General features: G+C 60.1%; 51 protein-coding genes (1 of these 51 running past the window's edge). 25 read left to right on the top strand and 26 right to left on the bottom strand.

Features of this window, described 5'->3' with window-relative positions; translation table 11 throughout:
* Both tcuB and ACYVIS_RS13110 read left to right on the top strand, forming a co-directional pair.
* A protein-coding gene (tcuB, locus tag ACYVIS_RS13115) for a tricarballylate utilization 4Fe-4S protein TcuB (RefSeq protein ID WP_460874156.1) crosses the window boundary here: on the top strand, positions 1 to 1,092 show its 3' portion. 75 nt of this gene lie to the left of the window's left edge; the window shows 1,092 of its 1,167 coding nt (coding positions 76-1,167); its start codon lies beyond the left edge, outside the window; the stop codon is at positions 1,090 to 1,092.
* A gap of 140 nt (positions 1,093 to 1,232) precedes the next feature.
* Complete coding sequence (locus tag ACYVIS_RS13110) at positions 1,233 to 2,207, top strand: Bug family tripartite tricarboxylate transporter substrate binding protein (RefSeq protein WP_460874155.1); 975 nt, start codon at positions 1,233 to 1,235, stop codon at positions 2,205 to 2,207.
* Between the two features lie 240 nt (positions 2,208 to 2,447).
* Here the strand turns inward: ACYVIS_RS13110 and ACYVIS_RS13105 are convergent, their stop codons facing one another.
* The 3 genes from ACYVIS_RS13105 to ACYVIS_RS13095 all read right to left on the bottom strand — a co-directional run bounded on the left by ACYVIS_RS13105 (position 2,448) and on the right by ACYVIS_RS13095 (position 4,617).
* Complete coding sequence (locus ACYVIS_RS13105; protein ID WP_370635887.1) at positions 2,448 to 2,633, bottom strand: oxidoreductase-like domain-containing protein; 186 nt, start codon at positions 2,631 to 2,633, stop codon at positions 2,448 to 2,450.
* Between the two features lie 75 nt (positions 2,634 to 2,708).
* The gene (locus ACYVIS_RS13100) at positions 2,709 to 3,626 is read right to left on the bottom strand and encodes an alpha/beta hydrolase (RefSeq protein WP_460874153.1); all 918 of its coding nucleotides are present in this window, start codon (positions 3,624 to 3,626) and stop codon (positions 2,709 to 2,711) included.
* A gap of 16 nt (positions 3,627 to 3,642) precedes the next feature.
* Positions 3,643 to 4,617: a tripartite tricarboxylate transporter substrate binding protein gene (locus tag ACYVIS_RS13095; protein WP_460874152.1), complete on the bottom strand. Its 975-nt coding sequence runs from the start codon at positions 4,615 to 4,617 to the stop codon at positions 3,643 to 3,645.
* Between the two features lie 93 nt (positions 4,618 to 4,710).
* Between ACYVIS_RS13095 and ACYVIS_RS13090 the strand changes: the two genes are divergently transcribed.
* From ACYVIS_RS13090 to ACYVIS_RS13070, 5 genes are all read left to right on the top strand, one after another.
* On the top strand, positions 4,711 to 5,655 hold the full coding sequence (locus ACYVIS_RS13090) for a LysR family transcriptional regulator (protein WP_232741829.1): 945 nt from the start codon (positions 4,711 to 4,713) through the stop codon (positions 5,653 to 5,655).
* Between the two features lie 15 nt (positions 5,656 to 5,670).
* On the top strand, positions 5,671 to 6,846 hold the full coding sequence (gene dinB / locus ACYVIS_RS13085) for a DNA polymerase IV (RefSeq protein ID WP_460874151.1): 1,176 nt from the start codon (positions 5,671 to 5,673) through the stop codon (positions 6,844 to 6,846).
* Between the two features lie 28 nt (positions 6,847 to 6,874).
* Positions 6,875 to 8,251, top strand: coding sequence for a CoA transferase (locus ACYVIS_RS13080; RefSeq protein WP_460874150.1), 1,377 nt, complete (start codon positions 6,875 to 6,877; stop codon positions 8,249 to 8,251).
* Positions 8,252 to 8,435: 184 nt separating this feature from the next.
* Complete coding sequence (locus tag ACYVIS_RS13075) at positions 8,436 to 9,245, top strand: transporter substrate-binding domain-containing protein (protein WP_370635886.1); 810 nt, start codon at positions 8,436 to 8,438, stop codon at positions 9,243 to 9,245.
* Positions 9,246 to 9,570: 325 nt separating this feature from the next.
* The gene (locus ACYVIS_RS13070) at positions 9,571 to 10,233 is read left to right on the top strand and encodes an amino acid ABC transporter permease (RefSeq protein ID WP_232741826.1); all 663 of its coding nucleotides are present in this window, start codon (positions 9,571 to 9,573) and stop codon (positions 10,231 to 10,233) included.
* Here the strand turns inward: ACYVIS_RS13070 and ACYVIS_RS13065 are convergent.
* Positions 10,230 to 11,096, bottom strand: a complete 867-nt coding sequence (locus tag ACYVIS_RS13065; protein WP_460874149.1) for an MOSC domain-containing protein — start codon at positions 11,094 to 11,096, stop codon at positions 10,230 to 10,232. The genes ACYVIS_RS13070 and ACYVIS_RS13065 overlap by 4 nt on opposite strands.
* Before the next feature lie 187 nt (positions 11,097 to 11,283).
* Here ACYVIS_RS13065 and ACYVIS_RS13060 point away from each other — a divergent pair, with 187 nt between their 5' ends.
* Positions 11,284 to 12,177, top strand: coding sequence for an EamA family transporter (locus ACYVIS_RS13060; RefSeq protein WP_460874148.1), 894 nt, complete (start codon positions 11,284 to 11,286; stop codon positions 12,175 to 12,177).
* 223 nt (positions 12,178 to 12,400) lie between these two features.
* Positions 12,401 to 13,591, top strand: a complete 1,191-nt coding sequence (locus tag ACYVIS_RS13055) for an acetylornithine transaminase (protein ID WP_460874147.1) — start codon at positions 12,401 to 12,403, stop codon at positions 13,589 to 13,591.
* A gap of 152 nt (positions 13,592 to 13,743) precedes the next feature.
* Here the strand turns inward: ACYVIS_RS13055 and ACYVIS_RS13050 are convergent, their stop codons facing one another.
* Both ACYVIS_RS13050 and ACYVIS_RS13045 read right to left on the bottom strand, forming a co-directional pair.
* Complete coding sequence (locus ACYVIS_RS13050; RefSeq protein ID WP_232741822.1) at positions 13,744 to 13,914, bottom strand: hypothetical protein; 171 nt, start codon at positions 13,912 to 13,914, stop codon at positions 13,744 to 13,746.
* Positions 13,911 to 15,638 (bottom strand): FAD-dependent oxidoreductase, encoded by a 1,728-nt coding sequence (locus ACYVIS_RS13045; RefSeq protein WP_460874146.1) that lies wholly within the window; start codon positions 15,636 to 15,638, stop codon positions 13,911 to 13,913. The genes ACYVIS_RS13050 and ACYVIS_RS13045 overlap by 4 nt, the downstream gene beginning before the upstream one ends.
* 255 nt (positions 15,639 to 15,893) lie before the next feature.
* Here ACYVIS_RS13045 and ACYVIS_RS13040 point away from each other — a divergent pair, with 255 nt between their 5' ends.
* The gene (locus ACYVIS_RS13040) at positions 15,894 to 16,661 is read left to right on the top strand and encodes an IclR family transcriptional regulator (protein WP_232741820.1); all 768 of its coding nucleotides are present in this window, start codon (positions 15,894 to 15,896) and stop codon (positions 16,659 to 16,661) included.
* A gap of 900 nt (positions 16,662 to 17,561) precedes the next feature.
* On the opposite strand, the gene ACYVIS_RS13035 is transcribed toward ACYVIS_RS13040, so the two are convergent.
* From ACYVIS_RS13035 to ACYVIS_RS13015, 5 genes are read right to left on the bottom strand one after another with little or no spacing between them, the layout of a single operon-like run.
* Positions 17,562 to 18,284: a ribonuclease activity regulator RraA gene (locus tag ACYVIS_RS13035; RefSeq protein WP_460874145.1), complete on the bottom strand. Its 723-nt coding sequence runs from the start codon at positions 18,282 to 18,284 to the stop codon at positions 17,562 to 17,564.
* An 11-nt stretch (positions 18,285 to 18,295) separates the two neighbouring features.
* Positions 18,296 to 20,023: an L-arabinonate dehydratase gene (gene araD, locus ACYVIS_RS13030; protein ID WP_232741818.1), complete on the bottom strand. Its 1,728-nt coding sequence runs from the start codon at positions 20,021 to 20,023 to the stop codon at positions 18,296 to 18,298.
* Between the two features lie 18 nt (positions 20,024 to 20,041).
* Positions 20,042 to 20,905 carry an ABC transporter permease gene (locus ACYVIS_RS13025; protein WP_232741817.1) on the bottom strand — a complete coding sequence of 288 codons (864 nt, stop codon included), beginning with the start codon at positions 20,903 to 20,905 and terminating at the stop codon, positions 20,042 to 20,044.
* Positions 20,905 to 21,669 (bottom strand): ABC transporter ATP-binding protein, encoded by a 765-nt coding sequence (locus ACYVIS_RS13020; protein WP_232741816.1) that lies wholly within the window; start codon positions 21,667 to 21,669, stop codon positions 20,905 to 20,907. The genes ACYVIS_RS13025 and ACYVIS_RS13020 overlap by 1 nt, the downstream gene beginning before the upstream one ends.
* 25 nt (positions 21,670 to 21,694) lie before the next feature.
* Positions 21,695 to 22,705, bottom strand: coding sequence for an ABC transporter substrate-binding protein (locus tag ACYVIS_RS13015; protein WP_232741815.1), 1,011 nt, complete (start codon positions 22,703 to 22,705; stop codon positions 21,695 to 21,697).
* 120 nt (positions 22,706 to 22,825) lie between these two features.
* On the opposite strand from ACYVIS_RS13015, the gene ACYVIS_RS13010 reads away from it, so the two are divergent.
* Complete coding sequence (locus ACYVIS_RS13010) at positions 22,826 to 23,512, top strand: GntR family transcriptional regulator (protein WP_460874144.1); 687 nt, start codon at positions 22,826 to 22,828, stop codon at positions 23,510 to 23,512.
* An 89-nt stretch (positions 23,513 to 23,601) separates the two neighbouring features.
* Here ACYVIS_RS13010 and ACYVIS_RS13005 read toward each other — a convergent pair whose 3' ends face one another.
* Positions 23,602 to 24,084: a MarR family winged helix-turn-helix transcriptional regulator gene (locus ACYVIS_RS13005; protein WP_232741813.1), complete on the bottom strand. Its 483-nt coding sequence runs from the start codon at positions 24,082 to 24,084 to the stop codon at positions 23,602 to 23,604.
* 212 nt (positions 24,085 to 24,296) lie between these two features.
* On the opposite strand from ACYVIS_RS13005, the gene ACYVIS_RS13000 reads away from it, so the two are divergent.
* Both ACYVIS_RS13000 and ACYVIS_RS12995 read left to right on the top strand, forming a co-directional pair.
* Complete coding sequence (locus tag ACYVIS_RS13000; protein WP_460874143.1) at positions 24,297 to 25,454, top strand: M20 aminoacylase family protein; 1,158 nt, start codon at positions 24,297 to 24,299, stop codon at positions 25,452 to 25,454.
* Between the two features lie 22 nt (positions 25,455 to 25,476).
* Complete coding sequence (locus ACYVIS_RS12995) at positions 25,477 to 26,793, top strand: MFS transporter (RefSeq protein WP_232741811.1); 1,317 nt, start codon at positions 25,477 to 25,479, stop codon at positions 26,791 to 26,793.
* A gap of 741 nt (positions 26,794 to 27,534) precedes the next feature.
* Here ACYVIS_RS12995 and ACYVIS_RS12990 read toward each other — a convergent pair.
* The 6 genes from ACYVIS_RS12990 to gcl form a co-directional block, all read right to left on the bottom strand.
* A complete protein-coding gene (locus tag ACYVIS_RS12990) occupies positions 27,535 to 29,697 on the bottom strand; it encodes a malate synthase G (protein ID WP_232741810.1) in 2,163 nt (720 codons plus the stop codon).
* A 243-nt stretch (positions 29,698 to 29,940) separates the two neighbouring features.
* A complete protein-coding gene (gene pyk, locus ACYVIS_RS12985) occupies positions 29,941 to 31,377 on the bottom strand; it encodes a pyruvate kinase (RefSeq protein ID WP_232741809.1) in 1,437 nt (478 codons plus the stop codon).
* Positions 31,374 to 31,682, bottom strand: a complete 309-nt coding sequence (locus ACYVIS_RS12980) for an MOFRL family protein (RefSeq protein WP_370636013.1) — start codon at positions 31,680 to 31,682, stop codon at positions 31,374 to 31,376. The genes pyk and ACYVIS_RS12980 overlap by 4 nt, the downstream gene beginning before the upstream one ends.
* Positions 31,683 to 31,736: 54 nt before the next feature.
* Positions 31,737 to 32,621, bottom strand: a complete 885-nt coding sequence (locus ACYVIS_RS12975) for a 2-hydroxy-3-oxopropionate reductase (RefSeq protein WP_232741808.1) — start codon at positions 32,619 to 32,621, stop codon at positions 31,737 to 31,739.
* Positions 32,622 to 32,658: 37 nt separating this feature from the next.
* Positions 32,659 to 33,438 carry a hydroxypyruvate isomerase gene (gene hyi, locus ACYVIS_RS12970; protein ID WP_232741807.1) on the bottom strand — a complete coding sequence of 260 codons (780 nt, stop codon included), beginning with the start codon at positions 33,436 to 33,438 and terminating at the stop codon, positions 32,659 to 32,661.
* A gap of 28 nt (positions 33,439 to 33,466) precedes the next feature.
* Entirely contained in the window at positions 33,467 to 35,248 is a 1,782-nt protein-coding gene (gcl, locus tag ACYVIS_RS12965) for a glyoxylate carboligase (RefSeq protein ID WP_232741806.1), read from the bottom strand.
* Between the two features lie 332 nt (positions 35,249 to 35,580).
* Here gcl and ACYVIS_RS12960 point away from each other — a divergent pair, with 332 nt between their 5' ends.
* The gene (locus ACYVIS_RS12960; RefSeq protein ID WP_232741805.1) at positions 35,581 to 36,498 is read left to right on the top strand and encodes a LysR family transcriptional regulator; all 918 of its coding nucleotides are present in this window, start codon (positions 35,581 to 35,583) and stop codon (positions 36,496 to 36,498) included.
* Positions 36,499 to 36,575: 77 nt separating this feature from the next.
* Here the strand turns inward: ACYVIS_RS12960 and uraD are convergent, their stop codons facing one another.
* The 3 genes from uraD to ACYVIS_RS12945 all read right to left on the bottom strand — a co-directional run bounded on the left by uraD (position 36,576) and on the right by ACYVIS_RS12945 (position 39,783).
* On the bottom strand, positions 36,576 to 37,103 hold the full coding sequence (gene uraD / locus ACYVIS_RS12955; RefSeq protein WP_460874164.1) for a 2-oxo-4-hydroxy-4-carboxy-5-ureidoimidazoline decarboxylase: 528 nt from the start codon (positions 37,101 to 37,103) through the stop codon (positions 36,576 to 36,578).
* A 55-nt stretch (positions 37,104 to 37,158) separates the two neighbouring features.
* Positions 37,159 to 38,544, bottom strand: a complete 1,386-nt coding sequence (locus ACYVIS_RS12950) for an NCS2 family permease (protein WP_232741803.1) — start codon at positions 38,542 to 38,544, stop codon at positions 37,159 to 37,161.
* A gap of 300 nt (positions 38,545 to 38,844) precedes the next feature.
* Positions 38,845 to 39,783 (bottom strand): LysR family transcriptional regulator, encoded by a 939-nt coding sequence (locus ACYVIS_RS12945; protein WP_232741802.1) that lies wholly within the window; start codon positions 39,781 to 39,783, stop codon positions 38,845 to 38,847.
* 145 nt (positions 39,784 to 39,928) lie between these two features.
* Here ACYVIS_RS12945 and xdhA point away from each other — a divergent pair, with 145 nt between their 5' ends.
* From xdhA to guaD, 4 genes are read left to right on the top strand one after another with little or no spacing between them, the layout of a single operon-like run.
* Entirely contained in the window at positions 39,929 to 41,410 is a 1,482-nt protein-coding gene (gene xdhA / locus ACYVIS_RS12940; protein WP_460874142.1) for a xanthine dehydrogenase small subunit, read from the top strand.
* Between the two features lie 8 nt (positions 41,411 to 41,418).
* Positions 41,419 to 43,764: a xanthine dehydrogenase molybdopterin binding subunit gene (xdhB, locus tag ACYVIS_RS12935; RefSeq protein ID WP_460874141.1), complete on the top strand. Its 2,346-nt coding sequence runs from the start codon at positions 41,419 to 41,421 to the stop codon at positions 43,762 to 43,764.
* Positions 43,764 to 44,822 carry a xanthine dehydrogenase accessory protein XdhC gene (gene xdhC / locus ACYVIS_RS12930; protein ID WP_460874140.1) on the top strand — a complete coding sequence of 353 codons (1,059 nt, stop codon included), beginning with the start codon at positions 43,764 to 43,766 and terminating at the stop codon, positions 44,820 to 44,822. Before xdhB ends, xdhC begins: the two co-directional genes overlap by 1 nt.
* A 4-nt stretch (positions 44,823 to 44,826) precedes the next feature.
* Positions 44,827 to 46,188, top strand: coding sequence for a guanine deaminase (gene guaD / locus ACYVIS_RS12925; protein WP_460874139.1), 1,362 nt, complete (start codon positions 44,827 to 44,829; stop codon positions 46,186 to 46,188).
* Positions 46,189 to 46,212: 24 nt separating this feature from the next.
* Here the strand turns inward: guaD and alc are convergent, their stop codons facing one another.
* The 3 genes from alc to ACYVIS_RS12910 all read right to left on the bottom strand — a co-directional run bounded on the left by alc (position 46,213) and on the right by ACYVIS_RS12910 (position 49,045).
* The gene (alc, locus tag ACYVIS_RS12920) at positions 46,213 to 47,226 is read right to left on the bottom strand and encodes an allantoicase (RefSeq protein ID WP_232744719.1); all 1,014 of its coding nucleotides are present in this window, start codon (positions 47,224 to 47,226) and stop codon (positions 46,213 to 46,215) included.
* Positions 47,227 to 47,330: 104 nt separating this feature from the next.
* Positions 47,331 to 48,269: an allantoinase PuuE gene (puuE, locus tag ACYVIS_RS12915; RefSeq protein ID WP_232741797.1), complete on the bottom strand. Its 939-nt coding sequence runs from the start codon at positions 48,267 to 48,269 to the stop codon at positions 47,331 to 47,333.
* A gap of 17 nt (positions 48,270 to 48,286) precedes the next feature.
* A complete protein-coding gene (locus ACYVIS_RS12910; RefSeq protein ID WP_232741796.1) occupies positions 48,287 to 49,045 on the bottom strand; it encodes a GntR family transcriptional regulator in 759 nt (252 codons plus the stop codon).
* Positions 49,046 to 49,235: 190 nt separating this feature from the next.
* Between ACYVIS_RS12910 and uraH the strand changes: the two genes are divergently transcribed.
* The 6 genes from uraH (at position 49,236) to ACYVIS_RS12880 (ending at position 53,246) form a co-directional block, all read left to right on the top strand.
* Entirely contained in the window at positions 49,236 to 49,586 is a 351-nt protein-coding gene (gene uraH, locus ACYVIS_RS12905; protein ID WP_232741795.1) for a hydroxyisourate hydrolase, read from the top strand.
* A 48-nt stretch (positions 49,587 to 49,634) separates the two neighbouring features.
* Positions 49,635 to 50,870 (top strand): urate hydroxylase PuuD, encoded by a 1,236-nt coding sequence (locus ACYVIS_RS12900; RefSeq protein ID WP_232741794.1) that lies wholly within the window; start codon positions 49,635 to 49,637, stop codon positions 50,868 to 50,870.
* Between the two features lie 126 nt (positions 50,871 to 50,996).
* Entirely contained in the window at positions 50,997 to 51,284 is a 288-nt protein-coding gene (locus tag ACYVIS_RS12895) for a 4a-hydroxytetrahydrobiopterin dehydratase (protein WP_232741793.1), read from the top strand.
* Positions 51,285 to 51,375: 91 nt separating this feature from the next.
* Positions 51,376 to 51,924, top strand: a complete 549-nt coding sequence (locus tag ACYVIS_RS12890; RefSeq protein WP_232744718.1) for a fasciclin domain-containing protein — start codon at positions 51,376 to 51,378, stop codon at positions 51,922 to 51,924.
* A 69-nt stretch (positions 51,925 to 51,993) separates the two neighbouring features.
* Positions 51,994 to 52,548 (top strand): sigma-70 family RNA polymerase sigma factor, encoded by a 555-nt coding sequence (locus ACYVIS_RS12885; RefSeq protein ID WP_232741792.1) that lies wholly within the window; start codon positions 51,994 to 51,996, stop codon positions 52,546 to 52,548.
* The gene (locus ACYVIS_RS12880; RefSeq protein ID WP_232741791.1) at positions 52,545 to 53,246 is read left to right on the top strand and encodes an anti-sigma factor; all 702 of its coding nucleotides are present in this window, start codon (positions 52,545 to 52,547) and stop codon (positions 53,244 to 53,246) included. The genes ACYVIS_RS12885 and ACYVIS_RS12880 overlap by 4 nt, the downstream gene beginning before the upstream one ends.
* Positions 53,247 to 53,288: 42 nt before the next feature.
* Here ACYVIS_RS12880 and ACYVIS_RS12875 read toward each other — a convergent pair whose 3' ends face one another.
* Complete coding sequence (locus ACYVIS_RS12875; RefSeq protein WP_232741790.1) at positions 53,289 to 53,624, bottom strand: YegP family protein; 336 nt, start codon at positions 53,622 to 53,624, stop codon at positions 53,289 to 53,291.
* 180 nt (positions 53,625 to 53,804) lie between these two features.
* Positions 53,805 to 54,743, bottom strand: coding sequence for an AEC family transporter (locus ACYVIS_RS12870; RefSeq protein ID WP_232741789.1), 939 nt, complete (start codon positions 54,741 to 54,743; stop codon positions 53,805 to 53,807).
* Positions 54,744 to 54,989: 246 nt separating this feature from the next.
* Between ACYVIS_RS12870 and ACYVIS_RS12865 the strand changes: the two genes are divergently transcribed.
* Positions 54,990 to 56,489, top strand: coding sequence for an AMP nucleosidase (locus ACYVIS_RS12865; protein ID WP_460874137.1), 1,500 nt, complete (start codon positions 54,990 to 54,992; stop codon positions 56,487 to 56,489).
* Positions 56,490 to 56,744: the final 255 nt, after the last annotated feature.

The following is a 56,744-nucleotide window of genomic DNA, read 5'->3' as shown; positions in this document are numbered from 1 at the left end:
GTTTCCCGCGTGATGCAGATATGCAATGCCTGCCGCTACTGCGAAGGGTTTTGCGCGGTCTTTCCGGCCATGACCCGGCGCCTGGATTTCACCAAGGCCGATGTGAATTACCTGGCCAATCTGTGCCATAACTGTGGCGCATGCCTGCATGCCTGTCAATACGCGCCGCCGCACGAATTCGGGGTGAATGTGCCGCAAGCCATGGCCAGGGTCCGGCTCGATACCTATACCGAATACGCGTGGCCGCGTGCGGTAGGGGTGCTATACAAGAGCGCTGGCGCCACCCTGGCGATAGCGGTGGCAGCGGGCCTGGCCTTGTTCCTGGTGCTGGCCCTGGCCATGACCGGGACTTTGCTGCACGAGCCCATGGCGGGCAATTTTTATGCGATTTTCCCGCATAATCTGCTGGCCGCGATGTTCGGCGTGGTTTTTGTCTGTGCCCTGGTGTCGCTGGGCATAGGCGTGCGGCGGTTCTGGCGCGACGTGTCGCCGGCCGAAGCCTTGCAAATGGGCAAAGGGTCGGCATTTGCCGAGGCGGCCGGCGATGCGCTGAGCCTGAAGTATCTGGACGGTGGTCACGGCGAGGGCTGCAATAATGAGGACGATCGGTATTCGCTGGCGCGGCGGCGTTTTCACCACCTGACTTTTTATGGCTTCCTGCTTTGTTTCGCGGCAACCTGTGTCGCAACCCTGTACCATTTTTTCCTGGATTGGCCTGCGCCATATCCTTACCTGAGTTTGCCTGTCGTATTGGGAACCTTGGGCGGCATTGGCCTGTTGATCGGGCCGGCGGGCCTGCTGTACCTGAATATGCACCGGCATCCCCAGCAGGGCGATGCCGCTCAAAAACCCATGGATCGGGGTTTTATCGTGTTGCTGCTTCTGGTCAGCCTGACGGGCTTGCTGTTGCTGGCCTTGCGCGATACATCCGCCATGGCGCTGCTGTTGGCGGTACATTTAGGGTCTGTCATGGCATTTTTCCTGACCATGCCCTACAGCAAGTTCTCGCACGGGGTATTCAGGTGCGCTGCCTTGCTGAAAAACTCAATCGAAAAAAGGCTGCCCAGCCGTCTTCGCTTGGGATCGGATTAAGCAACTGCAAAAGCTGCATGTAAAAATGGGCAGGCGCTATGGCTTGTTGTCGAGGCCATGGCGCTTTCTGCGTCGTCTGAGAGGCTCCTTGAGTCGGCGTCATTTTAAAAATCACTTTGACACGAAAAGGAATCGAGACAATGAAATTAGCTTCTTTGATGAAGACCGGAGCCCTGGCTCTGGTGGCCGGTACGTTCTGCGCGACAGCCTATGCCGCCAAGTGGCCGGACCGTCCCATTACCCTGGTGGTGCCCTTTACTCCGGGCGGGACTACCGATATGGTGGCGCGCCCTCTGGCTCAGTTGCTGAGCGAAAAGCTGGGCCAGTCGGTGATTGTGGATAACCGCGCCGGAGCGGGCGGAACTTTGGGGGCGGGTTATGCCGCGCGCGCCCATCCGGATGGCTACACGCTTTTCCTCGCGACCATCGCCCACACGATTGCTCCCGCCATTTATCAGCATTTGCCTTATAACTTCGAAAAGGATTTCGATCCGGTCACTGTAGTGGCTTCGGTGCCCAATATCCTGATCGTGAACAAGAAGTTGCCGGTCAACTCGGTGCAGGAATTGGTCGATTACGCCAAGAAGAATCCTGGCCTGGTCAATTTCGGATCGGCGGGCATCGGCAGCACGGAAGATATGGCCGGTGAAATGTTCAAGTCGATGACCAAGACGGATCTGGTTCATGTCCCCTACAAGGGTGGCGCCCCGATGATGGCGGACCTGATTTCGGGCCAGATACAAATGGCTATCGAAACCAGCGGTTCGGCGGGGGCGCAAATCAAGGCGGGTACGGTCAAGGGTATTGCCGTCAGCACCGACAAGCCGTCCAAGTTTTTTCCGAAGCTGCCTACGATTGCCGCGTCGGGTGTGCCGGGCTATAACTTCCAGACTTGGTATGGGCTCCTGGTTCCGGCCGGCACTCCCGCCGAAATTCGCGATACGCTCTACAAAGATACGGTGGAAGCGTTGAAAAATCCGAAGCTTGTTCAGGTCTTCGACACGCTGGGTGCCGATCCAGGCGGGATGAAGCCTGCGGAATTCAAGGCCTTTATTGCCGATCAGACCCGCAAATGGGGTGAAATTGCCAATGCTGTTGGCATGAAGAAGAACTGATCGAGCAGATCCGGGGTGTTTCCACGGCCGTCGGCTGTGTGTGGAGGCTGCCTCGGTGCGGTGTAGCATCCCTGGTGGCCGTTCGTTATTCGAGTTCTTAAGGCGCGGGGGTGGCGGCCCAGGCAGGGTGGAGCTCGCCTCGTCCGGTCCTGGCTGCGCCAGGACTGCCCGCGGCCGGCGCCTGGCTCGGGCGAGGCGGTGTCGATCACCTTATTAGGCCATGATGATAAAGCCAGGGGGTCAGGGCCGCGGCTTTTGTTGCGGGTGGCGCTCGATCCATGCGCTTAGTTGAGCCCGGTACCGATCGAGCGCGTCTTCGTAGAGATCGAAGATGCAAGGCTCGCATGAGCTGTGACAGCATTCGTCATTGTCCGGCCGTGTCGGCGGCGTTGGTTTGGGATCTTCCCTGTTGGGTGGCTCACGCACGATGGCACTCGCATAATGGGCGTGGCTTCAGTATAAAACGGGCCGGGTTTCCCCGGGATGGCGAATGTGTGTGGCTTAGCCCTTCAAGGTACGCGCCAGAAACGTCGCCATTCCTTCTTCGACCGTTGTCATGCCGTGAAACTCATGCGTGGCCGGTGCGTTTGCCGGGTAAAAATGAGTGGCCTCGGGCACATGAATATGTTCGCATTGAAGGCCCAGCTCGCGCAGGCGCTTCACGGTTCCGGGAGTGTGGCTGGCGACGTAGTCCAGATCATGTTCCGCACTGATGAAAAGCAAGGCCGGGAAGCTTGAACCCACGGCGGCGTGCCGTTCCATATCTTCCGGGTCCATGTATCCGGACAGCGCGACGACGGCGGCAACCGGTTCGCGTTCGCCCAGTGCGACATTGAGGGCGGTTCGGGCGCCGGCGGAAAATCCGCCGATTGCCAGCCTGTCTGGATCCACGCCCCACTCTTTGGCGCGACCCTTGACGTAGCGCACCGCCACGGCCATGTCGTCGCTGGCGGCTTCAATGCCGCGCCAAAGCAGATCGTCGCTGGCTTTGGGCAGCCCCATGATTTCACGCACCATGTCGACCCGCGAGCGCGGGATGCGGCCGGCGTCGGCGACCACGGGGGTGGCACCGGGCAGGGGATCTTCCGGCACCAGGCGGTAATCGATCGAACAAGCCACATAGCCTCGTCGTGCAAACTCGTGGCAATACCAGGCGACGGAGTTGTTTCGATGCGGGATATCTCCATAAGTGTCGTCTTCCTTGCTGCCGCGATGAAAGGCGCCGCCAAAGGCCAGTATCAACGCCGGCAGGCTTCGGGCCTGGGCTTCAAGCACCGGCTGGTACAGGTCCAGCTTCAGGTCGCGCTGCGTTCTTTCATGGCCGTTATGGAGGCCGATGTCGCCCGCGCCGTACACGATATTTCTGGTGACTTGCACGCGGTAGGGTTTCGACGCGCTCAATGGAGTATCTGGGTTCATGTTCAAGGCTGAATCCTCAGTTGACCGTTGCGCCGGAGTCATGGGCGATTTGCCCCCACACCTGGACGTCGTTGTTGAAGGTGGCCTGCCATTGACTCGCGCTGGTCGGCGGTGAGATGGGAATGGAGCCGCTTGTGACGATCAATTTGCGCATATCGGGTGTTGCCAGCACTTTGTTGACGGCGGCATTGAGGGTATGGGTAACGGCGGGCGGCAGGCCTGCCGGTGCGAACAGCCCGTACCAGCCGACCGCGTCGAAGTGCACGCCTTGTTCGCTCAATGTGGGAATATTCGGCAATTCCGGCGCACGGATTGGGCCGGTAATGGCCAGGGCCTTCAATCGGCCGCTTTTAACCAGCGGAGCCATGGAGACCACATCCAGAATGCCAATGCTGATTTGCCCGGACAGGATTTCGGACAAGGCGGCCTGACCCCCTTTATAGGGTATCTGCCGCATTTTTATCCGGGCCAGTTGCTGGATCTTTTCGCCGACCAGATGAGGCGGGGAGCCGACTCCGAATGTGGCATAGGTGATATCGGTCCCTTTTTTCCTGGCCGCGGCGAGGAGGTCTGCGACTGTGTTGAGTGGGGAATCGTTGCGCGTGACAATCAGCAAGGGGACGGTGGCGATTTCGGTGATGGCGGTGAAGTCCTTGACCGGATGGAAAGACAGGCCCTTGAACAAGGCCGGGGCGATGGCAAATGGGGCGGCGGTCATCATCAGCGTATAGCCGTCGGCCGGAGCGTGCGCAACCGCGGCGGCGCCAATATTGCCGCTGGCACCGCCGCGGTTTTCCACATAAACGGTTTGTTTGAGATCGGCGGTCAGCTTCTGGGCCAGCTTGCGCGCCACGATATCCGTGCCGCCACCGGCCGGAAATGGAACCAGCAGCTTGATGGGTTTGTCCGGGTAAGTGGCGGCGCTGGCTGTGGACATTATTCCGGCGGAGGCGATGCCGATGCCCAGCAATAATTTATGAAACCAGTTCATTGTCTCTTCCTTCATGGTATTGGTGAGACAATAGTGAACCTGTTTGTTATAAAGATATACGGGCAAGAAGCTATGGATCCATAAGGAAATACCATGGATGAGAGTGCGCATCAAATGGCGCTGCGCTTGCGGCGCCTGAAATTGCGGCATTTTGAAGTGCTGCTGGCGATTGCGGAGCATGGCAGCCTGACAGCCGCGGCGGCCGCGCTCGGAAGCAGCCAGCCGGCGGTATCGCAACAATTGGCGGAAACAGAGGATGCCCTGGGCGTCGCCTTGTTTTCCCGAGGCCGGCAGATCAAGCCCACTCCGTATTTACCCGCCGTCCTGAGGTATGTGCGCCGCGTCATAAATGATTCACGGCAATTGCAAAGCGAACTCGAAACTCTTGCGCTGGGCGGGCAAAGCATGGTGCGGGTTGGAACGATGCTGGTTACTGGAACGGAGTTATTGCCCGATGCCGTTATTCGCCTGCGCCAGCAATCGGAATTGATACAGATGGAAGTCGTCGAGGATATCGCGGCCGGATTGTGGGCGCGCTTCGAAAGGCACGAGCTCGATTTGATCGTGGGGCGGCTGGATGAGCGGGCATTCGCGGGCAACGTGCGGGTAGAGGCGCTGTATCAGGATCCGCATTGTGTCGTCGTGAACAAGAGGCACCCGCTTTTGAAGAAAAAAAGCCTGGCCTGGCGCGATACGGTAGCCTATCCGTGGATACTGCCGCCAAGGAATACGGCGTTGCGGCGTGCCATCGATGCCACTTTTCTGGACGAGAACCTGGGCCCCCGGACTCCGTGGGTGGAATCGGCCTCGCCCACCGTCAATCTGGTACTTTTAAGCAAGACTGAAAGCCTGAATGTGATTTCTAAAAGCGCTGCGGGCCTCTATTCGGGTTTAGGCGCTCTTGCGGTTTTGCCGTTGCAATTAAAATATGATGTAGGCCCGATCGGCATGGTATGGGCGGAGGCGGAAGAGAGTCCCGCGCTGGCTGCCGTGTTGGCGGCATTGCGGCAATCTGTAAACTTCGACCCGCCTCGCTGAGTATTCTGATTGATCATGGAATTAAAGAATTCACCCTCTCAAGAAGCTCTACGCCGTATCGCACATCTGGATATGGATGCGTTTTACGCGTCGGTCGAATTGTTGCGCTACCCCGAGCTGCGGGGCCTGCCGGTGGTGATAGGCGCCGGAAGCAACACACAGCCCCGCAAGCAGGCCGATGGCACGCACATTTTTGCGTGCCTGCGCGACTACACCGGCCGCGGCGTGATTACGACTTCGACTTACGAAGCCCGAGCCCTGGGGGTATTTTCGGCCATGGGCATGATGAAGGCTGCGCAACTGGCCCCCGATGCGGTTTTGCTGCCGGTGGATTTCGCGGCGTATCGTCGATATTCAAGGCTTTTCAAAGACGCGGTGGCCGCCGTGGCGCCTGCGATCGAAGATCGCGGCATCGACGAGATTTATATCGATCTGAGCTCTCACTCCGAGCCGTCTCGCGAGTTGGGGCAACGAATCAAGGATGCCGTCAAGACGGCTACCGGCTTGTCCTGTTCGATCGGCATCTCCCCCAACAAGCTGCTGTCGAAAATCGGCTCGGATCTGGAAAAGCCCGATGGCCTGACGATTTTGAGCCTGGACGATCTGGAACAGCGCATCTGGCCTTTGTCGGTGCGCAAGATCAATGGCATTGGGCCCAAGGCAGGCGCCCGCCTGGCCGGCTTGGGAATCAACACGGTGGCGGAGCTGGCGCGGGCGGCTCCGGCCTTGCTGCAGGAACATTTCGGACTTAGCTACGCGCGCTGGCTGGTCGAGGTGGCTCATGGCACGGACGAGAGGCCGGTCGTGACCCATTCCGAACCGAAATCGCTGAGCCGCGAAACGACTTTCGAGCGCGATCTGCACGTGGTGCGCGATCGCGCGGCGCTGTCCGAAGTGTTTCGGCGCCTGTGCACGCAACTGGCTGGCGACCTGCAGCGCAAAGCGTACCTTGGACGTACTATAGGCATAAAGCTGCGCTTCGATGATTTTCGTACTGTCACGCGCGACATTACCTTGCCTGAGGCCACGGCCGACGCGGCTGTCATACATCGCGCCGCGGGCGCCTGCTTGAAGCGCATCACTCTGGATCACCGGATCCGCCTTCTGGGGGTGCGAGTCGGCAGCCTGTCGGCGCGCGACGCGCAGGCCGATGACCTGGTTCACCAGGGAGTGCAGCTGACGCTTTGCTGATGCAGTTTTAGTCTTGCCGGGAGCAGCCATGGACAATTCTTCTGTAATACACACGTTCCTGCGGGCCATGTCAGCGGAGCCGTCTGTGTTCGACGCCAGCGGCTTTGATGCGACAGGTGCGGGTTCCTTGCCCTCGGCGTTCGCCGTTACCGAACTGGCGGTTGCCGCGGTTGGCTCGGCCGGCCTGGCGGTGGCCGAGTACATAGGGCATCGCTTTGGCAGCCGCCCCTCCGTTACGGTGGATCGCCGCCTGGCTTCTTTCTGGTCTGGCGCGTCGTTGCGGCCTCAGGGCTGGAGTCCCCCCGATGTCAGGGATCCCGTTACGGGCGACTACAGAAGCAGGGACGGCTGGGTTCGCCTGCATGCCAATATGCCGCACCATCGCGCCGCGGAGCTGCGGGTACTGGGAGTGGAGGCCGACCACGAGGCGGTAGCGCGGGCGGTGGCGTCCTGGGATGCCCTGGAACTTGAAACGGCTATTGTCCAGGCCGGCGGCTGCGCGGCGATGATGCGCTCGCAAGACGAATGGGCGCATCACCCTCAAGGCCAGGCGGTGGCTGCCGAGCCGCTCTTTCATTATCAGGAGGCCAGTGCCGGCCCCCCGGGCGATTTGCGGGGGACGCCAGCTCGGCCTTTGGCGGGGCTGAAGGTGCTGGATCTCACGCGTGTGCTGGCGGGGCCGGTGTGTACGCGATTTCTGGCCGCTTATGGGGCGCAGGTGTTGCGCGTGGATCCGCCGTTCTGGGTCGAACCGGGCCTGGTGCCCGAAGTCACCTTGGGCAAGCGCTGCGCGCAACTGGATTTTCGCGACCTGGCGCAGCTGGAACAGTTCAAGGCCCTGCTGGGCGGCGCCGACATTCTGGTGCACGGCTATCGGGCCGACGCCCTGGAGCGCATGGGCCTGGGGGCGGAAGTCCGGCAACTGATACGGCCGGGCCTGGTGGATGTGTGCCTGGATGCGTATGGTTGGACGGGGCCCTGGAACACCCGGCGCGGTTTCGATAGCCTGGTGCAGATGAGCAATGGTTTTGCCCATGCCGGCATGCAGCATTACGGCAAGGATAAGCCGACACCCTTGCCGGTGCAGGCGCTGGACCAGGCCAGCGGTTATTTAATGGCGGCCGCGGTAGTGCGTGCCCTGACCGGGCGCCTGGTCACGGGACTGGGGTCGACGACGCGCTTGTCGCTGGCGCGCACGGCCGTGTTGCTGGCGTCCCGCCCGGCCTCGCGGGCGATGGCGGCATTGGAGCCGGAGATCGCGGATGACTGCAGCCCCGAAATCGAACTTACCTCCTGGGGGCCCACGCACCGGCTCAGGCCACCCTGCGACGTCCAGGGCGCGCCCATGCGATGGGATTATCCCGCCAACGCCTTGGGCAGCAGCCCGGCGCAATGGTTGGCATAAGGGCGCAGCCAATTAAATAACGGAAACGGCCATGTCATTGCTTTTATATTCATTTTAGATATATATAAGTAATTATGAAATCGTTATCAAGCCGCTTCAATATTGTTAGCATGAGCATATATGCAGGGGGAATATCTGGCGCGGGCGCGTTGGGTGCTCCGCATCTTATTCAGCAGGAAATCAAATGAAATTGACAAAGTACGTACGTAGTGCGCTGGCTGCCGGAACCATGGCTTTTGCAACGCTGATGACGGTTTCCGCGCATGCCGCGGATTTGCTCGACACCGTCAAGGCGCGCGGCACACTGATTGTGGGCCTTGAAGGGACCTACCCTCCGTTTAACTTTGTCGACACCAAAACACAGCAACTCGATGGTTTCGATGTGGATGTGGCGAAACTGGTTGCCGGCAAATTGGGCGTGAAGGTTCAGTTCGTCAAAACGGAATGGAGCGGGATTTTGGCCGGCCTCGAGTCAGGCAAATTCGATGTGATTGTCAACCAGGTGGGCATTACGCCCGAACGCAAAAAGACCTTCGATTTTTCGGTTCCTTATGTCGCGTCCAGCCCGCAACTGATATTGCGCAAGGACGACACCAGCCAGTACAAGAGTTTCGCCGACCTGAAGGGCAAGAAGCTGGGAGTGTCCCAGGGCAGCAATTACGAGGCGCTTGCCAAGGCGCAGGCCGGCGTTGTCGTCAAGAGTTATCCGGGTGCCCCCGAATACCTGTCCGACCTGGTTGGGAAGCGAGTCGATGCGGCGCTTAACGATCAACTGATGACGGCTTATCTGGTCAAGACGTCCAATATCCCAATCAAGGGCGGCGCGATTGTGGGCGATCCAAAGTTCAACGGCATTCCTTTCAAGAAGGGTAATCCGAAGTTCGAGGCGGCCGTGAACAAGGCGCTGGAAGATTCGTTCAAAGACGGCGAGTTTGCCAAGATCTCCAATAAATGGTTCGGCATCGACGTCAGCAAGGTTCGCAAGGCTGATTAGGCTGGCTCTGTGTTTCGCAGGGGCGGCCCTTGTGCCTGCCCCGCGCTTTCAAAGTCATTTTTTGCCGTGCAAGACGGTTTCCGTGGAACAGGACCACGCGGTATGTCTGGCGGGCGCTATTAAAAAATAGCTGGATGACTCGTCCCCGCAGGCGTATAAAGCGTTTGCGGGGACTTTGCATTATTCGGCGGCGATGGCATGCCGCGCGTTTGCGCGGCATTTTGTCGAGCGGCAGCGCCATTTCACACGCGTTCGCCGTCAGTGCCGCGGTAGGTACGGCGCTTTGAAATGCCGTTTTGTCTGCAAGCCGGCTTATGGATCAAGTATGAATTTTTTGGAATTGATGAAGGTAGCGGCGCCGATTCTTTTGAAGGGAACCGGCTATACGCTTATCTTTGCCTTTGCGGCCATGCTGGGCGGTTTGCTGATCGGGTTCGCGATCGCCGTGGCGCGCATTGTGCCGAGCCGTCTGAGCCGATGGCCGGCTTCCGTGTATGTGAGCCTTATGCGGGGCACCCCATTATTGGTGCAGGTGTTTATTATTTACTACGGCTTGCCGGGCATAGGCATTTCATTCGATCCGCTGACTGCGGGCATCCTTGCCTTGAGTCTGAATGCGGGAGCCTATATTTCCGAAAGCCTGCGCGGGGCCATTCTAGGTATTGCGCGTGGGCAGTGGTCCGCAGGCTACAGCCTGGGCCTGACTTACTGGCAGAACCTTTATTATGTGGTCCTGCCTCAGGCTTTGCGCCTTGCGGTGCCATCCATGAGCAATACCTTGATCAGCCTGATCAAGGATACGTCGCTGGTGTCGGTCATTACCGTGACCGAGTTGCTGCTGGCCACCAAGGATGTGATTGCAACCACCTTCCAGCCGCTGCCCTTGTACCTGGCCGCCGCTGGCATCTACTGGGTGCTGAGTCTGTGCCTCGAACGCGTACAGGGACGCCTGGAAAAGTATTTCGGGCGCAGCAGCCAGGCAGCTTAGAGGTCGAATTCGGGCTCTACGTAGTCGCCCGTGCTCAACTGCGAGCTGGGTCCCGCCACCACGGCATTGACACCAAACAATACCCCTTCCTCGAAGCTGCGGTGCGCGGCCAGAGTAAGGCCGGGTTCGGCCGCCGATAGGGCCGTTGCCTGATCGATATTGGGTATGGGGCAGCGGGCGCAGGCTTTAACGAAGGCAAAGGCCAGCGAGCCGATGCGCATTCCGCCGAGATAGTCTTCCTCGAAGGGAGCGAGTCCCTGCACGACGATATTCGGACGAAAGCGGTTCATGGGTACAGGCGCTTGTCCTTTTTCCTGCAGTTGTTGGTTCAGTTCGTCCAGCGAGGCCTGGTTGGCAACAAGAAAGGGGAAGCCGTCGGCGAAGGCGAACTGGTGACGGGCCGGGAAATCGGGCTCCCAGTGTTTGTGTTTCCCGAGCCAGGCATCGACATGCTTTTTGCTGGCGATCCGGGCGGCTTGCGGGTGTACGCGCAACAGGCGGCAAGGCAGATTCAAGAATTGACTTAGCCATTGCGCTGGCGAATCGCCTTCGTCGTAGCCTAGGGTATCGGAGCTCCAGATGCGTACGGGAACCTGCGTGGGAGCAGGGTCGGTGCTGCGCAAGGCGATGGCGATGGCGGGCATGCCGGGCGCGCTCAGGCTCAGGCAATCGGCATCGAGCCCGGGCTGGATCAAAGCCATCCTGGCGTAACTGCGCTGGGTCATGAAGATTCCGTGCTGGTCCACGATGACCCAGTTCCGATCGAAGGGCATGCCGGCGGCGGTGATGGGCGCGGTTTCGTGCGCAAGGCCCGCGCATGATTTGACGGGGTAGCTGTGCAAACTCAAGACGGAGATTGACATATCGAACCTGATTTTCTTGCTGTATCGGAAAAATCGGGCCGAGCCCATGTGCTTGCATGACTCGGCCTGCTTTGCTAACTATACAAGGTCGCGCGGGCCCTAGCTGGACAATTGCGACAAAGATAGGTCGAACATATTTTTTCGGCTTCAGGCAAAATAGTCGCGCATAACACCTTGAGGATTGGAAATGCCCGTTCGTGACTGGCTGGCTGCTTTGGCCGTGATAAGCGCCTGGGGCATCAATTTCGTGGTGATCAAGGTAGGCCTGCACGAGATTCCCCCTCTGTTGCTGGGAGGATTGCGGTTTGGCCTGGTGGCGTTTCCCGCCGTCTTTTTCATCAAGCGTCCTTTGCTTGCATGGCGTTCGCTGTTCTTGTATGCCCTGACGCTGAGCTTTGGACAGTTTGTCTTTCTGTTCACGGCGATATACGTTGGCATGCCGGCGGGCCTGGCCTCGCTGGTGTTGCAGTCGCAGGCTTTTTTCACCGTGCTGATAGCCGCCCTGTTCCTGGGCGAGCGTGTGCGCTGGCCCAGTGTGCTTGGCATAGTGGTTGCGGTCTTGGGGCTGGTGCTGATTGAACAGGGGGCGCTGCCTGGCAGCGTTTCGGTGCTGGGCTTTATCCTGACCCTGTGCGCGGCGCTGTCCTGGGCCTGCGGGAATATCGTCGTCAAGCGCATCGGCAAGGTGGATATGCTTGGGCTGGTGGTATGGGCCGCACTGATTCCGCCCATCCCGTTTTTCGTGCTGTCCTGGGTAATCGAGGGTCCGGCGCGGATTCGGCACAGTCTCCTGAGTATCAGCGCTGTTGGCGTGGCCTCGGTCATCTACCTGGCGCTGGTGGCAACGATTGTCGGTTATGTGTTGTGGGGGCGCCTGCTGGGCAGGCACCCCGTCAGCAAGATTGCTCCCCTGAGCCTGCTGATACCGGTTATTGGCCTGGTTTCGTCGTGGCTGCTGCTGGACGAGCATCTGAGCCTGATCCAATGGGTGGGCGGGGCGGTGGTCATGCTTGGGCTGGCGCTCAATGTCTTCGGACCGCGGTTTGCGCAGAAGATATTCAGCGGCAAAGCCCGCAATTGATGTGGGCGGGCCTCGTACCCCCATCACCGGTGCGCACGATCGATGTTGGCTCGTTTTACAGGCCTGATTGGTTGCGTGCCAATTTGATCTTTATAATTCCGAAGTAATCTTCTGCAGCGGGATTGTTAAAATCTCCTGTTTTCAGGGCGCCGTGTGTCCCGGAAAGCCTGCAGTTGCCTGGGATCTTTTGTTCATCACCCTCCCTTTCCTCAAGGATGTCAAAATGAAATTTAATCAGTCGGACGTGAACGCACTCATGGAAATCACTTCACGTCCAGAGCTGGTGTTTGTCCGTGGCAATGGTTCCTGGCTCGAGGATCACAACGGCAAGCGATATCTGGATTTCGTGCAGGGGTGGGCGGTGAATTGTCTGGGCCATTGCCCCGCGTCCGTGGTCAAGGCCATCAACGAACAGTCGGCAAAGCTGCTGAATCCCTCGCCGGCCTTTTACAACGAGCCGTCGATCAAGCTGGCCATGCGCCTGACCGGCGCGTCGTGCTTCGATCGCATCTTTTTTGCCAATAGCGGCGCCGAGGCCAATGAAGGGGCGATCAAGCTGGCTCGAAAGTGGGGCCAATTGAACCGCAAGGGCGCCTACAAGATCATTACTTTCGACCACAGCTTCCATGGGCGCACGATAGCCACCATGTCGGCGTCGGGCAAGCCCGGCTGGGATACCATTTTCGCACCTCAGGTCGACGGCTTCCCGAAAGCCGACCTGAACGATATAGCTTCGGTGCGGGCCCTGATCGATGCGCAAACGGTCGCCATCATGCTCGAACCCGTGCAGGGCGAAGGCGGGGTGATCCCGGCTACAGCCGAATTCATGCAGGCTTTGCGCAAGCTGGCCGATGAGCATGGCCTGCTGCTGATTGTCGACGAAGTGCAAACCGGGATGGGCCGCACCGGCAAGCTGTTTGCGTACGAGCATGCCGGCATTACGCCCGACATCATGACCCTGGGCAAAGGCATAGGCGCCGGTGTGCCGCTGGCGGCTTTGTGCGCGCGGGAAGCCGTGTCGTGCTTCTCGCATGGCGACCAGGGCGGCACCTACAATGGCAACCCACTGATGACGGCGGTGGGTGTGGCTGTGTTCGACGAGCTGACCGCGCCGGGCTTCATGGAGGCCGTCAACGACCGCAGCCAGCAATTGTCGGAAGGCCTCGCAAGGCTGTCGGCCAAGTGGGGCATGAAGGGAGAGCGGGGCGTGGGCCTGCTGCGCGCGCTCATCATGGATCGCGACGATGGCGCCGCCATTGTGGAAACGGCCCGCAACAGCAGTCCAGAGGGCATGCTGCTCAATTCGCCGCGCCCGAACTTGCTGCGCTTCATGCCGTCGCTCAATGTCACCGCCGAGGAAATCGACCTGATGTTGCGGCGCCTCGATGATGTGATTCAACAGGTTCGCGCCTGAGTCGCCGCAAATACCCGTAGGCGCGGGCCTTGTGCCCGCCCGCAGCAACGCGGCGGCCGAACAGGCGGGCGGGCACAAGGGCCACCCCTATGTCGATGAATCCGCCGCAGCCGGGCGGCGCAAGGGCTGTCGCTATGAAATAACGCGTTCCATCAGCATTTCATGGCGCGTTCGATCAGCACTTCAATTTTGTCGGCATTGTCGATTTCAAGCATGGCCAGCAGGGCGAACCGGGCAAGTGCCTGATTGGCCTGGGATTCGCCGACTTCGCTTAGCGATTTGCACAGATGGGTGTAGACACGGTCCAGGTCGAGTTCGTTCATGCAAGCTCCTGTTGATTCGAGGCGCCTTCCAGGCAAGCGCGGATAGCCTGTTCGAGGATGTCGCCTGACGCGGTGCGCCAGCGCCCCAGCACGTAGCCGTCGGGCCGCAGGATGTAGCTGGTGCCCGGGGTGGCGTCGTACAGCCCGAAAGCCGTACCCTGTGCATCCAGCAGAAAATCGCAGTCGCTTGCCTCGGCGGCCGGCTCGCGGCTGAGCAATGCCAATCGCACCGGCAACTGGCAGGATTGGAGCTTGGCGACGGCAGCGGCGAGGCCGGCCGCCGCCCGGCCTTCCGTGCAAAAATGCAGGACGAGGAACTGACCCGCCTTGATCTGGTCGCTCAGATGAGTGGGTGTGCCTTCCAGCCCTTTGCGCCAAAGCTTGAGTGGAACGTTGCTGAGTACGGTGCCGGCCGGCGGCCCGCCGATAAATGCGGAGTCTTCGCTGCCTGCTGCATTCAGGCTTGAGTCGGCATAGGCAATGGCGCTGGTTTGCCGCGGATTGATCAGGCTGCGTATGGCCGGAGTATCCACCGAGAGATTCAGCACGGCTTCGCGCATGAGCTTGAAGGCGAAAGTGGGAGGAGCCATGAATTCGGTGCTTTTCATACCGCTTTTCAGGTTTTCGCGGGCGGCGAATACACGCTCCTCGGAATAGGCGTCGAGCAGGGATTCGTGTGCGTGGCCTTTGATGACGCTGGCCAGCTTCCAGCTCAGATTGTCGGCGTCATCGATAGAAGAGTTGGCACCACGGACCCCAAAAATAGGGACCAGATGGGCGGCATCACCGGCGAACAGGACGCGCCCGTGGCGATACTTGCCTAGCGTCAGGGCGTTGGCCTTGTAGATGGTGATCCAGAGTGGTTCCCAGCGGCCTGTTTCGCCTATCATTTCCAGGTGGGCCTGGACCCGCGGCAATACGTTTTCGGGTTTTACCGCTTCTTCGGGGTCTTCATCGTCGCGCAACTGGTAATCGATGCGCCAGATATTGTCCGGCTGCTTGTGCATGAGCAGGGTTGATCCGGGATTGGATGGAGGATCGAACCAGGCCAGGCGTTCGGTGGGCAGGGCGGATTCCAGCGCGATATCGGCAATGACGTAGCGGCCTTCGTAGGCCGTGCCTTCCAGTTGCAGGCCCAAGGCCTCGCGCATGAGGCTGCGGCCGCCGTCGCTGGCCAGCACCCAGTCGGCTTCCAGGCGGTAGGTTTGTTCGGCCTCGACGATATTCAACCGCACGCCATCGGCTTCGTTTTGTACGCCCGTTACTTTGGCGCCCCAGCGGATATCGATCAGTTCGGGGTAGCGTTCGGCCGCCTGGACCAGGAATTCTTCCAGATAGTATTGCTGGATATTGATCATGGGCGGCAGTTTCTGGTTTTCATCATGGGGCATGGTGAAGTGCAGCACCTCGGTGTCGCGGTAGTAGGACCGGCCCCCCGTCCAGGCCAGGCCCTTGGCCAGAATCGCATCGACAGCGCCGATGCGCTCGAAGATCTCCAGGCTGCGGCGTGAAATGCAGATGGCCCGGCTACCGTAGCAGACTGTATCGTCGGCTTCGATCACGACCGAAGGTATGCCTTGCCGGGCCAGGGCGACCGCGGCGGTAAGGCCGGCCACACCGCCCCCGACGATGACCACCGGGTGCCGGGTGTTGTTCGGCAGACTGGAATGACTTGACTGTCGTTTGGTGAAGTCAAAGGGGTAGGCTTTAAGTTCGATGGGCATGGGAGTCCTTGGCAGGAGGTGCTGCATAACGGCTATTAAATAACAATATTCTTGTTTATTGATAATAAAGCATAATTTTTATTCAAAAATATGTCAATATTCTTTTTAAATGAGATAATTGCCGAGTTCTATTTCCAGGCATGGTGTCAGCGCGAAGTGAGCCTCCATCCTGCCGCCAGTCGTGATCTGGAAATGGGCCAACCGATAAGGGAGTGTTGCGTGTGAATCCAGCTTTTATCGCCCGGAGGGTTTGCCATGGCCAATGAGCGTTCAGTCATCAGCCGCGTGTCGACCATCCTGAACCTGTTTGGCGAGCACAAGCCGCTGATTACCATCGATGAAATCGCACAGGCCCTGGATGCGAGCCCGGCCTCGGCCTACCGCTATGCGGCCGATCTGGTCGAGGCTGGACTTTTGTCGCGGCTGTTCGGTCGCTATCGGCTTGGCCTGAAGCTGATCGAGCTCGAATACCTGATCAGCACTTGCGATCCGATCATCGCGGCGGCGCATGATCTTATGGATGCGTTGGCCCGCGCTACCGGAGCCAATGTGCTGCTGTGCAATATGTATGATCACACGCTGGTGAATGTCGCGCATGTGACCGGGGTACAAGCCATACGGCTGCGGTATACGAAAGGTTTGCCCATGCCGCTGTTCCGGGGTTCGCAGGCGCATGTGGTCGTGGCGCATATGGAGCGGCGTCGGCTCAAGCGCCTGTACGAGGCTTCGCTGCTCGATCCGCTCACGCGCGACGATGCGATGGCCTTGGGGGGCGACTGGAAGGCGTTCAGCCGTTCGTTGAGGCAAATCCGCAGCCAGGGCTATTACATTTCGCGCGGCGAGCTGGATAAAGGGGTGGTGGGTATTGCCGCTCCAGTGTTTGGCGAGCACCAGGAAATTCTGGGCAGCCTGGTGCTGGTGACCGACGAGCGCACGCCTTTGCAATTGCCGGAAACAGCGCTAATCGAGCTCGTGGTGCAGAACGCCAGGCAATTGTCGCAGCGCATTGAGCAGCTTGCGTGAGTGAGCGGCGCCGGTGGCCCGGACACGGGCAGTCTCGGCAAGGTCAAGGCTGGGCGATGCGAGCTCGACTCGCCTGGGGCATTTTTGGTTCAAGTGTTTTATGGCACTGGGTGTGTGTTTCAGTCACTTTGTTTTTTGAGCCGCTTTTTGGCTTGGGTAGTGACTTTGGACTGAGCGTTGCTGTGTTGGCCGCGGTTAATTCTATAAAGACGCCGCAGGGTGGGCGGTGCTGTGTAGTCCGGCACGTCCAGCGGTCGGCTAGCTGCGCTAGCCGACTACCCGGGTCTGCCTCGTCCAGGCGGGCGTCGGGCGAACTCGCGTCGCCCCACGGCGCGGGGCGACACTCAGACAGCGCCCGCCGAAGGCCCCCGCCTTCCCTTCGTCAGCACCCGGCGCTGGACTACCGCCGGCCTACACAGCACCGCCCACCCTGCGGCTTGCGTTGAGGCAATGCATAGAGAGAGGCATTGGGGTCGTGCACCGAGAGAAACATGCACCGAGAGAAACGTTGAAATCATGCATCGAGGTATACGTTGAGGCGGGCAAGTTCATTCCAGGCATGCCATTACGCGAGCCGTCTATCGGGGATAGGGTCAGGACCGGCGTAAGGCGTGCGCCGGATGCTACCGTAGGGAAGGCGGGGGAAGTCGTCGGGCCCTGTTTGAACGGAGCCGCGCCAGCGGCGTAGTGAGTTGGCCCGACGCCCGCCTGGACGAGGTAGATCCGGATGAAGCACGCCGTGCCGGTCCTGACCCTATCCCCGATAGACGGCGTCTTCAAATACCAAACCGTTGAATACCATGAACAACCCAAACCAAAAAATGCGCTAGGCCATCAGCGCCGCGGTTTAAGTACGCAAAACGCCCGCAATAAGTACCCCACCACGAAACAGCGGATTACCTATCGATTATTGGCCTTCCTCCAGACAGCGAAATCGTCCAGGGTTTTAGGGTCGGTGGCCGGATACAGGCCCAGAATCGAACGGCCTTCCTTTACTTTTTCCGTCACGAAGTCTTCGAAGGCCGTCATCTGGACCGCTTCTTCAGCCAGCTCTTCGACCACATGCGCCGGGATCACGACCACGCCTTCCTCATCGCCGAAAATAATGTCGCCCGGAAATACAGGCGCGTCGCCGCAGCCTATCGGCACATTGATATCGATGGCTTGATGATGCGTAAGATTGGTCGGCGACGAAGGGCGGTGATGATAGGCGGGCATCGTCAGGCTGGCGATTTCCATTGAGTCGCGAAAACCGCCATCGGTAATGACGCCGGCCACGCCGCGCTGCTGCAAGCGCGTGACCAATATTCCGCCTGCCGAGGCGGCCCGTGCATCCTTGCGGCTGTCCATCACCAGCACATATCCCGGCGGGCATTCTTCCACCGCCTTGCGCTGCGGGTGCTCGCGGTCGCGGAAGACCTCGAGTTTATTGAGGTCTTCACGCGCCGGCATATAGCGCAGTGTGTAGGCTGGCCCGATCAAGCGTTCTTTCTTGCCGGCGCCGACAGGGTAGACGTCCTGAATCATCTGGTTTCTGAAGCCGCGCTTGTACAAGGCCGTAGTGACGGTGGCCACACTGACTTGCTTGAGCTGGTTCATGATGACTGCGCTGAGTACTGCCATGAGATGTTCTCCTAGAAGATGTCCGGTTCACCGACGGGTTTGCCAAATCCGGTTTGTAAAAAGTCGAAATCACAGCCGAGATCGGCTTGCTGGATATGGCGCGTGAACATCCACCCGTAGCCGCGCTCATAGCGGGGTTCGGGTGCGCTGCGCGCGGCCTTGCGACGCTCCAGTTCGCTGTCGGAAACATTCAGGTGGATGCGGCGTGCCGCCACATCCACCGAGATTTCATCGCCGTTCTCGACCAGTCCAAGCGGGCCGCCAATATACGCTTCGGGGGCCACATGCAGCACACAGGCACCGTAGCTTGTGCCGCTCATGCGCGCGTCGGAGATGCGGACCATGTCGCGCACCCCTTGTTCGACCAGTTTTTGCGGAATTGGAATCATGCCCCATTCCGGCATGCCAGGGCCGCCCTGCGGGCCGACATTGCGCAAGATCAGAACATGGTCGGCCGTGACATCGAGATCGGGCCGGTTGATCTGCTCTTTCATTTCGGGGTAGCTATTGAATACCAGCGCCTTGCCGGTGTGCTTCAGGAAGCGTTTTTCGGCGGCGGCCGGCTTGATTACGCAGCCGTCGGGAGCCAGGTTGCCTTTGAGCACCGCCAGCGAGCCTTCCGCGTAAATGGGGTTGTCGAGGCTGCGGATGACATCGTGGTTGTAGACTTCGGCGCCCTCCAGATTTTCCCCCAGCGTCTTGCCCGTGACGGTCATGACGCTCAGATCCAGGTGCGACTTGAGCTCGCCCATGAGCGCGCGCAGGCCGCCGGCATAGTAGAAATCTTCCATCAGGTATTTGTCGCCGCTCGGCCGCACATTGGCAATCACGGGCACCTTGCGGCTTGCCGCCTCGAAATCGTCCAGGCTGATATCGCAGCCCGCGCGACGGGCCTGGGCGATGACATGGATGATCGCATTGGTGGAACAGCCCATGGCCATGGCAACGGTAATGGCGTTCTTGAACGCGGCAACCGTCTGGATTTTTTCCGGAGTCAGATCTTCCCAGACCATATCGACAATGCGGCGACCGGCTTCGGCACACATGCGGATATGGTTGACATCGGCGGCCGGAATCGACGATGCGCCCGGCAAAGTCATGCCCAGCGCATCGGCAATGGCCGTCATGGTGCTGGCCGTGCCCATGGTCATGCAGTGCCCGTGGCTGCGTGCGATGCCGCCTTCGATGCCCAGCCATTGCACCGGCGTGATATTGCCGGCGCGGCGCTCGTCCCAGAACTTCCAGGCATCCGAGCCCGAACCCAGCACCTTGCCTTCCCAATTGCCGCGCAGCATGGGGCCGGCGGGTATATAAATAGCCGGTACGCCGGCGCTGCTTGCTCCCATGAGCAATGCCGGCGTAGTCTTGTCGCAACCGCCCATCAGCACCACGCCGTCGATAGGGTGGCAGCGGATGAGTTCTTCGACATCCATGGCCAGCATATTGCGATACAGCATGGTGGACGGCTTGACGTATTGCTCCGCGAGCGACAGGGCCGGCAATTCGAGGGGAAAGCCGCCCGTCTGCAACACGCCGCGCTTGACGTCTTCGACGCGCTGCTTGAAGTGGGCGTGACAGGGATTGATATCCGACCAGGTATTGATGATGCCGATTACCGGTTTGCCAGCCCAGTCGTCAGGGCCGTAGCCCATTTGCATGATTCTGGACCGGTGTCCGAAGCCTCTCAGGTCGTCGGGAGCAAACCAGCGTGCGCTGCGTAATGAATCCGGGGTTTTCATTTGTTTTCCTGGTATGAGTTAGCTTTGCATGCCCCAACGCCTGACGGTTTTCTTTTCGATCAGGCGAAAGACCAAGTTTTCCACGATCAATCCGATAATGATAACGGTCAGCAGGCCGGCAAACACCGCCGGTATGTCGAGCAGATTGCGATTTTCGAAAATGAACCAGCCCAGGCCGCCTTTGCCGGATGCGACCCCGAACACCAGTTCGGCGGCGATCAGGGTACGCCAGGCAAATGCCCAGCCTATTTTCAGGCCGGTCAATATCGAGGGAAAGGCTGCGGGAATCAGGATTCTGGCCACATAGCTCAGGCCGCGCAGCTCATAATTCCTGCCCACCATGCGCAAGGTATGCGAGACCGCAAGAAAGCCGGCCTGCGTATTGAGCGCCACCACCCATACCACCGAGTGCAGCAGAACGAAGACGATGCTGGTGGTGCCCAGGCCGAACCAGATCAGGGCCAGCGGCAGCAGCGCTATGGCGGGCAGCGGGTTGAACATGGCGGTCATGACTTCCAGGAAGTCCGTGCCGATGCGGGTGCTGATGGCCAGCACGGTAATGATGGCCGCCAGCGTTATGCCTATGACGTATCCGATCAGCAGCACCTTGATCGAGGTCCAGGCGCGCGCCAGCAGGACTCCATCGCCGATGCGGTCGATGAAAGACTGGACCGTGTCGGAAAGCGTGGGAAACAGCAAAGGGTTATTGAGCAGGCGTCCGTAAATTTCCCAGGCCAGGGCCAGCACGATAATGATGGCGGTCTTGCGGAAAAAATTATTGTTCCAGAGTTTTTGCCAGGCCGACAGCTGGCGTACCAGCACGACATTCTTGGTGGCCGAGGTGTCGGCCGCCTGTTTCATGGTGATAGTTGCCTGGCCCATTAATGCGCCCCTTCTTTTTGATTGAATAACAACTCGTGTATTTCCTGTTCGAGCGCCGCGGCCGAGCCGTCTTCGAACGAAACGGCCTCGACATTGCTGACTTCGGCCTTGACTTCGCCGGGGTGGGGCGAGAGCAGGAGGATGCGATTGCCGATGCGTATGGCTTCGGCAATCGAGTGGGTCACAAACATGACGGTGAAGCGGGTGCCTTCCCAGAGCTGCAGAAGCTCGTCCTGCATCTGGCGTCGTGTCAGGGCATCGAGCGCGGCGAAAGGTTCATCCATCAGCAGGATGTCCGGCTCCATGGCCATGCCGCGGGCGATGGCCACGCGCTGCTTCATGCCGCCCGACAGGGTGTGGGTGTAGCTGTCGGCGAACTTGTCCAGATGGACCTTCTCGACATAAGCCCTGGCGCGCTCTTCAGCCTGCTTTCTGGGCATCTTGCGCGCTACCAGCAAGGGGAACATGACATTGTCGAGCACTGTTTTCCAGGGCAAAAGCTGATCGAATTCCTGGAACACCATCATCCGATCCGAACCTGGCCGTTTGACCGGCTTGCCCTTGATCCGGATCTCGCCTTCTTCTGGAGCCAGATAGCCGCCCACGGCCTTGAGCAAGGTGGATTTGCCGCAACCGGAAGGGCCGAGCAATACGAACCGGTCTCCGCTATTGACGTTAAAACTGACCTTGTCGGTGGCCGTGACAATACTATCGGGTGTTTTATACCGCAGGGTTACGGTGTCTACTTCAAGCAAATACGACATTCTGATCTCCAGATCTCCGCCTTACTTAATTACCGTTGAGCGACGCGGAGGCGGGCAGGAAGTAATCGGTCCATTTCTTGGGCATGGTTTTCAGGATGCCGACTTTGTGCATGTGTTCGGCGAACTTCATGGAACCGGCCGGAGCCATCTGGAAGTCCATCATGCCGGGTTGTTTGAGCATGTCCAGCAGCTCAGGCACGCTGGTCTTGTCGCCGCTGATCTCGCGGTAGATTTCGACCGACTTTTCGGTATTGGCCTTGATGTAATCGATAGCCTCTTTGGATGCGGTCAGCACAGCCTTGATGATTTTGGGATTGGCGTCCGCAAACTTGGTGGTGGTGAACAGCGTCGATTGGGACAGGCCGCCGTCGATGACGTCGTTCGAGCGCAGGATGACGTGCGCGTTGGGGACAGTCTTGAGTTCTTTGTAGTCATAAGGAGGCGCGGCGAAATGCGAGGAGATTTCGCCTTTTGGATTGGCCAGCATGGCGGCCGCATCGGGATGGCCCAATTGCACTGTATTGACGTCGAGCTTGGCCCAGTTGTCTTTGCCAAATGCCTTTTCACACGCCATTTGCAGCAAGATGGCCTGGGTCGAGATGCGTACCGTCGGCACGGCTATTTTGTCTTTGGGGCCGAAGTCTTTCAATGTCTTGATTTTCGGATCGCGGCTGACCAGCGTCAGGGGCAGCGCCGAGTTGGTCGTAATGCCCTTGACCTGGCCTTTGGTGCGGTCCCACAGCAGCAGCAAATTGCCCAGGCCGCTATTGACGATCTGCACATTGCCCGACAGCAGGGCATCGGTCGATGCGCCGCCGCTGCTGAATGAGCGCCAGTTCACTTTCAGGTCCTTGATGCCGTCGGCCGCGGCGGCTTTTTCGATCAGGCCTTGCTTTTCCATGACCAGCGCCGGCAAGTACAGAATGCTGGGCTGCTTGGTAATGGTTATTTCGTTTTGCCCCTGGGCATAGGCTGTTGCCCCGGCCGCGGTGAGCGCAGCCATTAAAATGGAACTGATGTGTTTGACGATTTTCATATTGTCTCCATTGATCGAAAAAAATTTGTTAGTCATTGCGGAAAACTATACTAATATATTAGTATATTAACAAAAAGTATTAATTTTATATAAACTAAATCCTTTCGATTGGTTTTAACTATGGCATCGACAGCAGAATTGGATCGGTACAGACAGGCGGCTCCGCAGTTGTACGAGTTGCTGCGGCATAAAATCATTTCCCTGGAGCTACTGCCGGGGGCACCGCTGTCGCGTGTTCAGCTCTCGGCGGATTACCGCGTCAGCCAGACGCCGGTTCGAGAGGCCCTGCTGAGGCTGGCCGAAGAGCAACTGATCGATGTATTTCCGCAGGCGGCCACAAAGGTCAGCCTGATCGATACCCGCCATGCCGAAGAAACTCATTTTCTACGCCGCGCGATCGAGCTTGAAATCGTGCGTGACCTGGCCCTGAACAGCACTCCCGAATTGCTGGCAACCTTGAAGTCGCTGCTGGACAGGCAGGTATCGCTGCAGGAAAAACAGGATTTCGGCGGTTTTGCCGAGACCGATCAGGAATTTCATCGCTGCATGTACAGTGCCGCGGGTAAAGAGGCGCTATGGAAGCTGGTGCGCAGCCGCAGCGGCCATATCGATCGCTTGCGGCGATTGCATTTGCCCGCCGCGGGCAAGATCACACGTATCGTCAGTGACCATAGCCAGATCCTTGCAGCCATTGTGCGCGGCGATCCCCTGGCCGCGCAACAGCATTTGCGCACGCACTTGTCGGGGACTCTGGAATCCATGGAACAAATCCGCGCCGGCCATCCTCAGTTTTTCACGCAAGCGTAGATACCGCCCTGGAAGTCAAGGGGCGGCAACGTGGGAGTGGCCTTTGCGGCCGCCCGTCGGGATCGGTGTATCTCCAGACTTGGCCCGATTCAGTCTTCTTTCTGGCCGGCATTGGCTAAAAATTCTTTGGCCAGCTTGTCGAGCAGGCGATTCAAATTATTCTGTTCGTCGGACGAGAGCACCGACAGCATGGCCGATTCCATCGTATGGCCGAGATCGTCGCTGGCAATCCGCAGCTCCGTTCCGCGTTTGGTCGGCCAAAGCTGATGGTGGCGGGCGTCGTCCGGATGTATCGAGCGCCGGATCAGTTTCAGCGCGATCAACTCGGCCACGACTTTTGACAGTATGGTTTTTTCGACCAGCGTCAATTCCCTCAGGCCTGTGGCGGTCACGCCCGGGTTATCGCAGATGGCACGCAACAGGCGCAACGAGCGCACGTCAAGCCCGAATTCCTTTCGGTAGACCAGATTAGCCTGGCGCAGCATTTCCGATTTGACGAGATCGAGCTTGAAAGTCAGGTAGGCGGCGAATTCGGAGCGATGCTGTGTGACCTGGATAGGTGTTTTTGCCATGCGCCTGATGGTCCCGGTTTTTATGCCAGCCCTCATTCTATCTCAAGGGCCGAAAACCCCATGAACATTGGGATCGGGCACCCCCTGACCTAGGGAAACCGAGCATAAGAAAATTAGTTGATAATTTCAACTTTTGAGATATTCTACGATTTTTCCATGCCGTACGAATAATGAATGCGGCAGAGGTTTGATTGCTTTCAAGGAGCTGAAGCGTGATCCAGGAATCCGAACTGCTTGCCCTTGCTGCCGATATGCAGGGCTGGCGCCGCGACATACACAGGCATCCGGAATTGGGTTTCAAGGAACATCGGACCGCGGAAAAGGTTGCGGCTCTGCTGGAGTCATGGGGCATCGAGGTGGTGGCCGATTTTGGCGGTACGACCGGAGTGATAGGAACGCTGCGCGGTACGCGAGGCACCGGTGTCTCGCTTGGCCTGCGGGCCGACATGGACGCCCTGCCCATGCAGGAAAATGGTCATGCCGAGTACCGTTCGATTCACGATAATGTGTTTCATGGCTGCGGCCACGATGGCCATACCGCCATTTTGCTGGGCGTGGCCAAGTACCTGTCTTCACACAAGGACTTCCGGGGCACGGTGCATTTCATTTTCCAGCCGGCCGAAGAAACGCTGCGCGGCGGTTCGGAAATGATTCGTCACGGTTTGTTCGAGCAGTTCCCCTGCGACGAAATTTACGCTTTGCACAATAATAATTGCGTGCCCGCCGGCAAGGTGGGTGTGAGGGCGGGGGCTATTTTGTCGGCTTGCGATCTGTTCCGCATCCGCATCAAGGGTGTGGGCAGCCATGCCGCCATGCCGCATAAATCCATAGATCCGATCATCATTGGCTCGTCGATCGTGCAATCGCTGCAAAGCGTCGTCAGCCGCAATGTCGATCCGTTCGATGCGGCAGTGCTCAGCATCTGCAAGTTTCATGCCGGCACGGCAATCAATGTCATCGCCGAGACCGCCCAGCTTGAAGGTACGGTCCGCACGCTTTCCAAGGCGGCCCAGGCATTGATGCTGGCGCGTTTGCGCGCGGTTTGCGAGGGGGCGGCGCAGACTTTCGGCTGCGAAGTGACTTTCGAGCATCTGCAGTCTTCTCCTCCCACTATCAATACCGAAGCCGAAACCGACGTGGTGAGGCGCGCCGCCGAGTGCGTGGTGGGCAAAGGCAATGTGATCGTCAATGCCGACGCACTCATGGCTTCCGAAGATTTTGCCTTCATGCTCGAGCAGCGGCCGGGCTCGTATTTTTTCCTGGGCCATGACGGCCTGACCTGCCATCACCCCGAATTCGATTTCGACGATAGTTCTTCATCGATAGGTGCTGGCGTTTTCATTCAAATAGTTCGCCAGAGATTAGGCTGAACAAGTCCAAAAGGAGACGGGCATGGATGTGAGACAACCTTCACCCCAGATGGTGCGGCGCGCTATTGTGGCATCGGTTATAGGCAATGCTTTCGAATGGTTCGATTTTGCCATCTACGGGCTGTTCGCCGTGGTGATTTCCAAGCTGTTTTTCCCGGCGCACAGCGATTATTCTTCATTGCTGCTGGCCCTGGCCACCTTTGGCGTGGGCTTTGCCGTGCGGCCGCTGGGCGGCCTGCTGCTGGGCATGTACGGCGATCGCATGGGCCGCAAGAAGGCTTTGTCGTTTACCATCGTTTTAATGGCGGTAGGCACGGGCATGATAGGCTTGTTGCCTACTTACGCGTCCATCGGCATTGCGGCGCCCATACTCATGGTGCTGGCGCGCCTGATACAAGGTTTTTCGGCGGGCGGGGAATTCAGCGGTGCGACGACCATGCTGATCGAGTTCGCGCCAAAGAATCGCCGCGGCTTTTATGGCAGTTTCCAGATGTGCTCGCAAGCCCTGGCATTCTCTTGCGGTGCGCTGGTGGCGTATCTGCTGACGGTGAACCTGTCGACTCATGCCCTGGAATCCTGGGGCTGGCGCATTCCATTCTTGTTCGGCATTCTGGTTGGGCCGGTAGGCTGGCTGATCCGCTCGCGCGTCGACGAATCGCCGGAGTTCCTGGCCTATATCAACGAAGCGTCGAAGAGTCGCCAAAAATCCGCCAAGACATCGTTTGCTCGCCTTTTCAAAGACTATCCGCGCGAGATGCTGGCTACGCTTTGCATAGGGGTGGTGGGTACGGTATCGGCTTATGTATTCATTTTCTTCATGCCGATTTTTGCGAAGAAACAGCTGGGCATGGCGGCGGCCGACGTCAACCTGACCACATTTATCGGTACGGCGGTGATACTGGTGTTTTGCCCGCTCGCCGGCTATCTGTCGGACAAGTATGGGCGCAAGAATGTGCTCTTGCCGGGGATTATTGCGTATGGCATAGCGAGCTACTTCCTGTTCCATCATCTTGTCGCGGCGCCTTCGTTCGCCGCCTTGCTGACGGCGCAGATGGGTGTATCGTTTTTCATGAGTTTTTTCTGGGGCCCCACTCCCATTGTGTTCACGGAAGTCTTTCCGGTCGGGGTGCGTTCGACGGGAGCCGCAATCACATACAACCTTGCCGTGCTGCTGTTCGGCGGCTTGGCGCCGTTTTTCAATACCTGGCTGGTGCAGGCGACCGGCAGCAACATCGCTCCTATTTATTATGTGCTGATCAGCGTGCTGATCGGTATAGCGGGTGTTCTGCTGTTGCCGGCGCGGGAAGGGCGCGCCACAGTGCGGGCGCAGGCCGCTTAACGTATTTTTGGTTCGAGTGTTTACGGGATTCGATGTTTTGGTCGCTTTGGTATTTGAAGACGCCGTCTATCGGGGCTTGGGGTCAGGGCCGGCACGGCGTGCTTGATCCGGATCTACCTCGTCCAGGCGGGCGTCGGGCCAAACTCGCTACGCCGCTGGCGCGGCTACGCTCAAACATGGCCCGCCGAAAGCCCCCGCCTTCCCTACGGTAGCATCCGGCGCACGCCTTACGCCGGCCCTGACCCCAAGCCCCGATAGACGGCTCGCGTTAGGGTATGCCTGGAATTACATTACGGGATGTCTGGAATTAACGTGCACGCACCCATGCCTCCATCACGTGGTCACGTATACCTCAATGTACGACTCGATTGACTAAACACGGGCTCCCCAACGTATACCTCGATGCATTGCCTCAACGCAAGCCGCAGGGTGGGCGGTGCTGTGTAGTCCGGCGGTAGTCCAGCGCCGGGTGCTGACGAAGGGAAGGCGGGGGGTGTCGGCGGGCGCTGTCTGAGCCCGGCCTCGCGAGGCCGGGCGAGTTCGCCCGACGCCCGCCTGGACGAGGCAGACCCGGGCAGTCGGGGTGCGCAGCACCACGACCGCTGGACGTGCCGGACTACACAGCACCGCCCACCCTGCGGCGTCTTTATAGAACTACCGTCCAAAAAACGAAAGTCACTGAATGGTTTCACGGTGGGCGGGCATAAGACCCGCCCTGAACAGGGCTCGTCCCGACGAACGTTAGCGTGCCTTGACTGCCTGGCGTGCGCGATGCAGCAGCGGCTCGGTATAGCCATTGGGTTGTTCCAGCCCCTTGAACACCAGGTCGCACGCGGCCTTGAAGGCAATCGAGCCTTCGAAGTCGGGCGCCATGGGGCGGTAGGCCGGGTCGCCCGCGTTCTGGCCGTCGACCACGGCGGCCATGCGCCGCATGGTTTCGGTAATCTGCGCGGGCGTCACGATTTTGTGGCGTAGCCAGTTGGCCATGTGCTGGCTGGATATGCGCAGGGTGGCGCGGTCTTCCATCAGGCCGACATTATGGATGTCGGGGACTTTCGAGCAGCCTATGCCCTGATCGACCCAGCGCACCACATAGCCGAGTATGCCCTGGGCGTTGTTGTCGAGTTCTTCCTGGATTTCCTGTTCCGACCAGTTGGTATTGGCGGCGACTGGAACGGTAAGCAGCTTGTCGAGCAGGGGTTCGGACTTGCCTTCCATGGACTGTTGCACGGCTTGTACGTCGATCTGGTGATAGTGCAGGGCATGCAGGGTGGCGGCGGTGGGCGAGGGGACCCATGCCGTATTGCCGCCCGCCTTGAGCTGGCCGACTTTCTGGACCAGCATGTCGGCCATCAGGTCGGGCATGGCCCACATGCCCTTGCCGATCTGTGCGTGGCCGCGCAGGCCGCATTCCAGGCCTACCTGCACGTTGTTGCGTTCGTACGCGTCGATCCAGGCGCTGCGCTTCATTTCGCCCTTGCGCACCATGGCCCCGGCCTCCATGGACGTATGCATTTCGTCGCCGGTGCGGTCAAGGAAGCCGGTGTTGATGAACACCACGCGCTGGGCGGCCTGTGCAATGCTGGCCTTCAGGTTGGCGCTGGTGCGGCGCTCTTCGTCCATGATGCCCATTTTTATGGTGTTGGGTTCCAGGCCCAGCACGCCTTCGACACGCGTGAATATTTCGCTGGCGAAGGCAACTTCGTCTGGGCCATGCATTTTCGGCTTGACGATGTAGATCGAGCCGGTGCGCGAGTTGCCGCCTTCGCGCTTGAGGTCGTGCATGGCGATCAAACTGGTAAGGAGGGCGTCGAGTATGCCTTCGGGAATTTCCTGCCCCTGTTCGTCGAGGATGGCTGGATTGGTCATCAGGTGCCCGACGTTGCGGATGAACATCAGCGAACGCCCCGGAAGAGTCCGGGCCTGGCCGCCGGCATCGGTATAGCCGCGATCGGGGTTCAGGGCGCGGGTAAAGGTTTTCCCGCCCTTTGTGACTGTTTCGGTCAGATTGCCTTGCATCAGGCCCAGCCAGTTGCGATAGGCCAGCACCTTGTCGTCGGCATCGACGGCGGCGATGGAATCCTCGCAATCCATGATGGTGGTGATGGCCGCTTCCATCAGGATGTCTTTGACGCCTGCGGGATCCTGTTTGCCTATGGGGTTGTTTTTGTCGATCTGGATTTCGAAGTGCAGGCCATGGTGTTTGAGGACAATCGCCTCGGGCGCGCCGGCATCGCCGCGATAGCCCGCGAACAGGCTGGTGTCCGCCAGGCCGGTCGTGCCGCCGCCCTTGAGTCCCGCGCTGAGCGTGCCCTGCTTGACGCTGTACGAGACGACGTCGGCATGCGAACCTTGCGCCAGGGCTGCGTTCTGGTCGAGAAAGTGACGTGCATAGGCAACGACCTTGGCGCCGCGTACCGGGTTATAGCCGCCGGCGCGTGTCGCGCCGCCGTCTTCGGAAATGGCGTCGGTGCCGTACAAGGCGTCGTAAAGACTGCCCCAGCGGGCATTGGCCGCGTTCAGTGCGTAGCGCGCATTCATGACGGGTACCACCAGCTGCGGCCCGGCCTGGCGGGTGATTTCGAGATCGACCTTGCTGGTTTTGACGGCGACGCTGGCGGGCGCATCGTTCAGGTAGCCGATCTGGCGCAGGAAGCCGCGGTAGGCGGCTGCATCCTTGACGGCGCCGGGATTCTGCCGGTACCAGTTGTCCAGTTCAGCCTGCAGGCGATCGCGTTCGGCCAGGAGAGCGCGGTTTTTCGGCGCCAGATCGTGGACGAGCTGGTCGAAGCCCGACCAGAAGGCTTCTGAATCAAGGCCTGTGCCGGGCAATGCTTCCTGTTCGATGAATTGATGCAGCACATTGGCAACTTGCAGCCGTTTGCAAGAGGTTCGCTCGCTCATGGTTTTCCTTGATCAGATAAGTTAAATAGTCTTTAAGATGGCCGCCGCAGCTTGCAACAAGCCGGCACGGCGCTTGCGCGCTCGTGCAATGGGCTGCTGTTTTTCGTTGTACCTGATTATAGGACGTGTTTGAAACAGCCGGACCGATACGCCAAGCGCCTGTCTTTATTCGAGACAGGCGCTTGGCGCTGATCGGCCTTTGGCGCGGCGGGGGGCCGGGCCAAAGGAAAGGCTGCTTATAGGCTAATGGCCCGTGTTTTTGGCCTCGACCGTGGCTATATGCAGCAGATTGGTGCTGCCGCTGCGCCCGAAAGGCAGGCCGGCAATCACAATGACGGTATCGTGCTCGCCCGCCATCCCGTGTTGCGTTGCAAGGGCGGTGGCATGCCGGATCATGTCGCCGACATTATCCATCTGCGCGTTGAATCGAATCGGGTGCAGGCCCCATGCCAGGGCAAGCTGTCTTGCTGTGCTCAGGTTGGGCGTCAAGGCCAGAATAGGCGTCATGGGACGTTCCCGGCTGGCTCGCAGGGCGCTGAAACCCGAGGCGGTGTAGGCGACTGTGGCGGCGGGCTCGAGTAGATCGGCCACGCGGCGCAAGGCGCAACAGACGGCGTCGGGAGGGTTGGCCTTGGCCGGGCTGTGGCTGGCTTCCAGGCCTGCGCGCCAGGCGGGGTCCTGTTCAACTTCGCGGATGATGCTTTCCATGATGGTCACTGCCTCGACCGGATACTGGCCGGATGCCGACTCGGCCGACAGCATGACGGCGTCGGCCCCGCTGTAGATGGCGGTGGCGACATCCGAGGCTTCGGCCCGCGTCGGCACGGGCGAGCCGATCATGGACTCCAGCATCTGCGTGGCAACGACCACGGGGCGGCCGGCTGCGCGGGCGGCCCGCACAATGCGCTGCTGCAGGATAGGCACTTGTTGCGGCGGCATTTCCACGCCAAGGTCGCCGCGTGCCACCATGACGCCGTCGGATAATTCAATGATGGCGTTCAGATGCTCGATGGCAGCGGGCTTTTCCAGCTTGGCCATGATCCAGGCCCGCTTGCCGATAATGGCCCGGGCTTCCGCAATATCTTCGGCGCGTTGCACGAAAGACAGCGCGACCCAGTCCACGCCCAGGTCGAGGCCGAAATCGAGATCGGCGCGGTCTTTGGCGGTCAGTGGCGAAATGGGCAGGACCACGCTCGGGACGTTGACGCCTTTGCGGTCCGATAAGGATCCGCCCACCAGGACGGTGGTTTCCGCAAAATCGGGCCCAAATTCGTCTACGCGCAGCCGCAGCTTGCCGTCGTCCAGCAGCAGGTCGGTGTTTTTTTCAAGCGCTGCAAAAATTTCGGGATGAGGCAGGCTGGCTCGTGTGGAGTTTCCTTCGGCGGGATCGAGATCCAGCCGGAACCGCCGGCCGGCTTCAAGGGTGGTTCGCCCTCCCGCGATGCGCCCCACCCGCAGTTTGGGGCCTTGAAGATCCATCAGGATGCCTATCGGGCGCCCGGCCTCGCGTTCGGCTTCACGGATGATGCGCAGGCGCTGCGCGTGATCTGCGTGGGTGCCGTGGCTGAAATTCAGGCGGAATACGTTGGCCCCGGCGTCGATCAGTGCGCGGATGCATTCAGGGCTGGAGCTGGAGGGGCCGAGTGTGGCGAGTATGCGGGCGCGGCGCGGCGTGTTCATGGCGGGTCTCTCTTGAGGGTGTGCGGGTCTGGTCCGGCGATCAGAATGGCGCGGAAATCGTTGACGTTCGTCAAGGTGGGGCCGGTAATGAGCGAATCTCCGAGGGCTTCGAAAAAGCCGTGCCCGTTGTTGTCGTCAAGATGGTCGCGGGGCCGCATTCCTTGCGCGATTGCGCGCGCCATGGCCGCCGATGCCTTGCCCGCGCCGATGACCAGGGTACGCCCGGCTGCCGGCGGCGGCAGCATGCCTGCCATGCAATGTCCGGGTTGTGCCGCTTCGACGGCGGCCGCAAACATCCTGGCCAGCAGCGTGCGGGGCGGAGTCGTCATGAGCGGGTTCCCTCGGGTCTGTGCTTTGGCTTACTGGCCGATTTCGAAATTGGCCATGATTTCCAGGGCCCGCACCATGCCCGAGTGATCCCAGCCAGACCCGCCCTGCGCGGCGCAGGTGTTGAACAGTTCCTGTGCAAGGGCAGTGCAGGGCAGCGATACGCCGATCTGCCGGGCCGTGCCCAGGGCCAGGTTGAGGTCTTTCTGGTGCAGTTCAATACGAAAGCCCGGATCGAAAGAACGTTTGACCATGCGTTCGCCATGCACTTCAAGAATGCGCGAGTTGGCGAAGCCGCCCATCAATGCCTGACGCACCTTGGCCGCATCGGCGCCGGCCTTGGAGGCAAGCAGCAGCGCTTCGCCGACGGCTTCGATAGTGAGCGCCACAATAATCTGGTTGGCGACCTTGGTGATCTGGCCGTCGCCATTGCCTCCGACCAGCGTTATGTTCTTGCCCATCAGGTCGAGCAAGGGCTTGACGGTATTGAACGCCGCCTCGTTGCCGCCGACCATGATGGTCAGGCTCGCGGCCTTGGCGCCAACCTCGCCGCCGGACACGGGCGCATCCAGGTACTCGCAGCCCAGTTCGTTGATGCGGCGTGCGAACTGCTTGGTGGCGACGGGCGAGATCGAGCTCATGTCGAGAACGGTCTTCCCTTTGCTCAGACCCTGGGCAACGCCGTTCTCGTCGAACAGGGCGGCCTCCACGTGGGGCGTATCGGGCACCATGGTAATGATGATATCGCCGCGGTGCGCCACTTCGGCGCCGTTGGCGCATGGCGTTGCGCCGGCATCGATCAGGGTTGGTGGGGTCTCCCCAAGCGTGTGGGTATACAGGGTGTGGCCGCCCTTGACCAGGTTGGCGGCCATGGGTGCGCCCATGATGCCGAGTCCGATAAAGCCGATATTAGCCATGTTTGATTTCCAGGTTGTAGATAAAAGAGAGGCGTGTTCAGGAGGCCAGGGCGCTGATCCAGCCCAGCCCGTCTTGCGTGGTGCCGGCCGGCTTGTATTCGCAGCCGACCCAGCCGTCGTAGCCCAGGCTGTCCATATACCGAAACAGCCACGCATAGTTGATTTCGCCTGAGCCGGGTTCGTGGCGCCCCGGGTTGTCGGCCAACTGGATATGGGCAATCTGCCGCAGATTCGCGGCCAGTGTGTTGGCCAGTTCGCCTTCCATGCGCTGGGCGTGATAGAGGTCGTACTGCACGAAAAGATTGTCCGAGCCGGTGTCGCGGATGATGTTCAGGGCCTGGTCGGTGCGGCTAAGGAAGAAGCCTGGTATGTCGAAGGTATTGATGGGCTCGATCAGCAGGCGGATGCGGGCGTCCTTGAGTTTCCGGGCGGCGAATCGCAGGTTGTCGACGAAGGTCGAGCGTATTGTGTCCGGATCGATATGTGCGGGGGCAATGCCCGCCAGGCAATTGACCTGCTTGCAGCCCAGGGCGGTCGCGTACTCGATGGCCTTTCCCACGCCTTCCTGGAACTCGCCGACCCGGTCGGGATGGCAGGCGATCCCGCGCTCGCCTTTTTCCCAGTCGCCGGCGGGCAGGTTGTGCAGGACCTGCGTCAAGCCATTGGCGCGTAATTGTTCAGCCAGCGCGTCATGGTCGAAGGCGTATGGGAATAGGTATTCGACCCCTTTGAAGCCGGCCTGTGCGGCGGCTTTGAAGCGGTCCATAAAGTCGAATTCGTTGAACAGCATCGACAGGTTGGCGGCAAATTTCGGCATGAATGGTCTCCTTTCAGGTGCCGGGCGCTCAGTCGAGCAGGGCGATGGAAGTTGGCGCGTCGGCGCCGGTTTCGGCCAGCGCCTCGAATTCGTTGACGTTGTCGATCTCGCCGCCCATGGAGATATTGGTGATGCGCTCCAGAATGAATTCGACGACGACCGGCACGCTGAACTCTTTCATCCATGCGCGAGCCTGGGCGATTGCCGGCTGAATTTCCTCGGGTGTGCGTACGCGGATCGCTTTGCAACCCAGGCCCTCGACCACGGCAATGTGATCCACTCCGTAGCCATTGGTTTGCGGCGCATTGATGTTGTCGAAGGACAGTTGCACGCAATAGTCCATGTCAAAGCCGCGCTGTGACTGGCGGATAAGCCCCAGATAGGCGTTATTGACCAGAATATGCAGGTAGGGCAGCTTGAATTGCGCCCCGACCGCCAGCTCTTCGATCATGAACTGGAAGTCGTAGTCGCCCGAGATGGCGACGATTTCGTCGTCGGGATTGGCCGCGCATACACCCAGGGCGGCGGGAACCGTCCAGCCCAGGGGGCCTGCCTGGCCGGCATTGATCCAGTGGCGCGGTTGGTAGACATGCAGGAATTGTGCGGCGGCGATCTGCGACAAGCCGATGGTGCTGACATAGCGTGTGTTTTTGCCGAAGGCCTGGTTCATTTCCTGATAGACGCGCTGTGGCTTGAGCGGAGCCATGTCGAAATTGGTTTTGCGCTGCATGGATTTTTCGCGTTTGCGGGCCTGGCATTGGGCAACCCATGCGCTGCGGTCGCGCAGTTTTCCCGCCGCCTTGAGCTCGCGCGCCGCCTCTATCATCAGTTCCAGCGCGGCGCCGGCGTCCGACGCAATACCGTAGTCCGGGCCGAATACGCGGCCGATCTGGGTGGGTTCGATATCGATATGCACAAAAGTGCGGCCCTTGGTGTAGACATCGATTGAACCGGTATGGCGGTTGGCCCAGCGGTTGCCTATGCCCAGGACAAAATCGGAGGCCAGCAGCGTGGCGTTGCCATAGCGGTGCGCCGTCTGCAGGCCCGCCATGCCGGCCATCAAGGGATGATCGTCGGGGATGACACCCCAGCCCATCAGGGTGGGGATCACGGGTATGCCGGCCAGCTCGGCAAAGGCCTGCAGCTTGTCGGCCGCGTCGGCATTGAATACACCTCCGCCAGATACGATCACAGGGCGTTCGGCCTGGTTGAGCATCTCGACCGCCTTGGCCGCCTGAGCGCGGGTCGCCGATGGTTTATAGACAGGCAAAGGCTCGTAGGTGTCGGGATCGAATTCGATTTCAGCCATTTGTACATCGAAGGGCAGGTCGATCAGCACCGGACCGGGGCGACCCGAGCGCATGATGTGAAAGGCCTGCTGGAACACGCGGGGAACCAGCGCCGGTTCACGCACGGTGACCGCCCATTTGGTTACCGGCCTGGCAATGGCTTCGATGTCCACCGCCTGGAAGCTTTCCTTGTGCAGTTGAGCGCGCGGCGCCTGGCCCGTGACGCACAGGATGGGGATCGAGTCGCCCGATGCGGAATACAAGCCTGTCAGCATGTCGGTGCCCGCGGGCCCCGATGTGCCGAGGCAGACTCCGATATTGCCGGGTCTGGCGCGGGTGTAGCCCTCGGCCATGTGCGACGCGCCTTCCACGTGCCGGGCCAGGATGTGCTTGAATTGGCCGTTGTCGCGCAGGGCCGAGTAAAGTGGATTGATGGCGGCGCCGGGCACGCCGAACAATGTGCTGACGCCTTCTTTTTGCAACACCGCGGCGGCGGCGTCTACTGCTCTCATTCGAGCCATGATGGTTCCTCTATTGCGTGGATGCGGTCTTGAATATCAACGGATGGTGACGCAGGGGTGGCGGCAAGGCCGGCCCCTGCGAACCGGCGTGAGTTTTCTGTATGGAGTCCAGAATAGAGAAAAACGGTGTTGATTTGAATGGCAGGAACTATAGTTTCTGCCGATACTTTTAGTATTTATTGAGGTTTTGGCTTTGTTGCCGGGCTGTAGATGTGTATTGATTTCCAGGCGCGGCTTTAGCTGGCTTTGGCCTGGAAAAATGAAAAGGAACATCCTGGCGGGCATGGGGTTCCCGTTATAATTTCCGCATAGCCCCTTATCAAAGGTATGGAATGGATCGGTATACTGCAATACGCAGCTTTGTCCTGGTGGCGGAAAAAGGCAGCTTCGCGGCGGCGGCGCTGATCGAAGGAGTTACGCCCGTCGTCATGGGGCGCCGCCTCAACGCCCTGGAGCGCAGGCTGGGCGTGCAATTGATGCACCGTTCCACCCGGGGACTGGCGTTGACCGATCTGGGGGAGCGATTTCTTGAAAGCTGCCAGCAACTGATCCATGATTTTGATGCGGCCGAAGGCAGCGTCAGTGCCGGGCGCAGCGCCGTGCGTGGACATCTGGTGGTGTCGGCGCCGGCTGCGTTCGGTCGCCGCCATGTTGCGCCGCATGCCGCCGCATTTCGCGCCCAATACCCTGAATTGCGCCTGTCGTTCAATTTCACCGACAGTGTGGTCGACCTGGTTCGCGAGGGCTACGATGTCGCCATACGCATCGGCGAGGTCAGGGATCCCAATTATGTGGCGGTGCGCTTGTTTCCCAACCGCCGGGTGGTTTGCGGCACGCCCGCTTATTTCGAGCGTCATGGCATGCCGCGCATCCCCGAGGATCTGGCGCGGCACAATTGCCTGGCGTTCAATCTGCAAGGCGGCCAGCAGCGCGGCTGGATCTTCCTGCGCGATGCAAGGCCTTTTGCCGTGCGGGTCGATGGCGACCTGGCGTGCAATGATGGCGAGCTGCTGTATGGCTGGGTCAAGCAGGGATTGGGTGTAGGCTGGCGCTCCACCTGGGAAATACAGGCCGAACTCAAGCGCGGGGAGCTCGTGACCGTGTTGGACGAGTTCGCCTTGCCCGGCTACGACATACAGGCCGTGTACCCCCAGCAGCGCTACCTGCCCGCCAAGGTGCGCCATTTCATTGATTATCTAAGATCCATCTACAACCAGGCCGGGTACTGGGAGAAGCAACAAACGGCATAAGCGGTTTGTTGCCCGGAGTTCGATATGTGCCAGGTCGTGACAGTGTTCCGTGCGACGACGGTTGGCCCCCGTTGCTGTCAGACGAGCCGCGCCTCGAGGCGCAGGCGCGCTATTTTGCCGATTTCCCGCAGGCATGCGGAGAGTTCGGTGGCGCGATCGCCCTGCAGCCGCGCCTCGATCGCGTCCATGATCTGGTAGCGGCTCAGGCCTTTGACGGCGATCACGAAGGGGAAGCCGAAGCGTTCCCGATAGGCGCGGTTCAGTGCACGCAGGCGCGCAAGTTCTTCGGCGCTGCATTGATCCAGCCCGGCGCCTTTCTGCTCCCGCGTGGAGGCTTCCGTGAGTGTGCCGCCGGCCGCCTCTTTTCCGGCCAGCTCCGGGTGGGCCGAGATCAGCGCCAAGCGGTCGGCTTCGCCGGCGGCGTTGACCGCGGCCATCATCGCGGCGTGCAGCGCCTGGATATCGGCGTAGGGGCGGGCGTGCCAGGCTTGTTCGGCGATCCAGGGCGAGTGTTCGAAGATATCTCCCAGGCAGGCCGCGAATTCGGCCTGGGAAAGCCCGGCCACACTGGCCAGCGATAGCGTCGGCGTCTCGGTTTGCATCATGGTGTCAGCTTTTCCCGTACAGCGTGTAGGTTGTCGCATATCTGGCTCCGGCCGGTCAGATGGCCCAGCCGCCCAGATAGAATACCGCCAGAACGACAGCAATGGCTACCGTGCCTGCATTCAGCTTGTTGAATTCGCAGGCCACGATGCGGCCGATCACCAGCGTGCAGAACCCCAGCATGATGCCGGTCACGATATTGCAGGTCAGCACGATGAAAACGGCGCACAGCAGGCCGGCCATGGCATCGACCATATCGTCCATATCCAGTTTCCGGATGCTGCCCAGCATCAGCAGGCCCACATACATGAGCGCCGGAGCGGTTGCATAGGCTGGCACCAGCGCCGCCAGCGGAGAAAGGAAAATCAGCGCCAGGAACATCAGGCCGACTATGGTTGCGGTCAGGCCGGTCTTGGCCCCGGCGGCCACGCCGGCCGCCGATTCGATATACGCCGCCGCCGGCGCTCCCCCCAGGAATGCCGAGACGACCGAGCTTACCGAATCGGCCGTCAGGGCTCGTCCGCCATTGATGATGCGGCCGCTTTGATCCAGTTGCCCGGCCTGGGCGGCCACGGCGCGTATCGTGCCGGTGGCATCGAATACCGCCGTCATGACCAGGGCCAGTACGCTGGGGATGACGGCGGCGGTGAGCGCGCCCTTGAGATCCATCGAACCGATCAGCGTAGCGTGGCCGGCCGTGCCCAGGGATGGCAGGGCCATGATGCCGCTGAACGTGACATTGGGATCGACGGCCAGTCCAACCAGGGAGAGGACGACAATCACGATCAGGATGCTGCCCGGTACGCGGCGCCGTTCCAGCCCGAAGATGGCCGCCAGCCCGCCGATCGACAGCAAAGCCGGCAGGCTGGCCAGATTGCCCAGAGCCACCGGCAGCCCGGGCCCCGGGTTCTTGACGACCAGGCCGACTCCGTTCGAGGCAATCAGCAGCAGGAACAGGCCTATGCCCACTCCCGTGCCGTGCGCGACCCCGGCCGGCAAGTTGCGCAGAATCCAGGAACGCACTCCCGTGACTGAAATGGTGGTGAATACGACCCCCATCAGGAATATGGCGCCCAATGCCACCGATGGCGACAGACCTTTGCCGAGCACGAGATCGAAGGCGGTGAAGGCGGTCAGCGAGATGGCGCAGCCGATCGCTATCGGCAGATTGGCCCACAGGCCCATCAAAAGCGAGCCGAAAGCGCTGGTGAGGCATACCGCGACGAATACGGCGCTGGTATCGAAGCCGGCCTTGCCAAACATGCCGGGCACGACAAACACCGAATAAGCCATGGTTAGAAAAGTGGTCAGGCCCGCCAATGTTTCCTGGCGCAGCGAGCTGCCGCGTTCGATAACTCCGAAATAGGCTTCCAGCCTGTCTGTGAGGCTGGGCGCGGCCTGCGCGCGTTCTCCGGGGGTCAGTACATATTCCTGGTCCGTCATGAATCGAGCTCCTTTATCAACCGGTTGAAACGGGCTGTCCGCGCCGTCGTCAGGTGTGCTTTTGCTTATGCGTTCCGGGAACAAAGGAAAAAACCGCGATGTGTCTCCTCACGTTTTCTGGCAGCTGCTTCATGGGCCGCTGCATCTTCCTGTACAAAGGACGCGTTTGGGTCGAGCTTATTTTAGGAGCGGGAATCGCCGTGAAATTTTCATGGGCGTGATGATGATTATCAAAAGTTTCTGATAATCGTCACCGCCCGCGGGCGTGTGTTCCACGCCATGCGCGCGCCGCGCCCGGGCTCAAGGCTTGTCCGCAGCGCTGGAGAATCCGGCGGCCACCTGGGCGATGAGCCGCCTGAGCCAGGTGACTTCCGCCGCGGTGTTCGCCCGCTTGTGCCAGAGCTGGTAGAAACGCATGGTTGGGAACTTGAATGGCGAAGGCAGGACCTTGACAGGCAGGTAGCGGGCGTAGTTCTGGGCAAACTGGCGCCCGGTGGTGAATACAAGGTCGGTGGACATCAAGATATAGGGAACCAGCCCGAAATACGGCACGGTCATGTGGATTTTGCGCCGCAAGCCATGTTCGGCAAGGCAGCCGTCGATGAAGCTGGTGCGTTCCGACACATAGGGCGTGGGCGCCAGGTGCCGCAATTCAAGGTAGTGCTGCAACGAAATTCCCCTGGACGCCAAGGGGTGCTGGTTGCCCAGCATGCATATCACTTCGTCGTCGAAGAGGCGCGACATATGCAGTTGCGGAGGCGGCTCCAGCCAGTTTCCGACCACTACGTCCAGGGTGCCGTTTTCGAGCGCATCCTGGTAATTGAAGTCGGCATTGATGGGGTGCACGATCAACTTGGCCTGAGGCGCGACGCGGCACAGCATCTCGGCGATATTGGGCAGGAACATGGCATCGAGATAGTCGGGGGCGCCGAGCCTGAATGTGCGGGTCGATGTTTGCGGGGAAAAACCCGCCGCCGGCTGGGTGATGTGGTCGATCGCCGCCAGCGCCTCGGTGGCGTGCGCCAGAAGTTCCCGGCCGCGTTCGGTGGCCACCATGCCCGATTTGCCGCGCACCAGCAGGGGGTCTGCGGTGATGTCGCGCAAGCGCCGCAAGGAATTGCTGATGGCGGGTTGGGACAGGCCCAGCTTGATTGCCGCGCGCGATACGCTTTGCTCGGTCAGCAAGACATGCAGCACGCGCAGCAAAGAGGTTTCGAGCTGTTCACGATGTCGTTCCATCGGAGTATTATCATAGGCAGATGCGGCGCTTGTCTATTGGCGTCCTCCCGCATGGGGCATGATAGTCATCATCATGCCATGCAAATACCGCCGGCCTGGGCCGATGCTATCGTGAGTACGACTTTTCATAGAACAAGGCAGACTCATGGAGACACAAAACATCCGCTTTTACTATCGTGGCCAGGTGCGTGAAATAGCCGGCCAGGCCACGACGCGGACCCTCCTGCAGTTCCTGCGCGAAGACCTGCATTGCACGGGTACCAAGGAAGGGTGCGCCGAGGGCGACTGCGGCGCCTGCACGGTGGTGGTGGGGGAATTGAATCGCCAGGGCGCGGTCGAGCTGCGGGCGGTCAATGCCTGTATCCAGTTTCTGCCCGCACTCGACGGCAAGGCGCTTTTTACCGTGGAAGATTTGCGCCAGCCCGGCGGCGCGCTGCATCCGGTGCAGCAGGCGCTGGTCGACTGCCATGGCTCGCAGTGCGGTTTCTGCACGCCCGGGTTCGTCATGTCGATGTGGGGCATGTATCTTGATCACGACTGGACCGGCCCCAAGCCCGCGCGCCAGGAAATCAACGACGCGCTATCGGGCAATCTGTGCCGCTGCACGGGCTATCGGCCCATTATCGATGCCTCCCTGGCCATGTTCGACTTGCCTCGCGTCGAGTTCGATCGCCAGGCGCTGGCCGAGTCGCTCAAGAAGCTGCGGCGCACAGAGACCTTCAGCTATCAGTCCGGCGGCCAGGTATTCCATGCGCCGCGCACGCTGGCGCAGCTTGCCGGCTTGCGCATCCAGTACCCGGATGCCCGGATACTGGCCGGCAGCACGGATATCGGTCTGTGGGTAACCAAGCAAATGCGCGATCTTCCGCACTTGATCCATATCGGCCAGGTGGCTGAACTGCGTGAAATTTCCAACGACGGCAAGTACCTGAACATTGGCGCCGGGGCGCTGCTTAATGAAGCTTTCGTGGCACTGACCGAACATTACGGCGAGCTGGATGAAATGCACCGGCGCTTTGCCTCGCTCCCCATCCGCAATGCCGGAACCCTGGGCGGAAACGTCGCCAATGGCTCGCCTATTGGGGACTCCATGCCCGCCCTGATCGTCCTGGGCACACGCATTATGCTGCGCCGGGGTGAGCGGCTGCGCGAGATGGCGCTGGAAGATTTTTACCTGGCCTACCAGAAGAACGCCCTGGAGCCCGGCGAGTTCGTCCAGGGAATTCGCGTCCCGCTGCCTGCTCCCGAACGGCGCTTTCGCACCTACAAACTGTCGAAGCGATTCGATCAGGACATTTCCGCTGTGTGCGCGGCTTTTGCCCTGTTGCTCGATGGCGATACGGTGCGCAGCGCGCGCATTGCCTTCGGGGGGCTTGCCGCGACCCCGAAGCGTGCCGCGCAGGCCGAACGCGCGCTGGAAGGCAAGCCCTGGAACGAAGCCAGTGCCAGGCTGGCGATGGATGCGCTCAAGAGCGATTACGCGCCCTTGTCCGATATGCGCGCCAGCAGCGTCTATCGGGCGACAGCGGCGCAAAATCTGTTGTACCGTTTCTTTCTTGAAACACGTCCGGAGGCGCCGCTTGATCTGTCGCGGCTCAGCGTGTTCGCCGCCGGCGTCGAGGCATAGGGGGCAGCATGAACACTCAGGTCGAAGCCTTCATGGGCATCCCGGAACAGGCCGTTGCGGGTAAAAAAACCGGCATATCCCCTCCGCATGAGTCGGCCGCCCTGCATGTCAGCGGCGAAGCGACGTATACCGACGATATTCCCGAACTGCAAGGCACCTTGCACTGCGCATTGGGGCTTTCGCAAAAGGCGCATGCGCGCATCGTCTCCATCGATCTGGATCCGGTGCGCAAAGCCCCGGGCGTCGTGGCGATACTGACGGCCGACGATATTCCCGGCGAAAACAACTGCGGCCCGGTGCTTCACGATGATCCGCTGCTGGCCGATCAGTTGGTGCAGTACATAGGCCAGCCCGTATTCGCCGTGGTGGCTGAAAGCCATGATGCCGCCCGGCGTGCGGCGCGCATGGCGGTCATACAGTACGAGGACCGGCCTGCGGTTCTTACACCGCAACAAGCCAAGGCCGAGCAGGCCGCGGTGCTTCCTCCCATGCGCCTGCAGCGCGGCGATCCCGCCGCGGCGATTGCCGCGGCGCCGCACCGGGTAGCCGGGACGTTCGAATGCAATGGCCAGGAACAGTTCTATCTGGAAGGGCAGATCTCTTATGCCGTGCCCAAGGAAGGGCATGGCGTGCATGTCTGGTGCTCGACCCAGCATCCCAGTGAAATGCAGGCGCTTATCGCGCATGCCCTGGGCTGGCATTCGCATCAGGTCCTGGTCGAATGCCGCCGCATGGGTGGCGGCTTTGGCGGCAAGGAGTCACAGTCGGCGCTGTTTGCCTGCGTCTCGGCGATTTGCGCAACGCGCCTGAATCGTCCCGTCAAGCTGCGCCTGGATCGCGATGACGACTTCCTGATCACCGGCAAGCGGCATGGGTTTTATTACGAATATGAAGCCGGTTTTGACGATGCGGGACGGATTCTGGGCGTAAAGCTCGACATGACATTGCGCGCCGGCTTTTCGGCCGATCTGTCCGAGGCCGTGGCGACGCGCGCGGTCTGTCATTTCGACAATGCCTATTATGTGCCGGACGTTGAAATCGCCGCGATGTGCGGCAAAACCAATACCCAGTCGAATACGGCGTTCCGCGGCTTCGGCGGCCCCCAGGGGGCGCTGATGATGGAAGTCCTCATGGATATGATAGGCCGCAAGCTGGGGCGTGATGCGCTCGATATACGGCGAGTCAATTTCTACGGAATCGGCGAGCGCAACACGACTCCCTACGGACAGCTGGTGGTCGACAATATCCTGGACCCGCTGGTCGATGAACTCGAGGCCAGCAGCGACTATCGGGCTCGCCGCAAAGAAGTGCACGCCTTCAACCGGTCCAGTGCAATACTCAAGAAGGGCCTGGCGCTTACGCCGGTCAAATTCGGCATCTCCTTCAATGTGCCGGCCTTCAACCAGGCCGGAGCCCTGGTCCATGTATATCGGGACGGTTCGGTCCTGGTGAATCATGGCGGCACCGAAATGGGGCAGGGGCTCAATACCAAGGTTGCGCAAGTGACAGCCATGGAGTTGGGGATCGATCTTCACCATGTTCGCGTCACGGCCACCGATACCAGCAAAATTGCCAATACCTCGGCAACGGCGGCTTCGACAGGCTCCGACCTGAACGGCAAGGCGGCGCAGGATGCCGCCCTGAAGATTCGCCGGCGCCTGGCGAAGTTTGCGGCCAAGCGTTGGGGCGGGTCGGCCGAATCCATCGTGTTCGCCGACAATGTCGTGTTGGTCAACGGCCATCGGCTTCCTTTTCCGGAGGTCGTGGACGCCGCTTACTGGTCGCAGGTACAGCTGTGGTCGGAAGGCTTTTACGCCACGCCGGGAATACGCTGGGACAAGCAGACGATGTCGGGCAAGCCCTTTTATTACTTCGCCTATGGCGCGGCCGTATCGGAAGTGCTGGTCGACACCCTGACCGGCGAATGGAAATTGCTGCGCGCCGATTTGTTGCACGATGTCGGCCAGTCCATCAATCCGGCCATCGATATCGGCCAGGTCGAAGGGGCGTTCATCCAGGGCATGGGCTGGCTGACGACCGAAGAGCTGTGCTGGAACCAGGACGGCCGGCTGACGACTCATGCTCCGTCCACCTACAAGATTCCAGCCGTCAGCGACTGTCCCGCTGATTTCAGGGTCAAGCTGTTCGACAATCGCAATGTCAAGGACACCATCCACCGCTCCAAGGCGGTGGGCGAACCGCCGCTGCTGCTGCCGTTCAGCGTATTCAATGCGATTCGCGATGCGGTGGCCAGCATAGGCGATTATCGCGACGAGCCGGTGCTTAATGCACCCGCTACACCGGAGGCCATACTCAACGCGATCATGGAACTGTCCGGACGGGATGCGAGCTGATGCATGACTGGATTACCGAAACCCAGCGCCTCCTGGCGTCCGGCGTGCCGGTCGTACTGGTGACGATTGCCAGGGCGGAAGGCTCTACGCCGCGCGAGGCCGGCGCCAAGCTGCTGGTGACGGATCGGCAGCAGTGGCAAACCATAGGGGGCGGGCATCTGGAGTGGCGGGCTGCCGAAATTGCCCGGGAAATGCTGCGGAGTGAATCGGCCGGCCACGTTCGCCATGTCGAACGACTGTCGCTGGGCCCGAGCCTGGGGCAGTGCTGCGGCGGCGCGGCCACGCTGGTGTTCGAACGGTTGGCGCCCTCCGATCTGGAATGGGTGTCGACTCTGGCGCAACGCGTACAGGCTGGCCAGGCCTGTACGCGCACTGTGATGCTCACCGATGCCGGCCCTGTGGTGCTGGGCGATCCGAAAGCCAATGCAAATGCCATGCCCGGCTCGCCGCGTGAAGCATGCCTTCTATGGCATGAACAGGGGCGCAGCGGCTTCAGCGAGATCATAGCCCCGCCCGATTTTCACATTGTGCTGTTTGGCGCGGGCCATGTAGGGCAGGCGCTGGTGCGAATACTTGCAACGCTGCCGTGCACGGTAAGCTGGGTTGACGAGCGCGACGCGCAATTCCCTTCGGTACTGCCTGCCAATGTCTCGATTGAAGCCACGGATACGCCCGAGGTCCTTATTGCCCAGGCTCCGCCGCGCAGCTATTTCCTGGTCATGACGCATAGCCATGCGCTCGACCAGCATTTGTGTCAGCATATATTCCTGCGTCGCGATTTTGCCTATTTTGGCCTTATCGGTTCGCGCACCAAGCGGCGCAAGTTCGAACGCCGTCTGCAAGAGCGCGGCGTTCCCGCCGAGCGTCTTGCGCAAATGATCTGTCCGATAGGCGTGGAAGGCCTGGCGGACAAGAGGCCCGAGGTGATCGCCATTGCGGTCGCCGCGCAGTTGTTGCGCGTGCATGAACAGCAGGAAACGACGCCGGCAAGTCATCTCGATGCCTTGGTCCGGCAAATTCGAACGATCCCATCCCGACAGGATGCCACCATAGAATGAATTTATGAGCCCGACTCACCAAGCCGGCGATACAGCCATCCCTGAAAAGCCATGCGCCTATCGCGCCCAATTGTTGTATTTCAGGGCTCGGCCCGGCGATACGCCCGAGAACGGCTCGACGGTGTGGCTGTCCGATGGCCTGTTGGTCGTCGAAGGCGGGCGCATTGCGCAAGTCGGCGATTATCGTCAGTTGGCGCCCTCCCTGGGCGCTGACGTGCCGGTGGTGGATTGGCGCGGCAAGCTGATCGTCCCGGGCTTTATCGATACGCACATCCATTATCCGCAGACCGATATGATCGCCTCGCCGGCGCCGGGTTTGCTTCCCTGGCTGGAGAAATACACTTTCCCCACCGAGCGGCGTTTCGAGAACCCCGATTATGCGGCCGAGGTGGCGCGTTTTTTCCTCGATGAGCTGCAGCGCTGCGGTACGACGACCGCGCTGGTGTATTGCACGGTCCATGCTGGGTCGGCTGAGGCCTTTTTCACCGAAAGCCATGCGCGCAATCTGCGCATGGCGGCCGGCAAGGTCATGATGGACCGGAACTGCCCCGAGTTTCTTCGCGATACCGCCGAATCGGGGGCGCGCGACAGCGAGACGCTGATTCAGCGCTGGCATGGCAAGGGCCGCCAGATGTATGCCCTTGCGCCGCGCTTTGCCCCTACCTCCAGCGAAGCGCAACTGGCGGTGTGCGGCGAGCTTGCGCAACGCTACAGCGATGTGTTCATTCAAAGCCATGTGGCGGAAAATCAGGCCGAGGTAAAGTGGGTTGGCGAGCTGTTTCCGGGCCATCGCAGCTATCTTGATGTCTACGATCATTTTGGCCTGCTGCGCCGCCGTTCCGTCTACGGGCATTGCATCTGGCTCGACGATGTAGATCGGCGCCGCATGCATGAAACGGGAGCCCTGGCGGCGCATTGCCCTACATCGAACCAATTCCTGGGCAGCGGCCTGTTTGATTTCGCTGCCGCCCAGGCCACCGGCCAGCCGGTTTCCCTGGCCACCGACGTTGGCGGCGGCTCGTCGTTTTCGATGCTGCAGACCATGAACGAAGCGCACAAGGTGGCGAGGTTGTCGGGCTATCATTTAAGCGCCACGACCATGTTCTACCTCGCCACGGAAGGCGCCGCGCAATCCCTCGATCTGGGCGGGCAGATCGGTACCCTGGCCGCCGGCGCGGAGGCCGACTTCATTGTCCTGGATCCGCAGGCCACGCCTTTGCTGGCGCGCCGGACCGCCGCTTCGGAATCACTTGAAGAATTGCTGTTCGCCCTGGCCATGCTGGGCGACGATCGCGCCGTTGCCGCAAGCTATGCGGCCGGCCGCAAACTGCATCAGCGTGAGGACAGGCCGGCCCGAAACTCCTGATAACAGGGGCTCTGGCTGCCTGGCTCAGTTCCCGGCCAGCCGGCCCCAGATGCGTACGCGGCTGATGCCGCCATCGGGAAACATATTGATGCGCACGTGTGTGACCGGGCCAATGCGGCCGATCTGCGCGCCGTCGAAGAAATGTTGCTTGTCCATTTCCATTTTCTGCTCGCCAAGCAGCTCGGGCCAGAACATGGCCTGGGTGACCAGGGATTCATCGGTCGATTCGGCGACGCGAGCGGCCTGGATGGAGACCCGATCCGGGTAGTTGCCCTTGAAATGCGCGGTATCGATTTCGATCTTTTCCACGATGGCGGCATGACCCAATTCGATCAGGCACCAGTCCGAACCCGGTTCGCGCCGGCGGCGGGTTTCCCAGCCGTCTCCCATGTTTATGCCGCGGCCCGGCATGATCAGGCGGAAGGGCGCGCCGAAATGGGCATTGTTATAGGCGGCAATGCGCCCGCCGTTTTCCAGCGCCGAGACTTCATACAAGGCGCTGGCGTCTTTGGCATTCCAGTCGCAGGCGGCCTGCCCATATACCCGCAGGCGCGCGATGCCGCCGTCGGGCAGCATGTTCAGCCGCAGATGAGTCCAGACGCGGTCGTCGCCGACGATTTCAATGAAATGGTGCGAGTCGCCGGACAATGATCGCGCGGCGACGATTTCGGTCCATTGCGTGCCGGCATCGGGGTCGCCTTTGCTGTGGCAGGCCTGCACGGAAGCGGCCGGGGGAAAGTTGCCGGTAAAGTGGCTGGTGTCGATGTCCAGGCCTTTGACGGCGCCCGGCAGGCCCAGGCGGATAACGGCGGAGTCGTGGCCGCCGTTGCGCCGGCGGCGGGTTTCCCAGCCGTCCATCCACTTTCCGTGATCGTCGAACTTGCCCACGATGAATACCGGCTCGGAGGATTGCAGCATGCGATCGGCAGCCGCGAAAAACTCGTCGGAACACGACAGTGTCTTGGCGCCGAAATCGGCCGAGGCCAGGTTGGCATAACGGGTGGCGAACGCAGGTGGTTCGACAAACGGCGCATTCACGATCGTACCGGCGGGAAGATTGGGCGTAGCCATTTTATTTGCTCCAGATGCGGGGGTGCAAGGTATGCGCGGCAAACAGCCGCGGCTTGCGGGAACAGAGGGTGTCAGGAATGTTCGCTTTCGTTCCAGGGATGGCGTTCGATCCAGTGGCGCGCGATGGCGGCGCGGGTGGGGATCCAGACGCGATCGTGCTGCTGTACATAATCGAGGAAACGTTGCAGGGCGGCAAAGCGGCCAGGCCGGCCCGTCAGCCTGCAATGCAGGCCCACAGACATCATTTTGGGCGCAATGTCTCCTTCGGCATACAGCACGCTGAACGCATCTTTCAGGTAGTTGAAGAACTGTTCGCCGCTGTTGAAGCCCTGGGGCGACGCAAAACGCATGTCGTTGGTGTCCAGCGTGTAAGGCACGATGAGCTGGGGCTTTTTCGTATTGTCTTTCATTTCAACCCGCGTCCAGAAGGGCAGGTCGTCGCCGTAGTAGTCCGAGTCATACAGGAAGCCGCCTTCTTCCATGACGAGGCGGCGCGTATTGGGACTGTCGCGGCCGGTATACCAGCCTTCGGGATGGCGCCCCAGCAGGGTCGAGACGACTTCGACGCAGCGCCGCATGTGTTCCCGTTCGATGCTTTCCTCGACCGACTGATAATGGATCCAGCGATATCCGTGGCAGGCGACCTCGTGGCCCAGCTCGACAAACGCCCGCGCCACTTCGGGGTTGCGTTCAAGCGCCATGCCGACTGCGAAGATGGTCAAGGGCAGGCCGCGCCTTTCGAATTCGCGCAATATGCGCCATACGCCGGCACGCGAGCCGTATTCGTAAATGGATTCCATGGAAAGGTGGCGTGCCGGATAGGCGTCGGCGCCTATGATTTCAGACAGGAACTGCTCCGAAGCCGGATCGCCGTGAAGCACGCAATTCTCTCCCCCCTCTTCATAATTCAGCACGAACTGGACGGCGATGCGTGCCTTGCCGGGCCAGTTGGCCTGAAGCGGATTGCGGCCGTAGCCGATCAGATCGCGAGGGTAGTTTTCTTGCTGCATTGTCGGGATTCCAAAAATCAACGTTTGACGCTGAACGCGGACCAAGGGTCGACCGGCCCTTTTTCAGGTTCGTTCATGCGATGTTCGCAATCTTCAAGGTGATGGTGCATGGCCGCCTTGGCGGCCTCGCCATCGTGGCGGGCAAGCTTGTCGAGTATGTCCTGGTGTTCGAAATACGAGCATGCGCTTTCACCCGGCGTGTCGTAGTAGGCAATGATGAGCGAGGTGCGCGCGCACAGGCTGTGCAGCATTTCGGTCAGCACCTGATTGCCCAGGAGATGCGCCATCTCGACATGGAAGGCATTGGACAAGCGGATCCAGCTGATGCGGTCCCCGCCTTCGAACGCCTTGCGTTCCCGGTCCACCATATCGTAGAGAGGCGCAAGGCGCGCCCGGACGTCGGGTAGCGCCAGCAGCATGTCGATGGTCATGCATTCCAGCGCGCGGCGCATTTCGAATACGTCTTGCGTTTCTTTGGTGCTGGGTTGCCACACAAAGGCGCCGCGGTTGGGCTCGATGACAACGATCTTGTCGTGGGCCAGTTGCGACAGCGCCGTGCGCACCGTGGCGCGCGAGCAGGCGAACACCGTGCATAGCGCCGCTTCTGTCAGCTTGGCGCCGGGCAGCAGGCGGCGGTCCATGACGGCATCGAAAATATCGTCATAGACGCGGTCGATCTCGGATCGCGCGCCGCTGCCTTGCGGCCCGCGCAGGGACGAGGCCGGAGGCGCGGCAAGATCGGTTGAAACATCGCGATGCGGGTTCAGATGGAGCATGAGGAAAATTTCTTGAGTTCACGTATTGACAATTATTGTGGACTGGAAGAGAATCGTCAACATAAATTGTTAACAATTATTGGTGATCGGTCAGAAACACATTCAATCTCACCGTTGCCGCGCAAATCCAGGCCTGTGTTTCAATCGGGAAAAACGGCCAGGCTATTGAAACGATTAATCGGAGACATACATGGGAAAGCTCTCGACCCATGTGCTGGACACCATGCATGGTGTGCCGGCGCAAGGCGTACGCATCGATCTGTACCGCATCCGCGAGGCCGATCGGACGCTGCTCAAGCAAGCCGCCACCGATGCCGATGGCCGTTGCGAATTCCTGCTGCAGGGCGCAAGCCTGCAACAGGGCGTCTATGAATTGGTTTTCCATGCGGGCGATTATTTTGCGGGCAAAGGCACGCCTGTTCCCGAACCTCGCTTTGTGGACCAGGTCGTCCTGCGCTTTGGTGTGGCCAATGCGGCCGAAAACTACCATGTTCCGCTGCTGGTCACTCCCTGGGCCTGGTCCACTTACCGCGGCAGTTGAATCGGCCGCTGTGCCGGCCCCAAGCCCCAATGCATCAAGAGAATACCCATGGAAGCTTTTGCACTTGAATTCGGTAATTTGCTGTTGCGCTGGCTGCATGTTATTGCCGCCATTGCCTGGATCGGCGAATCCATCTATTTCGTCATGCTGGACAACAGCCTGCATGCGCCGCGCGGCGAGCACAGCAAGAAACTGGGCGTATTTGGCGAAATGTGGGCCGTGCATGGCGGCGGCTTCTACCATAACCAGAAATACCTGACCAATCCCGCCGAATTGCCTGAAGACCTGCACTGGTCGTTCTGGAAGGCCTATACCACCTGGTTGTCGGGTTTCGGCCTGTTCACCATCCTGTATTTGCTCAAGCCGGCTTTCTATCTGGTCAATCCGGCCAGTCCCTGGGCCTGGGCGGCTTCCCTAAACGGCTTGCAGGCCAGTCTGCTGGCCATCGCCTTTCTGGTGGTGGGCTATATCATCTACTCCCAGTTGTGCCGCCGCGTGAGCCCGAATATGGAGCGCGACGGGTTGCTTAGCCTGGCGGTGGGCGCGATGATGGTCGCCGTGGCGTACCTGACTACGCAAATCTTTCCCGGCCGCGCCGCTTTCCTGATCACCGGGGCGCTCATGGCGACCTGCATGTCGGCCAATGTCCTGTTCTGGATCATTCCCGGGCAGCGGCGCATGGTCAATGCCCTGAAGGCGGGCCGGGCCCCCGATCCGCTGGATGGAAAACGCGGCAAGCAGCGGTCGGTGCACAACACCTACTTTACGCTGCCGGTCGTGTTCCTGATGCTGAGCAATCATTACTCGTTCACCTTTACCGGCCCGTACGCCTGGGTCGTCATGAGCCTGTTCATTTTTGCCGGAGCCGTGATTCGCCAGTATTTCGTGCTGCGCCACATGGGCAAGAACCAGCTTGCCTATCCGCTTGCGGGAATCGTGCTGTTGCTGGCCGCAGGCTGGCTGGCCGCGCCTGCACCGGCGCTTCCGGTGCAGGAACACGCCACGGCTTCCGTGCAAGGCAAGGCGGCGGCGCCCGAGGGTGCCGGCCTGGAGCAGGTACGGGCCATTGTGCAGGCGCGCTGCGTCGAATGCCACTCGGCCAAGCCAACCCAGGCCGGCTTTCCTTCAGCGCCCGCGGGCATCATGTTCGATACTGCGGAAGAAGTGCAGTTGCACGAGGCGCAGATCAAGCAGGTCGTGGCCAGCAAATATATGCCCCTGGCCAACATGACGAAAATGACGGATGGCGAACGCGCAGCCATCGCGGCCTGGGGCGGAAAATAATCCGCTTGCATGTTCCTGTCATATAGCGCAACTATACTTAAGCTAAAAAGAAGCGCTATTTAAAGTACCATAGACATGGCCGCTGGGTTAGCGAGGCCATGTCTGGTCAGACACAAGGAGTGCATCATGAGAACGCAGCCCCAATTGATAGGCGCACCCGCCGCGTTGATGTTGCTGGACGGATGGTCCGCAGTGGAGTCGCGCGACGCCATACACAAAACTTTTGTGTTCAAGAACTTTAGCGAAGCATTCGGGTTCATGACGCGCATTGCTTTGCAGGCGGAAAAACTCGATCATCACCCTGAATGGTCGAATGTGTACAACCGGGTGGGTATTACTCTCACGACGCACGATGCCAAGGGTGTGACGCAACTCGATGTCTCTATGGCCGCATTCATTGATCAGCTGACCTGAACAATTTTTCGATCTGCTGCATCCGTATCTGCATTTCTTTCGTATATGTGTATGTAGGGCAATCCTGCACATACACTTGAAAGGAATAATGATGAAAACAGCTATTCAATCGGTAATGCTCGCGTCGATCCTTGCGGCCGGTGCGGCGGGCGCGGCAACGGTCGATGTGGGGGGCGCCGCCATGTTCCCGCAAAAGAATATTGTCGAAAATGCCGTCAATTCCAAAGACCACACCACACTGGTTGCGGCGGTGAAAGCGGCGGGCCTCGTGGATACTCTGGAGAGCAAAGGGCCCTTTACTGTATTTGCTCCCACCAATGCCGCTTTCAATGGCTTGCCTGCAGGCACGGTGGAAACCCTGATGAAGCCGGAAAACAAAAATCAGTTGGCAAAGGTGTTGACTTATCACGTGGTTCCGGGCAAATATACAAAGGGTGATCTTGAAAGACTGATCAAGAAAGGCGGTGGCAAGGCCATGCTGAAAACAGCATCGGGTGGTTCGCTGACTTTTATGATGAATGGGCCGCGGAATGTCCAGGTAAAGGACTCGTCCGGCGGTGTCGCCAACATCAGTACCTACGACGTGATGCAAAAGAATGGCGTTATAGATGTCGTCGATAAAGTGCTGCTTCCCAAATAGTGCGTCTGCCGGTTGGCCTTGTCGGGCTTTTCCGGCAAGGCCAGTCGAATCGTAAAGGCAACGTGGCAGATGGCGGGACTCTCCGACGATGAATATCGGAATTTGTTGAATGCGGTATCGCAGGGCGACCGACGGGCCTTTGAGGCGCTTTATAAAGGCCTGTCGCCGCGTCTGTATGCGCTTGCCCTGCGTTTGTTGAAACGCCCCGTGTGGGCCGAAGAAGTTTTGCAAGACAGTTTTATAACGGTATGGAACAAGGCCGCCAGCTACGACGCTTCCAGCAGCTCACCGCTAACCTGGCTGACGCATATTGTGCGCAATCGGGCCATCGATTGGCTGCGCGGCGCGGATAACCGCTGGGACGAACTCGACGATGTGGCGCTGAACCAGCTTCCCGATCCTGGCAAGAATCCGCTGGAACATCTGGAGCAGGCCGACGCCGCTGGTCGTCTGGGCGACTGCCTGGGCCAGCTTTCGGCCGAACAGCGACAAAGTATTGTGTTGGCGTACTACCATGGCTTGTCGCATGACGAGATTTCCAAAAAACTCGAACACCCACTGGGGACCACCAAAAGCTGGATACGTCGCGGTTTGAGACAATTGAAAGGGTGCCTGGGCTTATGAACGAGCGCGCGCGTAACGATAATATATTGGCAGGCGAGTACGTTCTGGGTACCTTGCGAGGTGCTGCCCGGCGCCGCTTCGAGGCTCTGATGGAGCGGGATCCCGCATTGTCAGCCGAAGTGCGTCAATGGCAGGATATCCTGACCGCGCTGGATGCCGGCGATGCGCCGGTCGATCCTCCGGCACGTGTATGGCGCACTATTCAATCGCGCCTGCCTCCGCAGCAGGGCTTGATCCGCGATTTTCGTCATCATGTTCCCGGGCATCGCCGGTGGCAGCTTGTCAGCTTTGCACTGGCGGCCAGCCTGGTTGCGGCGTTGTTATGGCCGCGTTTTCTCGTGCCGAACGGGGCAGACACGGCACCCTTGCCAGTTGCGGTGCTGGCAAGCACCCAGGAAGGTTCTGCAGGGCAAGTGGTTGCCAGTTTCGATGCCCGTACTGGGCAACTCGTTCTGACGCCGCTGAATTTCACGGCGCTGCAAGCCGGGCATAGCTTGCAATTGTGGCTGATTGCCAAAGATCAGAAACCCGCGCCGCTGGGATTGATCGGCGCGCAAGCCAGTACAGTGATTGTCTTGAAGCAGTCCCGCCTCAGCCCCGATGTGACGCTGGCAATCAGTCTGGAGCCGACAGGAGGGTCTCCGACCGGTCAGCCCACGGGAGCGGTACTGTATGCGGGGAAAGTCGGCAAGATCTGATGCCGGGCGCAGGTGCCCGGCATGATCGACCCCGGTATTGGGTCAGGCGGACAGGTCTTTGACTTCCCTGCTGATGCCATTAGCCTGGCACGAGGCGATGCCATTGTCGCGCGATGCTTCATCGGCATACATTTGGCTGTTTCCTATGACCTGGTGGTTGGCGGCCTTCAAGGTGAAATAGAATTTCCCGTTGGTGGCTATGGCTTTGGAGTAGTGCGCGGCGTCGGCGCAGTTTTTTTGCACGGATGCGATGCCGTTTTCGGCAGAAGCCTTGGCGGTATACATTTCGCTGGACAGAATAATCTGGGCATTGCCTGCCTTGAGCGAGAAATAGAATTGGCCATCTTTTGCTTTGTGTAATTCGAACCAGCCGGACATGGTGTCTCCTTTGCGTGATGAAAAAACGAAAGCTGCGGGCATTGCAATGAGCGCCGTCGGTACGATACAGGCCAGGCGTCCAGCTTGAAGTGTGCCGCAATTTGCGGCTGCGCGCCAGCCAAGCTTGGTAAAGATTTTCCGCAAACTGGCTGGCCACGGCCTGCGACCGTGACGCAGGCGTCAACTGCCGGGCGTGAAAACGCCGACCAGCAATGAAATAGTCAAGACCGACAGAATCGTCGAGATCAGGATGGCCTGCGAGGTCACGGCGGGCTCGCGCTCGTAGAGCTTGGCCAGCATAAAGGGGCCGGTACCTATGGGCAAGGCGCTGAGCAGCACGGCGGTGTTCGCCCACAGCGCAGGCATGTCGAACACCCCGTACACCAGCACGGCGGTGACCAGGGGATGCAGGAACATTTTGAGCGTAACAATGCGCCACACGGCACCGCGGTGTTCGGCCGGCTGGGACTGAGCCAGGAACAGCCCTATTGTGACCAGCGCGCAGGGGCTGGCCGCCGCTCCCAGCAAAGTGGTGAATTGCAGCAAGGGGCCGGGCAGGGACAGGTGCGTGGCGGGGAAGAACAGGCCGGCCGCCGGCGCAACCACCAGCGGATTGCGCAGCACGGAGCTTGCAACTTTGCGGCAGGTCCGCTTCAGGCTGCGCGACCCTTGCAGATCGATTTCAATCAGCACAATGGAAAACGCAAACAGGGCGCAGGCGGTCAGTATGGCCGCGATAATGGCGGCGGGCAGGCTGGCCTCGCCAAATACCATCAGGCATAGCGGGATGCCCATGAAGCCGGCATTTGAGTACGAGGCAGCCAGGCCCTCGAGGCTGGCATCGGCCAGGCGCCCGGAACGCTTCTTGTCGAGCAGGTACGAAACCGCAAACACGATGGCGATGCCCAGCGTGAAGCCCCAGAAATAGCCGGGATGATCGAGTTGATCCCAAGTGATTTGCGCCATTGCCTGAAACAGCAGCGCCGGAAGCGCCAGCCAAACCACGAATTTGTTCAGGCTGTCGACGGCGCCCGGCCCCAGCAGGCGCTTGCGGGCGCATAGATAGCCTATTGCGATCAGGCCGAATAGCGGCAGGACCGCGTTCACCACGAGATTCAATTCAATTCCTCAAGCCGGAAGCGGGCGCGGCGCGTGAATGGGTGTGAGTGGTTCCGGATCTGGATGCGATGCAAAGCCGAAAATACGGAAATTGGAAGTGTAGCGATTTTCGGAAGATCCAGAGTCGAAAGGCCGGAAATAGGCCAGCGCATGCCACTTTTGTTTTTCAGTTGGGGTAAAGTGAGTGCATGTCTCGTATGCCTGTCACAGGGCGTTTTTATCATTCAAAATTTTGAGCGGATCTGCATGTTTGATTCTTCGAGTTTCGATAGCCCTCCCATCTTGCCTGAACTGATTCCGTTCACGGGTTTTTCGGATGCCCAGGCCGCGGTCGAACGCCTGGTGGAAATCTACGCCCGCAATACGGCCTTCATACGCGATGCATTCCAGGACTATGCCGCGGGCCGTTTTTCCAAGGCGCAACGAGTGCGGGCCTATTACCCGGCTGTGCGAATCAAGGTGCATACGTATCAGGGCGTTGACAGCCGGCTGTCGTATGGGCATGTGGTGGAGCCCGGCGCCTACATGACCACTATCACGCAGCCGGTCCTGTATTTCGACTACCTGAAAGAACAGTTCGGCCTATTGCTCAAGAATCACGGGGTGCAGCTCGAGATCGGCGAGTCGAACCTGCCGATTCCATTGCATTTCGCTTTTTCGGACGGGCAGTATGTGGAAGGCGTGTATTCCGACACGCTGGGCGATTCGCTGCGCGACCATTTCGATGTGCCCAATCTGGCGGTGACCGACGACGCCATCGTCAACGGAACCTGGCAGGCCAGGCATGGCGAACCCGCGCCTCTGGCCCCGTTCACGGCGCCGCGGATCGATTATTCGCTGCATCGATTGCAGCACTATACGGCTACGGCACCCACGCATTTTCAGAATTTTGTGCTGTTTACCAACTATCAGTTTTACGTGGACGAATTTTGCCAGTGGGCGCGCGAAATGCTGGTGCAGGGCGAGGGCGGCTATACCGCTCTGGTCGAACCGGGAAACGTCACGACACGCAGCGGCCCTGACGCCGAACGCAGCGGCCAGGCTCCGGCGCGCCTGCCGCAAATGCCTTCGTATCACCTGGTGCGCGAGAACCATACCGGCATTACCCTGATCAATATCGGGATCGGCCCCTCGAATGCCAAGACCATTACCGACCACGTGGCGGTCTTGCGCCCTTCGGCGTGGCTGATGCTGGGCCATTGCGCCGGCCTGCGTACGACGCAGCGCCTGGGCGATTATGTGCTGGCGCATGGCTATGTGCGCGAAGACCACGTGCTGGATGCCGATTTGCCCAATTGGGTGCCCGTGCCGCCTTTGGCCGAAATCCAGATTGCGCTGGAGCAGGCGGTGGCGGAGGTGGCTGGCTTGTCGGGCTGGGAACTGAAAAAAATCATGCGCACCGGCACGGTCGCGACCATCGATAATCGCAACTGGGAGTTGCGGGAACACCGCGAACTGGTGCAGCGTTTTTCCATGTCGCGCGCTATTGCGCTGGATATGGAATCCGCTACGATTGCGGCCAACGGTTTCCGGTTTCGCGTGCCCTACGGCACTTTGCTGTGTGTGTCCGACAAACCCCTGCATGGCGAGCTGAAACTGCCCGGCATGGCCAGCGATTTCTACCGGACGCAAGTTGGCCAGCATTTGCATATCGGCATACGGGCGCTCGAGCTGCTGCGCGAAATGCCGCGCGAACGGCTGCATTCGCGCAAGCTGCGCAGTTTTATCGAAACGGCGTTCAAATAGGGCGTTTGCTGGGCCGGACTGTTTTGGCTGGAGTGATTTTATTTCTATAAAGACGCCGCAGGGTGGGCGGTGCTGTGCAGTCCGGCACGTCCAGCGGTCGTGGCGCTGCGCACCCCGACTGCCCGGGTCTGCCTCGTCCAGGCGGGCGTCGGGCCAACTCGCGCCGCCCCGCGCTGCGGGGCGCCACTCAGACAGGGCCCGCCGAAGGCCCCCGCCTTCCCTTCGTCAGCACCCGGCGCTGGACTACCGCCGGAC

Source organism: Paralcaligenes ginsengisoli (assembly GCF_054781135.1).
The sequence above is the reverse complement of the archived record's forward strand: the minus strand, read 5'-3'. Positions and strand labels throughout refer to the sequence as shown.

Bases quoted from the DNA above. Each gene is read 5' to 3' on its own strand.
- ACYVIS_RS13080 (WP_460874150.1), top strand. From the start codon at position 6,875: ATGGACAATTCTTCTGTAATACACACGTTCCTGCGGGCCATGTCAGCG.
- puuE (WP_232741797.1), bottom strand. From the start codon at position 48,269: ATGCAGCAAGAAAACTACCCTCGCGATCTGATCGGCTACGGCCGCAAT.
- ACYVIS_RS13075 (WP_370635886.1), top strand. From the start codon at position 8,436: ATGAAATTGACAAAGTACGTACGTAGTGCGCTGGCTGCCGGAACCATG.
- ACYVIS_RS13025 (WP_232741817.1), bottom strand. From the start codon at position 20,905: ATGGGCCAGGCAACTATCACCATGAAACAGGCGGCCGACACCTCGGCC.
- ACYVIS_RS12890 (WP_232744718.1), top strand. From the start codon at position 51,376: ATGAAAACAGCTATTCAATCGGTAATGCTCGCGTCGATCCTTGCGGCC.
- ACYVIS_RS13110 (WP_460874155.1), top strand. From the start codon at position 1,233: ATGAAATTAGCTTCTTTGATGAAGACCGGAGCCCTGGCTCTGGTGGCC.
- ACYVIS_RS12960 (WP_232741805.1), top strand. From the start codon at position 35,581: ATGGATCGGTATACTGCAATACGCAGCTTTGTCCTGGTGGCGGAAAAA.
- ACYVIS_RS13005 (WP_232741813.1), bottom strand. From the start codon at position 24,084: ATGGCAAAAACACCTATCCAGGTCACACAGCATCGCTCCGAATTCGCC.
- ACYVIS_RS12895 (WP_232741793.1), top strand. From the start codon at position 50,997: ATGAGAACGCAGCCCCAATTGATAGGCGCACCCGCCGCGTTGATGTTG.
- xdhA (WP_460874142.1), top strand. From the start codon at position 39,929: ATGGAGACACAAAACATCCGCTTTTACTATCGTGGCCAGGTGCGTGAA.
- ACYVIS_RS12945 (WP_232741802.1), bottom strand. From the start codon at position 39,783: ATGGAACGACATCGTGAACAGCTCGAAACCTCTTTGCTGCGCGTGCTG.
- gcl (WP_232741806.1), bottom strand. From the start codon at position 35,248: ATGGCTCGAATGAGAGCAGTAGACGCCGCCGCCGCGGTGTTGCAAAAA.
- ACYVIS_RS13060 (WP_460874148.1), top strand. From the start codon at position 11,284: ATGCCCGTTCGTGACTGGCTGGCTGCTTTGGCCGTGATAAGCGCCTGG.
- hyi (WP_232741807.1), bottom strand. From the start codon at position 33,438: ATGCCGAAATTTGCCGCCAACCTGTCGATGCTGTTCAACGAATTCGAC.
- ACYVIS_RS12995 (WP_232741811.1), top strand. From the start codon at position 25,477: ATGGATGTGAGACAACCTTCACCCCAGATGGTGCGGCGCGCTATTGTG.
- ACYVIS_RS13040 (WP_232741820.1), top strand. From the start codon at position 15,894: ATGGCCAATGAGCGTTCAGTCATCAGCCGCGTGTCGACCATCCTGAAC.
- xdhB (WP_460874141.1), top strand. From the start codon at position 41,419: ATGAACACTCAGGTCGAAGCCTTCATGGGCATCCCGGAACAGGCCGTT.
- xdhC (WP_460874140.1), top strand. From the start codon at position 43,764: ATGCATGACTGGATTACCGAAACCCAGCGCCTCCTGGCGTCCGGCGTG.
- ACYVIS_RS13050 (WP_232741822.1), bottom strand. From the start codon at position 13,914: ATGAACGAACTCGACCTGGACCGTGTCTACACCCATCTGTGCAAATCG.
- ACYVIS_RS13010 (WP_460874144.1), top strand. From the start codon at position 22,826: ATGGCATCGACAGCAGAATTGGATCGGTACAGACAGGCGGCTCCGCAG.
- ACYVIS_RS13055 (WP_460874147.1), top strand. From the start codon at position 12,401: ATGAAATTTAATCAGTCGGACGTGAACGCACTCATGGAAATCACTTCA.
- ACYVIS_RS13015 (WP_232741815.1), bottom strand. From the start codon at position 22,705: ATGAAAATCGTCAAACACATCAGTTCCATTTTAATGGCTGCGCTCACC.
- ACYVIS_RS12885 (WP_232741792.1), top strand. From the start codon at position 51,994: ATGGCGGGACTCTCCGACGATGAATATCGGAATTTGTTGAATGCGGTA.
- ACYVIS_RS13065 (WP_460874149.1), bottom strand. From the start codon at position 11,096: ATGTCAATCTCCGTCTTGAGTTTGCACAGCTACCCCGTCAAATCATGC.
- ACYVIS_RS13090 (WP_232741829.1), top strand. From the start codon at position 4,711: ATGGATGAGAGTGCGCATCAAATGGCGCTGCGCTTGCGGCGCCTGAAA.
- ACYVIS_RS12950 (WP_232741803.1), bottom strand. From the start codon at position 38,544: ATGACGGACCAGGAATATGTACTGACCCCCGGAGAACGCGCGCAGGCC.
- ACYVIS_RS12975 (WP_232741808.1), bottom strand. From the start codon at position 32,621: ATGGCTAATATCGGCTTTATCGGACTCGGCATCATGGGCGCACCCATG.
- ACYVIS_RS13100 (WP_460874153.1), bottom strand. From the start codon at position 3,626: ATGAACCCAGATACTCCATTGAGCGCGTCGAAACCCTACCGCGTGCAA.
- ACYVIS_RS12900 (WP_232741794.1), top strand. From the start codon at position 49,635: ATGGAAGCTTTTGCACTTGAATTCGGTAATTTGCTGTTGCGCTGGCTG.
- ACYVIS_RS12875 (WP_232741790.1), bottom strand. From the start codon at position 53,624: ATGTCCGGCTGGTTCGAATTACACAAAGCAAAAGATGGCCAATTCTAT.
- pyk (WP_232741809.1), bottom strand. From the start codon at position 31,377: ATGAACACGCCGCGCCGCGCCCGCATACTCGCCACACTCGGCCCCTCC.
- ACYVIS_RS13045 (WP_460874146.1), bottom strand. From the start codon at position 15,638: ATGCCCATCGAACTTAAAGCCTACCCCTTTGACTTCACCAAACGACAG.
- ACYVIS_RS12880 (WP_232741791.1), top strand. From the start codon at position 52,545: ATGAACGAGCGCGCGCGTAACGATAATATATTGGCAGGCGAGTACGTT.
- ACYVIS_RS13020 (WP_232741816.1), bottom strand. From the start codon at position 21,669: ATGTCGTATTTGCTTGAAGTAGACACCGTAACCCTGCGGTATAAAACA.
- ACYVIS_RS12990 (WP_232741810.1), bottom strand. From the start codon at position 29,697: ATGAGCGAGCGAACCTCTTGCAAACGGCTGCAAGTTGCCAATGTGCTG.
- ACYVIS_RS13095 (WP_460874152.1), bottom strand. From the start codon at position 4,617: ATGAACTGGTTTCATAAATTATTGCTGGGCATCGGCATCGCCTCCGCC.
- uraH (WP_232741795.1), top strand. From the start codon at position 49,236: ATGGGAAAGCTCTCGACCCATGTGCTGGACACCATGCATGGTGTGCCG.
- ACYVIS_RS13035 (WP_460874145.1), bottom strand. From the start codon at position 18,284: ATGGCAGTACTCAGCGCAGTCATCATGAACCAGCTCAAGCAAGTCAGT.
- guaD (WP_460874139.1), top strand. From the start codon at position 44,827: ATGAGCCCGACTCACCAAGCCGGCGATACAGCCATCCCTGAAAAGCCA.
- ACYVIS_RS12865 (WP_460874137.1), top strand. From the start codon at position 54,990: ATGTTTGATTCTTCGAGTTTCGATAGCCCTCCCATCTTGCCTGAACTG.
- uraD (WP_460874164.1), bottom strand. From the start codon at position 37,103: ATGATGCAAACCGAGACGCCGACGCTATCGCTGGCCAGTGTGGCCGGG.
- ACYVIS_RS13070 (WP_232741826.1), top strand. From the start codon at position 9,571: ATGAATTTTTTGGAATTGATGAAGGTAGCGGCGCCGATTCTTTTGAAG.
- araD (WP_232741818.1), bottom strand. From the start codon at position 20,023: ATGAAAACCCCGGATTCATTACGCAGCGCACGCTGGTTTGCTCCCGAC.
- dinB (WP_460874151.1), top strand. From the start codon at position 5,671: ATGGAATTAAAGAATTCACCCTCTCAAGAAGCTCTACGCCGTATCGCA.
- ACYVIS_RS12910 (WP_232741796.1), bottom strand. From the start codon at position 49,045: ATGCTCCATCTGAACCCGCATCGCGATGTTTCAACCGATCTTGCCGCG.